This is a genomic window from Calothrix rhizosoleniae SC01, from assembly GCF_900185595.1.
In the GTDB taxonomy this organism is placed as follows: Bacteria; Cyanobacteriota; Cyanobacteriia; order Cyanobacteriales; family Nostocaceae; genus Calothrix_A; species Calothrix_A rhizosoleniae.
In genome coordinates this window covers 1-43,478 of the sequence record NZ_FYBH01000079.1, presented here as the reverse complement: position 1 = coordinate 43,478, position 43,478 = coordinate 1, and the positions used below count along the sequence as shown (strand labels likewise).

Sequence of the window (43,478 nt, the reverse complement as noted above, 5' to 3'; positions counted from 1 at the left end):
CTTAATGGAAATAATTTTTTCAACTTTATCGATGAGGATGGTATTTCTGCTTACTCCTTTCAACATGACCAAACAAAAAATATTTTGGGTTTATTGAGGAAGGGAGAAATAAAAAAAATATTTGATTGCCAACCTGAATGTTGTATTGTTCCTCTTTCTGATGATCACTACGGCTCTAATGATGGCATTTCATATCATGAACTAAAACGACCCTATGCTATTTATAATTGGGAGGCTCTTTTTCATTCTGCTGCTTTATTAGCTGATAATTTATCTAAATCTCAACGCTTTGAAGAAGCAATGCAATGGTGGCATTATATTTTTGATCCGATCAATGTCCAGGGAGATATAAAAAATGTCTGGAGATTCTTACCCTTTCAAGAAGAGACAGACTGCAAAAATGTCCTACAAAAAATATTTGATCGCCTCGATCCCAATACTCCAGATGATGAAATTACGGAATGGCGGGAAAAACCATTCCAACCCCACGTTATTGCTAGATCGCGCCCAACTGCTTACATGAAGTGGGTAGTGATGAAATATATTGACAACCTTATCGCTTGGGGTGATTCCTTGTTCCGTCAAGATACAATTGAATCGATTAACCAAGCTACTCAACTGTATATTTTAGCAGGTCATATCCTAGGTCCTCGCCCTGAGATTATTCCTAAACGTGGTAACATCCAGCCAAAATCTTATTTGGACTTAGTAGATGAATGGGATGCCTTTTCTAATGCGATGGTTGATTTGGAATTAATATTTCCCTTTAGCAATCAAATTGAAACACCAACTATTTCTGATGGTGAACCACACTATATAAATATCTACGGCTTTGCTACCACATTGTATTTTTGTATTCCTGATAATCCGAAATTATTAGAATACTGGGATACCGTTGCCGATCGCCTTTTCAAAATTCGTCACTGTCTCAATATTGAAGGCATTTTTAGAAAACTCAACCTATTTGAACCACCAATCGATCCAGCTTTATTGGTACAAGCTGCGGCACAAGGTCTGAGTATTGGTAGTGTACTCAATGACCTCAGTACACCCATGCCCAATTACCGTTTTAATTATCTGCTAGCCAGAGCTTTAGAAGTGACTTCGGAAGTTAAATCTTTGGGAAGTGCATTGTTATCTGCTCTAGAAAAGAAAGATGGGGAAAGTCTTTCACTATTGCGATCGCGCCATGATACCAATATTCAAACATTGATGATGGAAGTGAGGGAAAAACAATTAGAGGAAGCGCAAAAGACAAAAGAAAGTTTAGAAGAAAGTAGAAAATCTCCCGAACATAGATTTGGTTATTTTACAAGTCTAATAGATGGTATTCAACTTCCTCCAGAAAAAGATCAGGAATTTTCACTATTACAAAAACCTATCTCAAAGTTGTCTGAAGATAGGGATCTCTCGGAGCTATCATTGAATACTTATGAAAAAGAGGATTTGGATAAAGCTAGCGAGGCAAAAGACAGGCAAAAAAAAGTTGGAATTGTTGAAACTCTGGCTAGTATTCTTCATATAATTCCTAATCTAAAGATTGACATTGAACCTTTAGGAGTTGGAAGTGGATTTGACTTTGGTGGCCCAATGTTAGGAAATGCGTCTCAAGCTGCTGCTAGAGGTCTCCAAATTGAAGTCAATAAATTGAATTATGAGTCTGGTAGGGCTGGCAAGAAAGCTGGATTTCTACGTCAATTGCAGGATCGAATATATCAAGCAAATCTTGCTGGACTGGAAATCAAGCAAATTGACAAACAAATTACTACTCAAAATATCAGAATTGAACTAGCTCAACTAGAAATTGAAAATCACCAAGTACAAATCGATCAAACAAAAGAAGTCGAAGAATTCATTCGCACAAAATTTTCCAATGAACAACTTTATCAATGGATGAGCGACCAACTTCGGGATTTGTATTATCAAGCTTACTCCTTTGCCTATGACTTAGCTAAGAAAGCAGAAAAAGTTTATCGGTTTGAAATGGGTCTTTCTACTTCAGATTTTGTTAAGTTTGGTTACTGGAATAGTTCTAAAGAAGGGTTTTTGGCTGGTGAGCAACTCTATTTAGCTTTGAAACAGCTAGAAAATGCTTACATCGAAGCCAAGCCACATGATTATGAAATTACTAAACACATTTCCCTTCAACAACTCAATCCCTTGGCTTTGATTCAATTGAAAGAACAAGGTGTATGTGAGTTTAATCTACCAGAAGAAATTTTTGATTTGGACTACCCCGGACATTATAAGCGGCGCATTAAAACTGTTTCTGTTTCTATTCCTTGCGTTGTTGGTCCATATACAAGTCTCAATAGCACTTTACGCTTACTGAAGCACGAATACCGTAATAGTAAAATCGCAACCAATTATCCGAAAAAATTAGATGAGGCAGATGAACGTTTTATTACCAACCCAATTCCCATAACTGCGATCGCGGTAAGCCAGGGACAAAATGATAGCGGTACTTTTGAACTAAATTTTCGGGATGAACGCTATTTGCCTTTTGAAGGTGCAGGAGCTATCAGCAATTGGCGTTTAGAACTGCCTCAGGAATTCCGCCAGTTTGATTATCAGACAATATCAGATGTGATTATACATCTACGCTATACTTCCTGTGAAGGTGGGGAGACACTCAAAACCACTGCACTGGAACATTTGATGAATTATGTTCAAAATGCCTCAGAATTAAGTAAACGGGAAGGATTATTCCGAATGCTGAGTCTTAAGCACGAATTTCCCACTGAATGGCATCGTTTCCTGAACCCACAGCCAGAAGCTGAGAACCAAGTGCTTGTTCTTGGTAACCTAAGAAATCGTCTCCCCTTCTTTGCTAACAATCAGAAGGTAAGCGAACTTGAAATACAAAGTGTTATGCTTTTTGTTCCCGTAGATGGACTCACCGTATCCCTCCTGCACTCCGAACAAGCAGAAAACTTTGATGCTAATAATGCAGATTCTATCGAATTGGGAGCAGGGGCAGCAATCAATCAACTTAAACAATATGTAGCCACTGATTTGTCCGAGGATTTTAATGGTTCCTGGGCTCTGCAAGTTAACCATTCTGAACCCCTCACAGCAGATACGCTAAAAGATGCTTGGTTGGTTATTAAATATCAGCTGAAACTCTAATACCCACATTTCGGGGTATTGCACGAGTAGCTGTCATTTCAGTTATCAGTTATCAGTTATCAGTTATCAGTTACCCCATCGATAAATCGAGGGGCTTGAAACTCAGAAAAAATTTTTGACTCTCCACGGATAAATCCAACAGAGCAGCGCGCAGAAAGGGGGTTTCCCCAATGAGCGACTGCGGGGGGCTTGTATCCAGTCTATTTTTCGGTCATTGGTAAAATTATTTTTAGAAATCACCTTAGTCTAAATTAAAGATTACGAGAAATCCTGGGAAAATTGAGACAAAGAAATTAATTGAATTTGGGGATGATTTTCAGCAGTTTCTCGTTCTTGGGGAGTGTTATATCCCCAATCTGCAAGATAGAGTTGTACCCCTTGTAAGTCTAGTTGCTTGTTGACTAGCTGTAATGTTTTTAGCCTATCCTCCACAAAACATACTGATTCTGGGGCAATTGCATGAGTTGTAATTAATTGTCGTAAAATTTCATATTTAGGACGTTTGACTTCCTTGCCAAAAATCACTTCCTGCTCTAAATTCAAACCTGCCTTCTGTAATAATTTTTGAGCAAAACGCCCTTCTTTAGTCGTGATTATATATACTTTTATCTGGTTAGCGATCGCAGCTTGAATTGTTGCCACTACACCGGGATAAAATTGATGTAAATCTAACCAACCATCTAAATCTGTTGCAATCCATTGATCCCTAATTGTATCCAACGCCACACCAATTTCTGAAGCATTAAGATTATCTGCCTTTATCAACGTTTGGACAATGCTTCCCCAATTTTGATAAATATCATCAGATGCAACTCCCTCCACCAAGGCTTTGATTAAAACAGGCATTTCCCAACCAGTTTCAATAACCGCCCTCAAGGGGTAAAATTTTTGTGCTAATCCTGCTACAGGAGTTATATCTTCTATTTGCCAAACCTGACAATAAGTACGCCAAGCTACAGCAAAATATTCAATCAAACCATCACAAATAACACCATCAAAATCTAAGGCAATAATTTGCGGAGTATTTGGAACCATGTTGGTTTATTCCTGTCAAGAACTAACTCTATCTAGATTAAATCGAATTTAGGCAACTTTAGCAGTTATTCTGGCATCATTATCGCTATTTACTGGCTCTGATCATGAATAAAGGTGAAAATCTGGTTAATTCATGATTTACAGTAGAGAAAATCCTCCCTCCATTCCCTCCATCAGTAATCGCCTTTTTTGCGCTACAGTTATATACGGCAAATTAGTGAGTCTCAAGAATGCACCAACTTCTAAGATTCCATAACCAAGAACTGCTGAATCGCGCCCTTACACATCGCTCCTATGTGAATGAGAATTCCCAGACAAACAAGCATAATGAACGTCTGGAATTTCTTGGTGATGCCTTATTAAATTTTTTGAGTGGAGAATATCTTTACAGTCGTTATCCAGACAAAGAAGAAGATGAACTTACAAGGATGCGTTCTGCACTAGTAGATGAAGTGCAATTAGCTAAATTTGCGATTGATGTTGGTGTACCTGAAAAAATGTTGTTAGGTAAGGGTGCAATTTTGGAAGGAGGTTATCAAAATTCAAATTTACTAAGTAGTACTTTTGAAGCCTTAGTTGGAGCTTACTATCTCGACAATAATGCAGATATTGAAGCAATTAAAATTATTATCCATCCACTATTTGATTCCGTATCTGAAAATATTGTTGCATCCCGTTCTAATTTGGATGTCAAGAATCAATTCCAGGAGTGGGTACAACATCACATTTCTCATACCCCACCAAAATATGTCACATTGCAGGTAGGTGGCTTATCTCATAAGCCAGTTTTTTTAGCCAAAGTTTTGGTAAATGGTAAAAAGTTTGGAGAAGGTAGAGGAACCAACAAAAAGGAAGCTGAAAAAGCCGCAGCGCAAGATGCTTTAGAAAAAATTAAAAATTAATGGGACTTACACAGGGATAACCTAAGTAAAGTCATGACGACGCAATCAAGCAATCCCCAAAACTTGATTTATCCTCACAAGTGTGTAAGTCCGAATAAATACAGAAAAATCAATTATTAAGACTTAGATCCGTAGTTAAGCACTTAAGCGTTCGATTAAAGTATTTGATTGATTCATCTCTATCATATTGGTTCTATGATTATTGTGATTATGATTCAAGTTCAGCTTTTTGATTATCCGCCCCATAGTTGCTCGACTAATTCTTACTTCTATCATCAATTCTAATTTTTGACATAATTGCATCAAAGTTAAATCTTGATTTTCTTCTACTAACTGAGCCAGTAGTTTTATCTGTTCTTGATTCAATTTTGATGATTGACCACCACCATGAGGTCTGGGGTCTACTGTACCGTTATTACGATACCTCTTCAATAAATTCTGGAGAAAGCTCAAACTGACACCAAATCTTTGAGCTATCTGTCTCTGGGAACCTTCTTGATTATGGTAAGCGTCTATTATTTTTTGCCGGAAGTCTCGAGAATAAGCTTTCATAGTATTTTCCGTGAATGATCAATACTCTTAAATACAATGGTGGTTAATATTTTTTCCGCCAATTTTTACTACTACCCAGAGGAAAGACAATGCCAGCGAAAATAAACGAACCTCTCCCACTGGCTACAAGCAAGAATTGTCTGGCAAGGTAGCCAGGTATAAAAATATTGTGATTGTATTGATTTTGTATGTCTATCTACTAAATCAAGACTCTCTATACACTGGGTTATTTGTTTGCGTTCTTGATATATTTCCATACAGATATTATTGGTTATGCGACTCAACCATGCTTGTAGATTAGTTATTTTGTCTGCTACATCGGGTAGTTGATGCCAAACTCTGAACATTACCTGATTAAAAGCGTATTCCGTATCATCATAATTACTTTTCATTAGAGCATGACAGCAATAATAAATCTGTTGTTGATATGGTATCCATAACTGCCAAAATGCTGTGCGTTTCCCTCGTGCAAGGCACATTAAAAGAATCTTTTCTTCCATATCATCAATTGACTTTTTCCGTTTCGTCAATTGCTTTTTCCAAGAGCAGTAATAGATATGATTGAGGGTAATTCGCATATTAGTTAGACGACTTGAATATTATATAGATTAAGTTTTCAGTAAGTCATAAATAACTTTCAGCAACTTATAGTTAAGTTACTGGCTAATAAATATTGAAATTCCAGTAATATCACACACTATTTCATGCATTCTGGTGGAGCCAGTTCATCATGGCTAATTAGTTTATGTTGACGTAAGCTAAGGGAAGCAATTAATTAGCGAAAGTTGGAAAAGGACATGGATAATAAGAAATAGGCGACAATCAGCTTACCGATAATTTATCAATAAGCAAACACTTATAAAGATATATTGATTTTTATATATCAGAGCTTAAATATAGTTTTAACTGTTACAGTCACATACGCAACCTAAGTTTAGGGTTTTAAGAGCGAAGTTTAGATAATAACCATCTATTAACAACCATCATTGTATAGATTAGAGCTATGTATATTTTGTCAATACCTCTAAAGAATTAAAATAATCATTAATATAGAAAAACCAGAACACACTAGTAAGTAGCGGCGTAAAAAATTATCGTTTGGATAAGGCAGGGGGCAGGTAAGCCACTGCATTGCCCAGGTTAAGCGCGTTGTAGCAAGTGGCGCAATCCGGAGGAGAGCAGGAGAAAAAGGGTTTTAGGCTTATTTACTTTTCTTCACATAGCTCGATTTTATTGTGCCGAATTACTTACCTGTGAATAAAAATAGAAAAATTTTGGATAAAATGGAACTACGTGCAAGTAATAAGTAATAAATAATAAGTTTACTGCCCATAAGTTTGGGCTTTCAAAAATGTCCGCGCCCTAATTGCGTAGTGCCATATAACAATATAGTTTATTATTGAGCAGTATAAATATTTAGCTAGCATTAGAGATAAAGCAATCTGTAATATTAAATAATGCTGTGATTGAACAATATCTAAATCCCCTATTTTCTCAATAGGGGAAATAGAAGTAATAATCTAAGCCTTCACAACTTCAGCAAAACGGATTTTCAAATAATCTTCCTCCATTTTTGCTCCAGCAGGTTGCAGAGCAGCTAAAGCTTGCGGCAACACTAAATTTCGACGATGATTACCAATTCTAATATTTAGCTCATCGCTATTCTTGCTTAATTGAATTTGATTTTTAGGAATCCCAGGTAAATATAGTTCCAAACTATATTGATTTTGCTCTTGAACGACACGAATTGTATTTTCTTGGTAGTATACCTGAGCCGGATCTTCATCTTTGTAGAGCGTATCTTTCAATCTTTCTAGAGCTTCCATCCCACACATCTCTTGAGAAAATAGTGGTACTTCCTTTACAGGTAAGGGATGGAAGTTATCATGAATTTCCTGACGATATTGCTTTTGATTCTCCTTCCACTTCTGGAAAAATTGATCTTCAACTTCATCAGGAATAATGCGATTAGCTACAACTAAATCTGTAGAAACATTATATAAGCTCAGATAAGCATGAGCCCGCAGGGACTCTTTAATTACCATCTTTTCTGGGTTGGCAATTAAGCGTACAGAGGTCTTACTATTGTCTGTGAGAACTTTTTCCAGAGCTTCAATTTGTTCGTAAAATTCATAAGGAGCATCCATTACTTCTTTATCTGGCAAGGAAAAGCCAGCAATAGGTTTAAATAATGGCTCTACTAAGGGTCTCAGGGCAACTGATATATTTTGGAAAGGTTTGTAGAAGCGGCGCATATACCAACCACCAACCTCTGGCAAACTCAGCAATCTTAATGCAGTACCCGTAGGAGCAGAGTCAATAATTAGAACGTCAAAATCCCCCTCATCATAGTGGCGTTTCATTCTTACCAAGCCAAAAATCTCATCCATGCCCGGTAGAATTGCCAATTCTTCCGCCTGTACTCCCTCTAAACCTCGCGCCTGCAAAACCTGGGTAATATAACGTTTTACACTGCCCCAGTTGCCTTCCAACTCCATTAAGGCATCCAATTCTGCACCCCATAGATAAGGACGGATTTGCTGGGGTTCATGCCCCATTTCCATGTCAAAGCTATCTGCAAGGGAGTGAGCAGGATCCGTGCTCAAAACTAAGGTACGATAACCTAGCTCTGCACAACGCAGTCCAGTGGCAGCAGCAACAGAAGTTTTCCCTACTCCGCCTTTACCAGTCATTAAAATTACACGCATGGATGGTTCTATACCTGCTCATAATTGTTCATATTTATTTACATTATCGACCCTTACCAGCAAATAAGTGCTGTTTGAGTACATATAGGGGGGAACAATGCCAATAATCAACATGGGAAACTATTAAATTTTGGGGATTGAGACGTAATTCACTCCAACCAGAAATAGAGATGCGGGGTTTCCAAGGTAGGGGAGTATTCCAACTCAGAGTCCATTCAGTTTTAATTGTTTTGTCCTGCTGCTGAATGTCATGGACATCCATCTTAGGGTCTAAAAACCACTTCTGGATGAAGTGAATCATTTTTTTGTAACGTTTAATGCCACGAAATTTAGTTAGGGGATCTTGAAAATACACATCTTCTGCATAAATATCATAAGTTTGATTCGTGGGAAATCTTTGATAGTCTTGTTTAAGTATTTCAACAATTGACATCATCAAAACTAAAAATTATTATCTTTTTCCTATACCTATAGTAATCCTAAATTACCAGCCCTGGAGGCAGACTATGGCAACATGAAAAATTAGATCCCCAACTTTAATCAGTCAGGGATCTAAACATCACTAATTTTAGAATATTTACAAATAGGTAAATTGATCAGATATAGTGCAACTCATATAAGTTAAGACATTAGTAAATTTATTACTTATTACTTATAAAAAAAGCCACAGTCAAACTGTGGCAAGGATGTTGATTTATATACTGATCTTATCTGTTATTTCAATGCCAGTATTTTAAGAAAGCCATTCTAAAGTAGCCTCGTCTTTTGTATTGGTATTGCGTGATGGTGTCTCACGTTCAAAATTCATATGGATAGAGCGGGTTTGCTCGCCATCAGCAGCTACAGCCATAATTGGGTAGTCAATTACACCATCCTGGAAGGACATCTGGAAGCGGAATGTACCATCTGGATTTAGCTTAATTGGACGACCACCAATGGTAACGGTAGCATCGGGCTCTGTAGCTCCATAAACAATTAATTCAGCATCAGCAATTAACCAGAACTGACGGGGACGTATGGGTGGTGCGGAAGCAGAAAAACCAACTCCGGACATACCCACACCAGACATATTAATACCTGATGCAGTAGGAATTGACCACATACCAACGCCAGAGGGGAAGACGTAAGAGCTGATGGCTTGTTCTGGCTGCATGGAGCCGGGAACATGGTGCATGGAACCAAACATAGAACCAGCAACTCGCATAGCTTCAGCAGACTCTGCCATGCCAAAGATTTGATCGTAGATGGCATTCCCACCAGCTGTAACCATTTTCTTCGCAGGAGGAACCAAGTTGTAAACAGTTTTACCCTGTAAATCTTGGTCAAAGTCGATGTTGACAAAAATATCTTCAATCCAGTCGGAAGGGTATACAGGAGGAACGTGTACCCGTGCAGAACGTGCTAAAATTAACCAACGACCATCAGCACAACGGTAGCCAATATCAATGACATAATCGCGATCGCTCACTGGAATTGGTAAGTACCATTCCCGAGCTAGTTCATCAGAAGGATATTCTTGAAGGCTATGGGGACTTTGGGTATCAATGTTGATGTCGGTAACGTCGTAAATTCTCAGTGCTAGCTGTTGTCCGCCCTGCCTACGTAACTCTTCTTTATGGTCATTAGGAATGTCCCAATATGTATAAGCCCATTGAGGATCCCGAGGCATGAGAACAATGCGACTTTCACCATAACCAGCAGGTAGATCCGCTAATCCGGCATCGACATCAGCGAGGACTTCACCATTTCTATCTTCTTGCCCTAACTCAAATTTTGCTGCTTCCACGGTTTCCTGTGCCTCCATTGACTGAGATTGATTGAGAGTATGTTTACTACGCTCGATGTCTTGAATCGCTGCGAGTAATTGTGATTTACGCATCCGACTGTAACGAGAGATGCCATATTCACTGGCGACTTTGCGAAGTTGACGCAATGTCATTTCTTCTATAGGTGGACGTTCTTTTGCCATAATTTTGGCCTCCGTTTAATTTGAAAGGTAAAGGATATCCCCTAAATAGAGAATGACTGTGAAATATCCATACATTACATAATGAACTGTTATTTAAACGAGTCATTCTTGGTTTTACTTAGTTTTTTTAGTTTTCAATGTGTTTTTTATTTCTGCACAATCCCTTTCAATCTCCTAAAATCCTGAAGTCAGCATTTTTTGGAGCGGAGGATTCTGTTGCTGTTAATGAATATTAACAACTAAATTAAGTCTGGGATCAAGGGGTTAATCTAGTGATTTTTGGTACTTCTACGAAAATATCAATGATTGCGGGATCAATATGTCATGGTTTCATCATATAACTACCAACATAAGAATAGGTTGTGTAGGCGATAATGGGTACTTATGTCAAGAATTGATGACACAGTTATGAGCAAAATATATGAACTCCTATCTGAGCATTGCTGACTTCTAAGTTTGATGAGAAGAAGCACGGAGAATGCAGTTTTTCCCCTGCTGTAGAGCCTAGAGCATCAATTCAGTAATCGAGAGCAATCATCAATCCTGAGTGTGGGGAGAATAAAGAAGTAATAAGCTTTTTGCCTTCCCTTCTTTCCCTCTTTCCCTCTTTCCCTCTTGCTCCCTACTCCCTACTCCCTACTCCCTACTCCCTACTCCCTGCTCCCCTGCCTCTTTGTAACCAATAGCCAAATTATTTGGGCACTTATGGACAGTAAAATCAGTCACAGCTAATTATCAGAAATAAATGGGAATAAATGATGAAAACAACAGTTATTCTGAAAGCTGCGATCGTATCTGTGGGATTATTATTTTTACATGCTCCCCAACGTGCTGATGCTCAAATCGTTCCCAGACCTTGGGTTTCCGTCGGTTCACAGGAAGGTGATGTTACTTATGCAGTAGGTGCAAGAGCCTTGGGAGTAGGGGCTGAGTTGGGAGCGGGGCCTGACGGTTCGGTGGGTGTAGACTTGTTGAAATTTATCAACCTACCTGTATTATCACCATATTTAGGAGTTGGATATTATACGGAAGATAAAGGTGTTGCCGTATCTGGTGGGGTGCAAGTCAGTGCTACTGATAACCTATTTGTGGGAGTAGGTTATAACTCTATTCGAGGAATTAATGGTCAGCTAGGGATTAAATTTTAAATACAATTAATTGAAATAACTTTTTATATATTGGCAATGGCAGCTTGGTTTATGCTGTTGCTATCGGATTTTAGCTGATTGATGGGAATTTCAATGATAAATTCTGCTCCTTGCCCATAAGTAGAGTGACAAGATAATTTACCACCATGATTGTCTACTACAATTTGGTAGCTAACTGATAATCCTAAACCAGTTCCTTTACCAACTTCTTTGGTAGTAAAGAAAGGGTCGAATAATTTCGGTAAAATATCTTGAGGAATACCAGCACCATTATCAGCTATCTTAATTTTTATCCAATTTTCATCAATTATTTCTGTGGTGATATGAATACAACTAGGATTTAGTTTAATTTTTTCAATTGTGCGTTTTTGGTTATAGTCTTGTAATGAATCAATGGCATTCATCAGAATATTCATTAATACTTGATTGAGTTGACTGGGGTAACACTCAACTAAGGGTAGATAACTATATTTTTTAATAATTTTAATTTCTGGATATTTATTTTCTGACTGTAAACGACTGTGTAAAATTAGCAAAGTACTATCAATACCTTCATGAATATCAACTTTTTTACAATCAGATTCATCCAAACGGGAAAAATTACGCAGAGACAAGACTATTTGACTAATGCGCTGAGAGCCATTTTGCATTGATTGAAATATTTTTTCGGAGTCTGATTTGAGATAATCAAGGTCAATAGTTTCAATTTCGTCTTCAATTTCTTCTGGTGGTTCGGGATAGTACTGTTGGTAAAGCTCTATCAAATTCAATAAATCTTGAATATATCCTTTGGCATGTTGGAGATTGCCGTGAATAAAGGTGACTGGATTATTTATTTCATGGGCAATACCTGCAACCATTTGACCTAAACTAGACATCTTTTCACTTTGAATCATCTGAGTTTGGGTACGTTGTAATTCTTGCAGTGTTTGTTGTAAATATATATTGTTATCGCTTAATTCTTGAGTTCTTTTTTCTACCTTTTGTTCTAAATTTTGGTTATATAAATCTAATTGCTGATAAGCTTCCTCTTGTCCTAGCCAGAACAAATATATCTGTTCTGCCATGTCGTTAAAGCTTTGAGCTAAGGTACTAATTTCATCATTCCCAACCAAATTAATGCGGGTACTCATATCCCCAATGGCTAATTTCTTAGTTGCAGCTGTCAAATCCATAATACGACGAGTTACTAAGTCAATGACTTTCGTAACGACAAGACTAAAGACAACGGCTCCTGATAAGGAAAAAACTATAATACACAGCCATAATTTCTTCTGAGTCTCTTCTAAGGGTGCAACAGGATTGAGTAGGACTATTTTAGCTGTGGTAGTATTAAATCCTGTAATTTGCATAGATTTGGCAATAAATCTTTCACCTGCAATAGTAACTTTTGTCGGTGGTGCTACTATCTCTGGAGGTTGCCAATCATCAGTTTTAGCTGTCTTTAGGGTGGATGCAGTGGCTTGATTATTTTGGAAAGTGACTAGATGTGTCTTTGCACGAGCACGAATTTGAGTCATTACTGACTCACTAATTTCCTGACCAACAATTACTCCCCCTAGAATTTCTTGGGTAGATTTGACTGAGGTTAAACCCACTAGGAGTGAAGATTTTTTGTTTTTTGCTGCAATAATATCAAATAAATCCATGCCAATACTTGCAGCTTCATTAACAGCTGAATCCCTAAACTGAACATGGGCTAGTTCTTTTTGACGTACTTCTGCCAATACCTCACCTTTTTTGTCAATCACTTTAATCAAATCCAGTTGTAAGGATTCTTTGAGGGGTAAGTAAGTCGGCACAATAAAACCAAACTATGTGGAGAAAAGTAAATAAGGCTAAAACCCTTTTTCCCCCTGCTCCCTGCCCCCTGCCCCCTGTCTTATCCAAACGATAATTTTTTACGCCTACCTACTTAAGAGGCTACGCAGTAATGCTATTTTGTTTTTGTTAGCAACTAATTGGGAAATTTCCTGAGAATCTGCTACCCACCTAGCTTTGAGAAGCAGTAATTGTTTTTCATGGTGAAAAGCGTGCATTACTAAGGAAGAAACATCCTCAGTTTCAGCTTTCAGCTTTGCTTCTAAACGCTGGCTGAAAAAATAGCCAAAACTGACTGTTCCTACACTCCAAATGCCGAGAAAAGTAAAAAGTAAGGGTAACAGTATTTTAGCTTTTAAAGATAATTGTGAGTATTTACTCAAAAGCATAGGATTTTATTTTTGAGTGGATGGTGTAAAGGCTGACTGGCGTAAAACGTTACTACCTTCGTTACTAAAGGCAAAATCGAAAAATCCTTGGGTAGTTGCTGAAGATTTTTTACTCCTGACAACACCTATATGGCGTACCATCTTATATTTCCCGGCTTCTACATTAGCGGGGGTAGGCTCTACACTATTTAAGCTGAGGCGATTGACTGGTAATTTATTGGAAATGGCATAAGCTAGGGAAAACGCACCAATACTGTAAGGTGTATTTTGTACCGCGTTGATTAACTCCGGTTCCTGACGCATAATCACTGCTGCTGGTGAATTCTTGAGTTCCTTACCCAAGTAATATTGGCGCAACAGTCTCTTACCCGATTCATCCTCAGGACGATCTAATAGTACAATTTTTGCATCTGGTCCACCAAATTTTTGCCAATTGGTGACTTTACCACTGTAAATTGCTTTGAGTTGGGAAGTTTTTAAGTTGGTTACTCCCTTGACGCTGGGGTGAGTTGCTACTACCAAGGCATCTTTGGCTACTTCTCGATATACTATGGAGCCATCATCTTCTTTTGCTTTAAGTTTTCGGCTCACAGTGCCAATTTCCACTATTCCTTTTTTTACACCAATGATACCAGCAGAAGATTGGCTTTTAGGTAAAAAATTTATTTTAATGCCACTGCTTTTATTTTCATAAGCTTTAGCTAATACCTGTATTGCGTTATAGGTACTACCTGAGCCATTAACTTTTATTTCTTGCTTTGTCTTAACTTCAGCTTGGGTAGCTGTGTTAAAAGTAGAGCAACCAGTAATTCCTGTTAAGTAAGTTCCAATAGTTAATGCTGTAAATATAATGTTTCTGTTCATATAAAGAGGCTGGAGATGTGGAACTATAGATACAAAACACCTGCACCCGTTCAAATTTGATACGAGCTAAGAGGGTTGAAGTTATCTAAAGGTAATATCTACATAGTTCCCAAATAAATAGTCAAAATTTAATTATTAAGCACCTAATCGCAAAATCGCCCACTTTATAACAAAAATGGCAGCTCTCACTATTTAAAGTACAACTAAATCTGGATTTATTCGTTTTACTCTATGGTTTATTAATCCTTTAAGAGTATTGCACTCAATTGTAAACTGCTATATGTGCAATTTGCTTGTTGGTGTTAATTATTGCTAAAAATACACTTTGACCCCTGCTCCCTACTCCCTGCTCCCCTGCTTCTTCCTGACAAAACCTGTATGGGATGTAAAGGAGTCCATCCTGCAAACCGCTTCAATTGGGAACGACAGGAGTATCCCGTGGCTAAAATATACTGTCTCTCCTCTGGATTCGATGGTAGATGTTTTGCCCAACTTAATTGGTAAATATCCTTAGAAGTGTCATAATGTTCTGCTTCGTGTCCGTAAATACCTGCCATTCCACAGCAACCAACTGATACCGGAATTAATTCTAATCCAAATGCCTGGAATATTTTCTGCCATTGCTTGCCAGATTCGAGTACAGAAGTTTTTTCTGTACAATGTCCGTATAAATAATAGGTTTTATTTGTGGTAACTGAAGATAATTTAACAGGTACTTTGTTAAGAAACTCTTGTAACAAGTAAATCTGGGGAATTTCTACATCAAGGACATATTTGCGATACTCATCCCGATAGGTAAGAGTGATACTTGGTTCAATTCCCACGATGGGGATTCCCAGTTTTCCTAATTGCTGGAGATAATGGGCATTTCCCAGAGCGATTGCTCGAAATTTGTCCAGAAAACCTTGAAGATGGAGGAGCTTACCGTTGGGGAAAAATGGAGCTACATGTACTGAGTATCCTAAGCTTGTTAAAAATGCGTAAGTATCTATTACTATTTGGCTATCGTAGAAGCTTGTAAAAGCATCTTGGAGTAAAATTATACTTCTTTGTCGTGCTGACTCATCTAAGGCTGATAATTCAGTTAAATCAAACTCTGATGCATTTAATTCTAATAGTCCCTGTTTAATTGTGTATTCACTCGCCCCAGGAATATCTACCAGAGCGAAAAAATGCTGAGTAAACCAACGTGAGAGGGGGTTTAAGGTAATAAAATTAGTTAATCTGGGCAAGTAGGATTGCCATTGAGCGATCGCTTCTATATCGGCAATTAAATAATCCCGCCAATGTCGTAGATAGCGGCTGTGGTAAAGTTCCAGAAACTGGGACTTCATTTCGGGAATATTCACATGGATTGGACATTGGGTAGCACAGGCTTTACAGCTAAGACAGCCATGCATTCCTGCATATACATCATGGGAATAATCTTCAACTCCCGTAAAACTTTGCCAACTATTCCATAACTTGACAAGAATATTTGACTGGGTAATTTGGCGTTCTGGGTTTAAACTTAATTGTCGCAACCATTCCCTTAACAAACTAGCTCGTCCTTTAGGAGAATGAATGCGGTTATTCATTCCTTTATAGGAAGGACACATGACATCGTCGCCATGAAAATTAAAGCAAGCACCATTACCATTACAATTAAATGCCGTTTGATATGCTTGTTGCAGTAATGGACTGACTTGACGGTCAAAATGTCCCCTTAATGGTGCTTCTAATTGTACAACTTCCGCCTCACTGTTGAAAGGAGTGACAATTTTCCCAGGATTTAATTTATTATGGGGGTCAAATGCTGCCTTGATGCGACGTAAATCTTCATATAGCTCCTCTCCAAAGAACAAGGGAGTATATTCACTCCGAAAACCCTTACCATGTTCTCCCCACATCACACCTCCATATTTGCGTACCAAAGCCACCACTTTATCTGATAATTCTCTAATTAGTGCTTCATCCTCCGGTACTTTCATATCCAAAGCCGGACGAACGTGCAGACAACCAACATCAACATGACCATACATGGCATAATCAAGTTGGTATGCCGTGAGTAAAGCTTTCAGTTCTGGGATATAACTAGCTAAACAAGCAGGAGGTACAGCAGTATCTTCGATAAAAGCAATTGGCTTACGTCTTCCTGATTGATTTCCCAGCAAACCCACACCTTTCTTGCGTAACTCCCACAGCCGGGAAATTTCTGTTTCTTGAGTGGCTAAATAATACCCTGTCGCTGGTGCTAGATTTTCCCACACTCGATTAACTTTCTCTTCTATCTCTGCATCAGTATCGGCGACAAACTCCACCAAATTTATTGCTTGTGCATCGCCAATAAAATCTTTGACGTAATAGTAAATCTCATCTTGTTGAGCTAAAGCTAAAATCTTCTCATCTATAGTCTCTATCGCCCCAGGTGCTGATGCTAATAAAGTTGAGGCTGCTTGGAGAGCATCATCAAAACAATTGTAATGTAGAGCCAACAATTGTTTAAATTGGGGGATTTTAGTTAACTTTAACTTCGCTTCTGTAATTACAGCCAAGGTTCCCTCAGAACCCGCCAAAATCCAATTTAAATTAAAAGTATCCTCATCCGAGGAATATACCTTTGCCAAATTGTAACCAGTCATAAACCGAGCCATCTTAGGGAAAATATCTGCAATCAAATCTCCCTTAGAGGTGACAATATCATCCACCTGGCGGTAAATTTTGCCCAAACTATCAGAACCTTGCTTCAGTTGGGATAAACTAGCGGAATTTAGAGATTGCGATCGCCCCATCGTCCCATCTGCTAAAATCCAAGTTAACTCTATAATGTGGCTACTGGTACGCCCATAAATTCTCGAACCCTTACCACAGCCATCCGTATTTATCATCCCTCCAATAGTAGCCCGGTTACTGGGTGCAACATTCGGTGCAAAAAACACCCCATAAGGTTTTAAATAGATATTTAATTGGTCTAAAATTACCCCTGGCTGTACCCTCACCCAACCTGCTTCCAGATTTAATTCTAAAATCTGATTCATATACTTAGAACAATCAATCACAATCCCTGTAGATAGGGATTGACCATTTGTACCTGTTCCTCCACCCCTAGGAGAAAAATTAATATTGGCAAACTCTGGTTTTTCAGATAATTGAAATATATATCTTAAATCTTCTTGAGTACGAGGAAATACTACTGCTTGGGGTAATATTTGATAAATACTATTATCTGTAGCAGCGATTAACCGACTAACAAAGTCCCCGCGAATTTCTCCTGTAAACGGTGTTTTTGCCAATTGCTGTAAAAAATTGACTATGTTTGGTTGAGCAGTACTCTGGAGACTTAAGCGAGGAATCATCTGCAATTAATTAAGTAATAAGTGAGCCATTGCGGTGAACAGTAAGCCATTGTGGTGGACGGGTAACCCGGCATCAAGTCAATGGCGTTGACGCAGTCTCTCTGTTCGGCTTTGCCGTGCCCGAAGGGCTTAGGAGAACTCCGAAGGATTAATAAGTTTACTCCTCATAGGTTTGGGTCTTCAACAATGTCTTAATCTATATGGGTAATGCTAAGTAAGTCGGCACAATAAAACCAAACTATGTGAAGAATAGTAAATAAGCCTAAAACCCTTGTTCCCCCTGCTCCCTGCTCCCTGCCCCCTGCCTTATCCAAACGATAATTTTTTACGCCAACCTACTTATATCCCTCTTTAGTAATACCAATTCAAATAATTTTTGCGACCCATACATTTTTCGTCAGGGCACGGCATCCATAATCTTTTGGTATATAAAATTATATTACTGGTGCCGTACCCCTACCCATCAGTCCCATTCTTTTTTCAAAATTGTATAACTATTCATGCACAACAATTAACACCTGGAAATAAATTTCCTAGAACTATTATTACAATATGTATATTTACTTAATTAATATATGAGAAAGTATTACGAGATACAAATTAAATGATGTCAGAAAATCTTGACCTGATGGGCAAATTTTACAACCCCATATTTCCCTTAATTACAGGATTTATCAAGCATTACATTCAATAATTAAGTCGAAAAAAGCGAAGTAAAAAACATGTATCTTCCTATATGTAGATGTCATTATTCAGCAATGCCAGGTTATACTACTTAGGCATTACCTTACACAAGGTATCCACATAAAGCAGTGTTTCTATGACTCACCAGACGGCAATCTCAACTAAAAATGTATTTGTCATAAATAACTAAACTTGTCAGTAATGTAGTTAGCCCCTGTTTACATCAAGAGAGTTCTTATTGTCATTCAATAGAGGAGGTCATTGTCTCGTGGATTCTGTTAAAGCTAATTATCGCTATGTTGTGGAACAAGTATTGAAAGACTACGCTGATTTTTTGGGTAATGATGAGATGGTACAAGTAGAACACATTTTTGATCGAGAACGCGATCGCTATTTATTAGTAGAAACTGGGTGGAATGATGGCGATCGCATTTATGGTACATTGCTACATATTGATATTATCGGTGATCAGCTTTGGGTGCAACAAGATCGAACAGAGGAAGGTGTAGAAGATGAGTTGATGGATGCGGGCATTGATAAGGATTGTATCGTTTTAGGTTTTCAGCCATTAGAACAGGCTCAGAAAAAAGAATTAGCTATTTCATTCAGAAGGTGCAAAGTATAAAGTTTCCTACACGCAAGGCAATAATACTTTCATAATGGTTTTTTCCTTTGGCTGACTGTGGATTTTAAATTTTCCACCGTGCAATTCAGCCAAACTTTTGACAATAATTAAACCTAAACCCATGCCTTGCTGTTCGTAGATTTGACGTTCAAATTGACGGTATGCACCCAATTCAGTAATTTGTTCTACTGTCATACCTCTGCCATAGTCAGTAATAGATAAAGTAAATATATTATTACTAGAATTACTAAATAGCTCTATAGGCGTTCCTGGCGGAGAAAATTTTAAAGCATTATCAATTAATTCCTCAATAATATTATTGAGTCTTTTTTCAGATATTTTGACTTTGTTTTTTTGGAAAGATAATTTTAAATCTGCTTCTCGTCCTGCTTTTTGAGACTTTTCATTAATTATGTCAATGAATGACATTGTTGGAAATATAGTTTCCTGACTTTGCAAGCTTTTTATCCGTTCTTCGTCTGTAGCGGCTATTTCCAATTCTGCATATAGTAAAAATTTCTGAATTAAGCTAAATAAACGTTCGCCTGATTGATAAATTCCAGTAGCCATTTCATGGATCTCTTGCGCATGTAAGATATTAGAGTCATCTATCATTAATTTTGAGTAACCGAGAATACCGTTTAATGGAGTCCTCATTTCGTGGGGAAGTGAGAGAGTAATACTACTACGTAGTTCATTTAGCTTCTTGTGATATCGCTGATTAATAGTTACTTGTTTTTCTAATCTAGAATCAATAGCTTCGAGCAATTCTTTCCTTGTAAATGGCTTTGCTATATAATCATCTGCTCCCAACACCATTCCTTGACGTAAGTCATTTTTTGCCGATTTAGCAGTGAGAAAAATAAACGGAATAGTCGCTGTAAGAGAATCTTCCCGTAATCTTTTTAAGACATCATAACCATCTAAATCTGGCATCATCACATCACAAATAATCAGATTGGGGATGTGTTTCTGGGATAATTGTAAACCGATGGTACCATTAGCAGCTGCGATAACCTGAAAATTTTCATTTTCTAGTAACTCAACAATATTTTCTCTGACATTATTGTCATCTTCAATGACTAGAATTATATTCATACTCTGCGAATCTTAATTTATAATATTTCCCATCAAATAATCAATACACTACAAGAAATTTGAAGGAGGCAGTCCCGATGAAAAAATTTCACCACCAAGGATGAAAATACCTCTGCCCGACTCCCTACTCCCTACTCCCTATTTTCAAGTCAGAAGGTAGAAGCATCAATTTATGCAACTGTAAATAGTAACTTTTCAAATTCTGGTGCTGGCAAAGGGCAACTGAATAAAAATCCCTGCATAGTATCACATTCTTTCTCACATAAAAAATCTAACTCTGCCTGAGTTTCTACACCTTCTGCAACTATTTTAAGTTTGAGATTATGCCCCATCTGAATCAGTGCTGTTGTAATTGCTGATTTCTGTGGATCCTTATCAATATTTTGGATAAAATAACGGTCTATTTTTAAAGTATTAATAGGTAACTTATTCAAATGAACTAAGGAAGTATATCCGGTGCCAAAATCATCAATAGCAATTTTTATACCTAGAGATTGTAATTCCAATATTGTCGCGATCGCACTATCCCAATCCTCTAGAATCATGCTTTCAGTTATTTCTAGTTCTAGGCAATTAGGTTGCAAATTATGAACTGTTAAAAAATCGACTATTTTTTGAGTAAAGTCTTTTTGAATAAATTGTTGTGCTGATAAGTTAACAGCGATCCGTAACCAGGTGAATCCAGCATCGTACCAGATTTTGAATTGTTGAAAAACTGTGAATAATACCCATTCACTAATAGAAACAATTAAACCTGTAGCTTCTGCTAAATTAATTACTTCGCTAGTAGACACTAGACCTAACTCTGGATTATGCCAACGGAATAAACTCTCAGCCCCAGTTATTCGACCAGAATTAAGATCAACCTGTGGCTGATAATAAACTTGAAACTGCTGAAAATCTTCTGCTTGTAAAAGACGACGCAAATGTTTTTCTATTAATCTCTTATCGGCTAATTCTTTTTCTGTAAATGAAGGGGTGGAAAAATGTTTGATTAAATTTGCATTTCTTGTCAAACGGCTAGTGATCGCTCCTAATAATTCAGCGCGGGTAAAAGGTTTAGTTAAATAATCATCTGCACCCAAATCCATAGCTTTACGAGTATCTGTTCTAGTAACTCTAGCTGTCAAAAAAATAAATGGAATCGGCGCAGTCATTGGTTCTTCACGTAATGCTCTCAGAATTCCATAACCATCAATTTCTGGCAGCATTAAATCACATAAAATTAAATCAGGAACCTCAGTAAATGCCATTTGTAACCCTGTTTTGCCATTGTCAGCAGCAATAGTTTCAAAATCTTCAGCTTCTAGTAAAGCCAAAATATTATCTCTGACTAATTTCTCATCTTCAACAACTAATATTTTGGTCATGATGCAAAAATTGAAATTTTGAATTTTAAAAAAGCAAATGTCTAATTGATAGCATTATTTTAATTATATTTAATTTAAGTATTCATAACTCAAGCTAATGGGAAATTTCAATTCCCAAGGGCAGTGTGACTATAAATGTTGTACCCAATCCGATATCACTTTTAACAGTAATCTTACCCTTTTGGATATCGACACACTTATTGACAATTGCCAATCCCAGTCCTGTACCGGGTATATTACCGACATTATGGGCACGATAAAAAGACTCAAACAAGCAGGATAAATCTTCTGATGGAATACCAATACCATGATCTTGAATTTCCAAGATAGCTTCTCCTTGCTCACATCTCAGGGTAAAACGAATAGTGCTATTGCTGAAAGAATATTTAACTGCATTTGAGAGTAAATTAATCAGAATATGTCTGACTAATTTTTCATCCATACAGCATTCAATCGACTCATATTCACAACAAAAAATAATCCTGTGGTAGTTTTTTATATTCAGTTCTAATTCTTCCACCACAGAATAACAATATTGAACTAAATCCAGAGGTGCTGGGTTCATATCTAATTTGCCCATTTCTGCTTTGCCAATTACCAGCACGTCATTTAACATCTCCGTCATATGCTTCACAGAAGTTTGAATGCGATTTAAATGAGTCAGTTGTCTTTCCTCTGTCCATTTGTGACGGTAGTGTTCCAGCAACTCAGCAGAAGACAAGATAGTACTCAATGGTGTACGAAATTCGTGGGAAGTCATGGAGACAAAGCTAGATTTAAGTTTATTGAGTTGTTTTTCTTTATCTAATGCTAATCTCAACTCCTGTTCTAATCGCTTACGATCTGTAATATCTGCCCAGTAACCGACAATTTCCAATGGGTTACCAGTATCATTCTGCACTACTTTCCCTTTATCATATACCCAACGGTAGGTTCCATCTTTATGTAAGAAACGATACTCATTTTGGTATTTACCTTGTTGAAGTTGCTTATTGGCATTAGCAAATACCAAGGATACATCTTCCGGGTGAATGTGCTTAACCCAAAAGCTAGAATCTTGCATAAATTCCCTGGCTTGATAGCCCATCATTGTAGTAACACTGTCACTGATAAAGGTAATGCTAAAATTATCATCAGGCTTACAACTATAGATGACTGCTGGGCTGGAAAGTAGTAAATATTGCAGCCGTTGTTGGCTAAGTAATAAAGCGGTTTCTGCTCGTTTTCGTTCAGTGATATCCGTGGAGATGCCAATCAAACCGATCATTTTGCCATTAGCATCTTTAATCACATTTGTACGAAATTCAATGTCTAACAGACCACCACTACGTGTTTTCATTTTGACTTCACCACGCCACGAGCCTCCATTTTGAAGGGTCGCTCGGATTTCAGGAAACTGTTGCTGATCTTGGAACAGACCTACACATCCACCCAATGCTTTTATTCCCTCTAAGGAATACTCAAACAGTTCAGTAAATGCTGGGTTAATGTATGTAGTCTTACCTGTCATTTCACCTATGGCTATGGCATCACTGGTGCTTTCTATGGCTTTTTGAAAGCGCAACAGAGAATCTTCCGCATTTTTACGTTCAGTGATATCCGTGGAGATGCCGCAAACGGCATAAGGAATACCATTAGCATCTTTTAAAGGAAACTGGACAGAAAAGTAGGTATGTATTCCATCTGACAGAGGAACAACTTCTTCGACTTCTAAGGATATACCTTCTGCCATCACCTTGTGGAGATTGAATACAAACTTCTCGGCAATTTCATGGGGCCAAATCTCGTAGATACTTTTGCCTGCTATTTCCTCTGTGGTCTTGTTTAATAGCTTTTCATACTCACGGTTGATCACTAAGTATTTATATTGACTATCTAATACGTAAATAACTGCGGGAGAGTTATCTAAAATTGCCTGTAGATGTGCCTGAGTTTGATGTAATTTAGCTTCTGCTTGCTTACGTTCAGTAACGTCTCTACTAATACCGCGATACCCACGTAATTTACCTTGATTGTCAAAGACTGGCACCCCATTAGTTTCCAGAATAACTCGATGACCATTTTTGTGCAGGTTAATGCTGTCTATCCATTGAAAGAGTTGTTGAGCAGTAAATGTCTGAATAAACATCTCAGTTGCCTGTTCTCGCAGTTCTGGTGGTACTGTTTGCAAAGGGGTTTTACCCAATACTTCTTGGGCTTCATAACCTAATATGTCGCTGATTTTAGGACTTACATAGGTATAGAAGCAGTTCTCATCCATCTCCCACACCAAATCACTGCTAGTTTCCACCAAATTGCGGAACCGTTCTTCGCTGTTTGCTAGGGCCTCTTGTGATTGCTGACGAATGGTAATATCTTCATAGGTGCCAAGAATACCTACCACATTGCCGTCGGTATCGTGCAGGGGAACCTTGTTAGTATCTATATAAATTTGCTTACTATCTGCCTGTTGCTGAGTCTCCATGATGTGTAACTCTGGCGTATTGGACTCCATAACCCGCCGATCGCAATGGCGATACCATTCCATCTCTTCCCTAGTCCAAGGTAAATCATAGTCAGTCTTGCCAATAATATTTTCGGACACACCAATGTTGGCATCTTGGGCAAATTTACGGTTACAACCTAAATAAACTGAGTTGCGGTCTTTCCAGAAAATTGATTGGGGAATATAGTCCATGATTAACTGGAACATTTGCTGAGATTGTCGCAGTTGCTCTTCTATCAGCAGGCTATCGGCAATTTCATCCAATAACTGGCGATTCATGGCTTGGAAAGCCTCTGTACGCTCCTGAACGCAGCTTTCTAATTCTGGGTTCTCTTGAAGTAGGCTATTTTCTTCTATGGTAAGTACTTGAAAAATACTTTCTGGTGTAATTACTCCTACTATTTGACCTTGCTCATCTACAATAGGGAGTAAACGCAACTGATGCTGCTGAAATAGAGCCATTAATGCTGCCCTATCTTCAAGTTCGGACCGTTGATATGTGATGACTGAAGTGTTCATCACAACAGAAATATTGGTGATTTGGAAGTCAACACCCGCAGCCACTAGCCTGACCACATCTTGCTCTGTTAAGCACCCTACTAGCTGAGAATCCTTAATTACTAATATCGGATTGGCTAGGTCTTCACTTTGTTGTGCCATAATTGCGATTGCATCTGACAATAATGTTTCTGGTGCGACTTGCAAAGGAGAAAAATTAATTGCAGATTCTACACAAGAGAGTCTGAGAATTTGAGATAAGGCTGGCATAGATGCTGGCAATTACAGAAATAAAATTCCTTTCCTACAAAGTATTACATCCTACATCCTAATATATAGGAATCGGAAAATAACTGACATATAAGGATTTTCTTTTGAGTGCAATACACTGTTGATTTCTAATATTTAAGATGGGCTAGAAGTCCATCAAACAACACTGTATTTCACCCAAGTGAGAACCCCTATATACCCTAGCATCTTTATGCAGCATCCAAGTATATATCGCAGCCCATGATACAGCAATTACACTGTATAGCAAAAGTATAAAAAGCAGCCAAGCTTAACTGACTGCTTTGGGAAAATATATAATACGTCTGGTGTGAATTAAAAATGTCTCTTTGATTGCAAGAGTTTTGAGACTTTCCAAAAACATTGATTTTTGGATTACTAAGACAATTACAATAGTTTCAGCAATCAATTCACACTAAACGTATAATAGAATTTGCTCAGTTTACACCGGTACCAATTCATTTACAGGCTTGACACCAGCTAAGTTCAAAATAGGGGCAATCAAGTCTTCCCGTTTTACCGCCATCATATGTACACCTTGACACAATTGTTGTGCCATTTGTACTTGCTCAGCAGCAATTTTCATTCCTTCTTCCAAGGGGTCTTGTGCCTTTTCCAGACGCTCAATAATATGATCGGGAATATTCACCCCAGGAACTACACGCTTGATAAAGCGAGCATTTTTTGCTGATTTGAAGAGGAAAATTCCCGCCAAAATTGGTTTATCACAACCAGCAGCAATTTGATCCATAAATTTATCTAACTTGTCAAAATCTGTAATTAACTGACTTTGAAAAAATTGTGCTCCCGCTTGTAGTTTACGCTCAAATCTCTTTTGTAAACCAGACCAACTGGGACATTGGGGATCTACTGCTGCACCAGGGAATAAATCCAGAATACCATCAGTTAAAGGTTTATCGTTATAATCAAAGCCATGATTGAGTTTATCAATTGCCTGTAAAAGTCGTATGGATTCCAAATCAAATACCCCTTTAGCATCCGGATGATCACCAGCTTTCACTGAGTCTCCGGTCAAAGATAAAACATTGCGAATACCTAAAGCATATGCTCCCATCAAGTCAGCTTGTAAACCAATCCGGTTGCGATCGCGGCAAGCCATCTGACATATTGGTTCAATACCATGTTGCAGTAGAATAACTGACGCTGGTAATGGAGACATCCGCAACACAGCACGGCTACCATCAGTAATATTGACGGCATGAACCCTCCCCTTAAGGGTCGCCGCCATTTCCACCATATGACAAGGATCTCCTCCCTTGGGAGGTGCTACTTCGGCGGTAATTAAAAATTCACCCGCTTCAGCAGCTTTACGAAAAGCATCTAAAGGCTTGTTGTTCTGCTGGTTGTGCATAGAATGGAAAATGGTTAATTTTAGTTAAACATATACACATAATACTGAACAACAAAACCTCATCAAAATTTTGGGTAACCTGACTAGAAGAAGCAGGGGGGAAAAGGTGCAGGGGGCAGGGGGGAGTGTGGGGAGTGTGGGGAGTGTGGGGAGTGTGGGAAGAATAAAGAAGTGATAAGCTTTTTGCCTTCTCTGTCTTCTCCCTCTCCCTTGTCCTCCCCTATCCTATAAGGATTTCAGTAGTTGTGGGGTAAAGCATAGGAGAAATTAGAGGGGCATGGAATAACCCATAGCAGCTTTAACTTGTATCAGAGTTTGCTTGGCTATATCCTCTGCTTTTTCCCTACCATCACGCAATACAGATTCTAAATAGCCCTTGTCTGCCATTATTTGGTGATATTTCTCTTGAATGGGTTTAAGGGCTGCAATGGTGGTTTCTGTTAACAAAGGTTTAAACTGACCCCAACCCATATCTTCACACTCAGCCGCTACTTCTGCCTTAGTTTTGCCGGATAGTAGCATATATAAGGTTAGGAGGTTATTACATTCCGGACGTTCTGCATCATCAAAAGTTAAACCGCGAACGGGATCAGTTTTGCAACGCTTAATTTTTTTAGTAATCTCATCCGCAGAATCTAACAAATTAATTCTACTCAATTCTGAAGGATCGGACTTGGACATTTTCTTTGTCCCATCGGTTAAACTCATTACCCGCGCCCCTTCTTTACGAATCAAAGGATCTGGTAATTTCAGTACAGGTTCGTCTTGTTTGGCGAATTGGTGATTAAACCTGTTGACAATATCCCTCGTCAATTCCAAATGTTGTTTTTGGTCTTCACCTACGGGTACTTTATCCGCTTGGTACAGTAAAATATCAGCTGCCATGAGGACGGGATAATCTAATAAACCCACACCCACATTTTCACCCTGCTTCACAGCCTTTTCCTTAAATTGGATCATATCTTCCAACCAATTGAGGGGGGTGATACAGTTGAGCAGCCAAGTTAGCTCGCAATGGGCAGGGACGTGGGATTGAATAAAAATAGTGGAGTGTTGTAAATCAATACCGCACGCGAGATAAAGTGCTGCAATTCCATAAGTATCACCTGCTAATATCGCGGGATTGTGGGGTACGGTAATAGCATGTAAATCTACTACACAAAAGTAATTATCATACTGATGTTGGATTTCCACCCAGTTGCGAATTGCGCCCAAATAGTTGCCTAAATGTAGATTACCAGTTGGTTGAACTCCAGAAAGAACTCTTTGTTGCGTACCCATAAATTACGAATATAACAATTTGCATAAAACACATTTAATTCTGACATCTTTCGGCACAAATGGAGGCAATGCTGTTGAACTAAGCCGGACTGTCACCCATCCGACTCGTCTGCAAAACGGAGCAGATGACGATGCCTACACTACAAGATTTGTTTGGGATTCTCCCTCTCATACATACAAACTTATCTGTTTTTTACGTCAGGAAGAGGTAGGGGAGCAGGGAGCAGGGAGCAGGGGAGGAACCTCATACATGAATGTAGAGAGCAGCGCGCAGAAAGGGGGTCTACCCCATGAGCAACTGCATCAAGAAAGGAATTATTGAGAAAGAATGCTTATGCATCGCAGCACAATTATTTCTAATTTTTCCACAAATAAATTTGGGGGCTTGTATCCTTTTCTTTTTCGGTCAAGAAGAGACGCGGAAACACCGATGTGATGGGGCTTGAACCGCCTACCAATCTGGATCCATAAAATCGCAGATTTTGATAGGAGACTCAGACCCTTGAGGCTTATCGCCCTGGACACTGGGCTTGGGACACATCTCGCCCCGCGTCCCCGCGTTATCCGGTTGATGGGGGTAGAATCGATAAAGCTAATCTCAGTAATTTTGTTTATATATATATGTAAAAAGTAACATGCAAACTCACATTACTTTTAACTCTAGAAATCTCCTAAAAATCTAGAAAAACCTTAACCACCGTCTAATACTAGCTGGTAAATTAGAGGTCAGGCGTAGAGAAATGTGTGGTCTGGAAAAGGACTGTACATAGCCTGGTGTTAAAAATGGTCGATAAGCCTTTGCTGACGGTGTTTGTTGGTGGATGAATGCCAAGCTGACACCTTGGATGACTTGGCGTAGGGATTGGGTTTCTTTGCCTTGTTTTTCGGGAATAATTTTATTAGTTGCACTACCTTGATATTTTGAGCCGCTAACACTCAAGTGAGTACCACCAATGGCAGTTAATAAATATTTACTACCTCGCAATTGTTGAAAGGGCTTGATTTGATGAGAAACTGCGGGGGTCAAAGTATCTTCAGTTCCTGTTAACATTAATACTGGACTGTTTACCTTTGCCATACCCTGACGACCAAAGATTTCACCCACTAGAGGGTTGAGAGCAATGACATTTTTAACTCGCGAATCTTTGAGTTGTAGTTTGCGCCCTTTTAACCCTGTGGCTGCACACTGTAACCAATCTCCAGGTGATTTTGCTAAGGAAAGGGAATTTTGACAAAATTTTCGTAAATGTTCTAAATCTAACTCTGCACCAGCTAAGGCTAAAGCTGTATATCCTCCCAAAGAATGACCAATTACAGTTACCTTATTTGTATTTAGTTGGGAGTTGAGTACCCCTGGTTGAGTATTGAGTTTGGCAAATTTGTCTAATATAAAACTAACATCTTGAGGGCGATCGCTAAATTCGGTAGGGACAATCAAATCTTGTAAATTCCCTTTGTTAGTTGCTCGATTCACAGCAGTACTATTACTACCAGGATGCTCCAAGGCAGCAACGGTAACGCCATGGGAAGCAAGGTGACGTGCTAGATAAGCCAGAAATGTTCGCTGGGCACCAAAACCGTGGGAAATAACTACCAAGGGAGTCTGAGTCTTTTGTGTATCTGGACTCCAATAAATGTCTACGGGAATAACACGCTTTCTAGTTCTATCAGTGAGCCGAATTGTCTTGGTTTGGACTGTGTTGTCACCAGTTTGAGCAGGATTAAAAGATGTTGGTAGTACAGTGTTATTTTTAACAAATAAATCTGTTTGTAGAGAATTTCCCAAAGCTATGCTGGACAGATAATTTGGGTTGATTCTCACAGCCAAGGATACTGCTTGAGCAGCATCGATGGTAACACTATCCTGGGGATATGCCCGCAAAAAACCGAGTAAACTTAATCCATTCACTTGTCTTAGGGCTAAATACAATCCCGTTTTTAAAATTTTTGGTGAACTACCGGGAATTGCAGTCCCTAGGGATGAAATTAATTGTTTACCTACCGATGTTTTCATTAAGCTATCAAAAAAGCGATCGGCAATTTTTGGGTCTACTTGTAATCGTTGGGTTAATAATCCTCTCGCTTGTGGAGTCAGCACCGACGAAAAAACTTGTAGTTTATCTGGTAACTTGCCGGTTTTTGCAAATTTTTCTAAATCCCCAACTTCTACTGACTGCTGAAATGGACCTAAGCGAATATTCACCTTTTCTGCTGCTAAGCCTGAGGGCATTGCTAGGCACCAACCCACAGTCATAAAACCAGCATAGAGCCATCCTTTGACTAAGAATGAAGTGTATCGAATTATGCTAAATTGCAACTGCATAAATACTGTCATGGAGATTTACCCTTAATTCCCTCTCAGTCATAGACGATGAAAGCATACACCCGTTCCCTATATTTAATTAGGGAGTAGGGAGTAGGGAGTAGGGATTAGGGAGTAGGGATTAGGGAGCAGGGAATAAGGAGCAGGGAACAAGGAGCAAGGAGCAGGGGAGGAACCCCATATATAAATGAAATATAGGGGCTTGAAACCTTGTTTTGCTAAACTCCACAGCTAATAGTTGATCCTGCCCACTTCAATTCAGGATAAGGAGTATACTAAATATCTGATGATATTACTCGGGGTACAGTGTTTTTTCATACATTAAAATACCTGTAATATCACGTATTTGAACAGTTAGTTCAGCTGTTCTACCATCTACCTCTGCTAATCCAAAGAACTGTAAATCAGTCTTCGTTGGTGGCAAGTTCCCAGGTAAGTTTAAAGCTCCTGGCCCTCGTCTAAATTTATACTCTGGGCCAAAGCTAGGATCGAGATTTCCCGGACCAAAAGCACCAGAGTTGATAGGGCCAATCACAAATTCCCAGAAAGGATTAAAATCTTTGAAAATAGCTCGATCTGGATCGGTTTGAATTGCTGCTGCAAAATGAACGTCGGCTGTAATGGAAACCACATTCTTAATGCGTTCGTGCTTAATAAACTGTAATAGCTCGCGCAGTTGTAATTCCCGACCTAATATTTCTTGCTCGTTTTGACCCCAAGAATCCCGATCAGTTTCTCCCCCGGTGACGATGGTAAAAGGATCGTGGGTAGCAATGACTTTCCAGGTAGCCTTGGACTTTCTCAAAGCTCGTTTCAGCCACTTGAATTGCTTTTGTCCCAACATTTCAATACCATTGGGATCGCTATTTTCTGGGTTTGGATCTCTGAAAGACCGCTCATCGACTAAGAAAACTTCTAAATGTTTTCCGTGACGGAAACTACGAAACAGTTTTTTCCTACGGATGGGATTATATTCAAATAGTGATTGTTCGGCAACAGCTGCCAGGGTATCAACAGAGATCCCATTATAAGGCTCACCATCAGGCAGAATTTCCCCAGGATACCAGTTGTTAGTTACCTCGTGGTCATCCCACTCTACATAAATGGGGGTTTCGGCTAGAAAACGTCGGAACTTTTCATCCCCCAGATTGTATTTCCAATTGGCTCGATATTCATCTAGAGTAATCGCTACAAAATCTTTCGCAGGCTCATTAATCCAGGTTCCCCCACCAATTGCCTTTGGAATTTCCTTTGTAGCTGGTATGGAATTATCTGCATAAATCATGTCACCCTGAAATACTGCAAAGTCAGGCTTAAACTTACGGATGACATCGAAGACTACATACCCTCCTTGGATAATCTCACCATCAAAAGACTGGATCTCAAATTCAGGATTACGACCCCAACCTTGTCCTGCTAGGTCAGCTACCCAAGCAAACCGGACAGTTTGATTCTCAAATGGTGCTGGTGCAGTTTGGAAACCACCTTCACCTGAAAAGTTAGCATTGCGTAGTCCTCTATCGGTGTAACCTACCCGATAATAGTACTGTCTTCCTGGCTGCAAACCCTTCACATTAACTTGACCAGTAAAGTCTGTAGCTATGCTTAACTCTCCTCCGTGAATGGTTCGAGTACGATGATGGTGAAAGTTGGGTGAAGTAGAAACCTGGACAATCAGATTTGAGTTGCGATCGCCCCGTGTCCAAATAGTAGCTCTATTTGAAGTAACATCCCCTACCTGAACTGGATAGCCAGAAGATAAACTGTCGTTTGCTTCAACTAGACTCAGATCTAACCACTGACTTCCTACTACTGCTCCAGCGCCAGCAGCACTAAGAGTGAGAAACGAACGTCTGGAAATGCGATGACTCATATACTTCCTCTAGTACAAAATTAAGGATGGGCAATCCAAATAACTATGAAATTCCCCAAAGTATTGCAGAGTCTCGGTTAATCCAAATTAGCTCTAGTTTTGATTAGAGCTGAACATGTCCTCGAACGAGAAAATCTGGCAACTGCTCCGAGGATAATTTCACTTCCTTAGGAACAATACACTACAGATTTAAAGCCTCAATTAAGGCTGCATTAAATTCTAGTGAAGTAAGTCATAGGTAGGGGAGCAGGGTACAAGTAATAAGTAATAAGTAATAATTAATAACTCCCGGTTCGCCCATTTGAAACCGAGTTAGGAAAAATGCAGAAGGAAATAATCAGGGTTTTAGCGTTTGATTTAAATTGCGAGCGCAAGGAAGCGTATTAATTTTGCCTCCAAATGCCAGCAAAAAAACCTGATTGACTCCAAATCCCTATTCTCGCAATAATTCAAATAATGTTTGCAACATATAAATTCTTCGTAAGGGCACGGCACCAGCTAAGATACTTTTATATATTGAGAGATTGTGAATGTTCCCTACATTTTCTGTCGCATTCTTTTGTGAAAAAGGTATCACATTATTTATCAATTTCTCTAACTTCAAAAAAAATGGGCGAACCTTACATATTAATGAGGACAGTATTTTTTGACTAAAGGACTATCAACTATCAACTATCAACTGAAAAACGTCCTAACTTGGCTGGCTATAGCTATATCTAAGTAACAAATAAAAAGAAACCCAACAACCAAAAACTTTGGTATTGTTGGGCTTCATTTGCAAAGTGAGTTATTTGCCTAGAATCCGAAAAAGAATCTAAGTACATTGATAGCTCCACCTACAGGTCCTAATATTAGACCTAGAGGATCACTAACCTTAGCAATGCCAGAACGACCAACAAGCACAACATCGTCATCACGAAGAATGGGATTGGTTTGCTCATTAATTCCGGATGCCAAATCTACTTTGATTTGGCGTTTTGTTACAGAACCATTAGGATTGAGACGAACCAGAGTTACTTTTTTCTTCTTCGCTCTAGCATCATTAAATCCTCCTGCTGCAAGTAATGCATCATTTAAAGGACTGTTAGGCTTAATTCTTACTCTTCCTGGGGTTTTCACTTCCCCTACCACACCAACTTCAATTTCTGCGGGGGATAAAGTAGTTGTGGCTAATTGAGTCGCTTCTGCTGGATTAATTTCAGTGGCAGTAGGAACAACAATAGTATCTCCATCTTGGAGGATAACATCTTGACTTATATCACCACTTTGTAATAATTGCCAAAGATTAATATCAATATTTTGTTGATAGCCATCCTTATTTTTTGTTGGACGACGGATAGTTACCTTGCGAACATTAGCTTGGGATGTAATACCACCAGCCTGCTGAATTACCCGAGTTAATGTTGGCAAATTCGCAACGTTGTTTCCACCTCCTGGTTGATTCTGTTGATTATTATTAGCAGTATTATTAGTACTCACAAGGTAAGCACCAGGACGATTAACTTCACCAATCACAGCCACCGTGCGTGGTGCGCTGGGGCTAGCAGCAAAGTTAAGTGCAGCTAAATTTCTGGCTTCTGCGAGACTCGGTTCCTTGGCTGTAGGGACAAAAATAGTGTCTCCATCCCGTAAAGTAATATCTTGGGGTACTTGACCTGTTGTCACCCATTCCTTGAGGTTGAGAGGAACTGCTTTCTGTTCGCCTCCTCTACCACGCCTTCTTACCACCACTTGAGTAATATCCGCAGTCATAGTTACTCCCTGAGCTGCTGTCAGTGCTGCTAGGACTGTTGGATATTGTACCCCTGGATTATCTCCTCCACTGCCTTGCAAACTCAGTGTATAAGAACCAGGACGTGTTATTTCCCCAGATACAAAAACATTAATTGGACGAGGTGATAACAAATTGACTGAAATTAGAGGACGCTTCAAATAACGAGAATATTGCTTGGCAATGTTATCAGCAGCTTCTTCTGTTGTTAGTCCTTCTAAAGGAATGCTACCAATTAAAGGCAGATTAATACGTCCTCCAGGAGGAATTTGATACTCACCTGTATATTCAGGAACTTCAAATACATTTACACGTATGCGATCACCACCACCCAAAGTATAATTTCGATCTAGTGCGTTTTGCGTTTGCGTACCTGTCAATGTGTTAAGTTGTACATCGGTAGATACAGTATTAATTTGAGCCAAGCTTGCGGAGGGAAAAAACATCATGGTCATTAATACAACCACTCCTGCAATTGGCTGGGTGAGAAATTTCAATAAACCTGTATTAAGCATATTTAAACGAAACTAACATACATAAAGTGGTGACTGAACTTTTGATTCTTGACCATACTTAACTATTCAAGTTCCCTAACCTTCTTATCTAGAATTTGCTCAATTTTCCGCCCAAAAACCATACATGGAGTTTTAATTTTTGGTAAAGTAAATTTAAAGCTTAGATGAGTCTGAGACAAAAGTTAGAGTCATAGAACAATGGGAAACTAAACATTTTTACTTTCCTTAGTTGGTCAAGCATACAATATAATCAATTTAATATCGAATATGGATGATCAATAAATACATAATAGTAAATGTGGATTTACGGTTGGCATTATCCTTCTAGGTAACTCAAAAATAAACTAATCAGGGTAACCCGGTCAAAGTAATAGTTTATTTAGATTTGCCCTTGGAGAAAAAAGTTAGCTTAATGATGATTTAAAACTTCTGGCTTTAGACATGGAGTCACTCCAACATCCAAAGTTGAATTATCCACCAACTATATTAATTAGTAAAATCATAGATTTTTTTAATCTGAATGAGGTAAGTAAATTAGACAGTCAATTAAACACACCTGTGGTTTACCTTGGTTAAACTTTCATTCACTTTCTAAATTACTTGTGTAACCTAAATTTCATATTTTTGTTAGTTAAGTATGTTACCTGAGACAGATATAGTTAAATGGTAGAGCCTCTGTCAGGAATGATATTTCCTGGTTTATGTAATATTATCATATGATTGTCTATTTTCATACAAATGATTTTAGATTGTAGCTCATGGGAATCAACTATTTTTGCAAATTTTGGATAAAAAATTCCTCCAGAGAAGGACGAAATAATTTCATATTTATAATTTGTCCACCCATTAATCGCAAACTAGCGAGAAAATCATAGTAATCTCCTTGTAGTTCTCCTTGCCAAGAACCATCCGACTTAGATTCTATATTTGGTAGCCATTTTTGCAAAATTTCCCAGTCACCACCTTCACCAATTACATGATAGGTATGGGCTATACCTAGCAGTTGATTGAGGGAACCACAACAAATTAATTCCCCTTGAGCTAAAATGGCAACGCGATCGCAAATTTTTTCTACATCACTGAGAATATGACTGTTGAAAAAAATGGTTTTTCCTTGTTCTTTGAGTGTGAGAATAATTTCCCGCATTTGGTAGCGTCCTAACGGATCGAGTCCAGACATAGGTTCATCCAGAAATAATAAATCTGGATCATTAATTAATGCCTGGGCCATACCTACCCGTTGTAACATTCCCTTAGAATAGCGACGCATTTTTTTCTTGCGAGCATCCATTTTCGATAAACCCACCAAGTCTAATAATTGGGGAATGCGTTGGCGCTGGAGGCTGGAAGGAATCTGGAATATACCCCCTGCGAGCTGTAAAAATTCCCAACCTGTAAGATAATCATATAGGTAAGGGTTTTCCGGTAGATAGCCTATCCGTTGTTTTACACTGCGATCGCCGATTGGTTGACCTAATAATATACCTTTCCCAGCAGTCGGACGAATGATTCCTAGTAACAATTTAAACAATGTAGTCTTGCCAGCACCGTTAGGCCCAAGCAAGCCAAAAGTTTCTCCCGGGTAAACTTTTAAGGAACAGCTTTTCAGAGATACAATTTTTTCATTCAGCCAAAAGCCCGTACGATATACTTTACGTAATTCGGTAGTCAACACCACTGGCGTTTCTTGACTATTAAATGGAATATCGGGTGCGTCTACTACAGACTTCATTTTTGATTAATTTATATTGGCAACAGCATCAAATATTACACATTAATTTACACCCACTTAGTTGTTTTGTCAGAACAAGTATGGGTGTGTAAATTATGTCCAAAAGGATAACTGATTGCCCAGTATTTTGTCACTATTTTGAAAATTGTTAGTTGTTAGTTGTTAGTTGTTAGTTGGGAGTGGGGAATCGGGAGTGTGGGGAGTGTGGGGAGTGTGGGGAGTGTGGGAGGTGTGGGGAGTGTGGGGAGAATAAAGAAGTAACAAGCTTTTTGCCTTCCCCTCTTTCCCTCTTTCCCTCTTTCCCTCTCTTCCCTGCTCCCCCGCCTCTTCTTATTCCTTTACAAGACACCTTTAGAGCTGGGAATAGTAGCAGCACGTCTGGGGTCAATTGCAACAGCCATTCGTGCAGCGCGAGCAAAAGCTTTGAATGTGGCTTCAATAATATGATGAGAATTAATACCATCCAATTGGCGAATATGTAATGTCATCTGACTATGGTTTACCAATGCCACAAAGAATTCCCGTACTAGTTGAGTATCATAATTACCCACTCGTTGAGTCGGAATATTTAAGCCATAGCTTAGATGGGGTCGTCCAGAAAAATCTAAGGCTACTTGTACTAATGCTTCATCTAAAGGAGCGAGAAAATTACCAAAGCGTACAATACCCTTCCGATCTGCCAATGCTTTTGCCATAGCTTGTCCCAAAGTAATACCTACATCTTCGTTGGTATGGTGATCATCAATTTCCCAGTCTCCTTGGGCGCGAATATCTAAATCGATTAAGCCATGGGAAGCTATTTGATGTAGCATATGATCCAAAAATGGGATGCCTGTGGCGGCGTTACACACCCCTGTACCATCAAAATTAACTGTCACTTGCACATCTGTTTCCCCAGTTTTACGGCTCACAGAAGCCATGCGAGGGGTAAAATTGATTTGCTTATCTTGGGTGGTGATGATTTGGCGGAGATTGGAGTCCTTGTCAGAAGTATCGCTAATTTGCATAGGATGTTAGTTGATAATCAATAATGGTGAGTTAGTGGTTAGTTGCAACCAGTACATATACAACTAACAACTTCTAACTAAAAGCTTACATGCCCATGATTTCATATCCCGAATCTACATACAGAACTTGTCCTGTAATGCCGCTAGCTAAGCCACTGCATAAAAAGGTTGCCGCATTACCCACTTCTAACTGAGTCACAGTCCGTCGTAAGGGAGCAATCTCTTCCACATGATGAATCATGTCGAGAATCCCACCTACTGCACTAGAAGCTAAGGTGCGAATGGGGCCTGCAGAAATGGCATTGACGCGAATATTTTCCGGGCCTAGTTCTGCTGCTAAGTATCGGACACTTGCCTCTAATCCTGCTTTGGCAACCCCCATTACGTTATAATTAGGTATTGCCCTAACGCTACCTAAATAGCTAAGAGTAAGAATACTACCCCCTGAACCCATTAGTGGTTTAGCAGCACCAGCTAACTGGGCTAGAGAGTAAGCACTGACCTCTAAAGCCGTTTGGAAACCAGAACGGGAAGTTTGGCTGAAAGCTCCAGTCAAGTCTTCTCTTTGAGCAAAAGCTAAACAATGGATGAGGATATCTATTTTACCCCACTTATCTGCGATCACTCCAAAGGTTGACTCTACTTGCCCATCATCCTGAACATTGCAAGGTAAAAACAAACTGGGACTGAGTGGCTCCACAAGATCCGCCACTTTTTTCTGCATTTTGCCCTTTTCATCAGGCAGATAGGTAATTCCTAGGTTGGCTCCAGCCTTATGCAATTGTTGGGCAATACCCCAGGCAATAGAGCGATTATTGGCGATGCCTGTTACTAGGGCATTCTTTCCAGTCAAATCCAGCATATGAATTTTTGAGATAAACAATCAATTAGGAGCATACTAGAAGAGGAGGGAAGGAGGGAAGGAGGGAAGGAGTGAGGGATTGAGGGAGTGAGTTAGTGAGAGAGGGAGTGAATAATAATTTTTAATTCTTAACTCCTAACTGCTAAATATTTTTAAGCTAGGATTGTTTGATGATTGCAGATGTTAAAAATTGTCAAATAGCAAAAAATATGCATACTTCCTTAATATCTGCTCAAGACATCTTAGATTATTCTTAATAAAAGCAAGAAATTACATCTAGTGTAAGAACCTATTAAAAAGTAGTATATGGAATAATGAAAAATAATATGCCATCATGAACAAATAGTAAAAAAGAAGTGAGGTTAAGTTATAGAAAAGTATAAAAACTTTGACAATGTGTTTTTGAATTGTCGGGTATTTTCTGAGGAAATCAGTTTTAGTTTTTCCGGCATTGGGTAGGGGAAGGGAGATGTTCGTGACACAAGATAAAGCCCTCGCAAATGTTTTTCGCCAGATGGCAACTGGCGCGTTTCCTCCAGTAGTGGAGAGTTTTGAGCGTAATAAGACGATCTTTTTTCCCGGCGATCCTGCTGAACGGGTTTATTTCCTCTTGAAAGGCGCAGTGAAACTATCCAGGGTGTATGAAGCAGGAGAGGAAATAACTGTGGCGCTATTGCGTGAAAATAGCGTGTTTGGGGTTTTATCCCTACTAACGGGAAATAAATCGGATAGATTCTACCATGCGGTCGCTTTTACACCTGTGGAATTGCTCTCAGCTCCCATTGAGCAGGTAGAGCAAGCACTCAAAGAAAATCCCGAATTGTCCATGTTGATGCTGCGTGGTCTTTCTTCGCGGATTCTTCAGACAGAGATGATGATTGAAACCCTTGCTCATCGAGATATGGGTTCGAGATTAGTAAGCTTTTTACTAATTCTCTGTCGCGATTTTGGGGTTCCATGTTCAGATGGAATTACAATTGATCTCAAGTTGTCTCATCAAGCGATCGCAGAAGCAATTGGCTCTACAAGGGTAACTGTTACTAGGTTGTTAGGTGATCTACGTGAGAAAAAGATGATTTCCATACATAAAAAGAAGATCACTGTACACAAACCTGTTACTTTAAGTAGACAATTTACTTAGTAACAACCTGAGTAACCACTAGTGGATTGGAGTCGGTTAGTGTTTGCATATCTCAATGAGTGATTCAGGAATGATAAACAACTCACTCGTTGACTCATGGTAAACTATTATAATCTGGCTCCATTCCCCACACACAATTTTTAGAAGAAGTAGGCTGTATCTGGAGGAATTTCGTTAATTACTAAGATGGACGCCGGGTACATCCTGATTGTGGCAATTTTAATTTTGGGAGGTGCAATCGCCACTGCTGGCGATCGTATTGGCACGCGGGTTGGTAAGGCTCGTTTGTCATTGTTTAAGTTGCGCCCCAAGAAAACTGCGGTACTGATTACAATTCTTACGGGTACTTTGGTTTCCGCATCTACTTTAGGGATTTTATTCGCTGCTGATGAAGGTTTGCGTAAAGGTGTCTTTGAACTGGATGATATTCAAAGGGATCTGAGAAAGAAGCGGGAACAGTTACAAGCTACGACTCAAGAGTTGGAGACTACTAATCAGAAGTTAAATACTACCACTGCAAATCTCAACACCACAAGAAAAGAGAAAGAACAGGTAGTCACTCAATTAGAAAAGACCAAACGCGAAAAAAAGCAGGAATTACAAAAAATTAATGCTTTTTTACATAAAGCACTCAAAAAGCAAGCAGAAACCCAGGCTCAACTCAAAAAAGCGATCGCGGAAATTCAAAGTGCTTATGCTGAAAAAAGGTCACTCATACAAGAAATTGAATTGCGGAAGGCGGAACGGCAAAAACTTTATGATGAAGCTAGAGCGGCTATTAATCAACGGGAAATTGAATTAGAAAAACGTCGAGAAGCTATAGAACAACGTGATCGCAAAATTACCCAATTAGATGGTCTGATTCAAGAGCGTAACTTAGAAATTTCCCAGCGCGAGCAAGCGATCGCTAAAAAGGAATCTAGCTTAAAACTGTTAGAGAAACAAAGAAGCTTATTGCAGCGGGAGGTCGCAAGGCTAGAAAAATATTATCAGTCTTACCGGGATTTACGTTTGGGTAAACTGGCTCTAATTCGTGGTCAGGTGCTAGCTGGAGGTATAATTAAAGCCCAAGGAGCATCTCCTGCTCGTCGAGGTGTAGTTCAACTTCTGCAACAAGCTAACCGCAATGCGAATATTCGCTTAACAGAGCCGGGAGAAACTCCGGGAAATAAACAAATACTACAAATTACCAAAAATCAAGTTCGGCAATTAAGCAAACAGATTCAAGATGGGCGACAATATATTGTGAGGATTTTCTCTGCTGGTAATTACGTCAGGGGGGAAAATCAAATTGAATTTTTTGCTGATGCATCATTAAATGAATTGGTATTTTCTCAGGGTGAAATATTAGCTACAACCACTGCTGACCCTCAACAGATGACATCCTATCAATTGCGACAACGGTTAGAATTATTGATTTCTGCTTCCCAATTTCGCGCTCGCAATGCTGGTATCTTGGAAAGTATTGAAGTAGATAGTACTTTCTTAAAATTTGTGGCTCGAATAGGTAAGTTAGAGTCAGCAATAGAGATTAAGGCAATTGCTGCTCAAGATACTTATACCGCAGGACCTTTGAAAGTGAAATTAGTTGCGATTCAAAATGGAACAGTGATTTTTAGTACTTAAGAAATTACAATAGTTGTGATAAGTAATAGGTTGTAGGTGATGGATAATGGGGAATGAGCAAGAAATGACAAACTATTACCCTGAATTTTCCCCGACACAGCCAACTATTTTAGGTTTCGATCCGGGGCGAGATAAATGTGGTGTCGCTGTCATGGGATTGGATCGACAACTCTATTATCATCAAATTGTACCTGCTGATGATGCGATCGCGACTATCGATGATCTGAGAAAAAAGTTTCCCATTTCTTTAATGGTGATGGGAGATCAAACTACTGCTAAAAAATGGCAAAAACAGTTACAAGAAAAGTTACTTGAACCTTTAAATATTATTATGGTGGATGAGCGTTATTCTAGCTTAGAAGCACGCGATCGCTATTGGCAAATGTATCCACCCAAAGGGCTGTTTAAGTTATTACCAAAGGGTATGCGTAATCCCCCCCGACCTGTAGATGATATTGTGGCGATTTTATTAATTGAAAGATATTTAAATCGCCTTACTGAGTAATAAGTAATAAATAATAAGTAATAAGTAATACAATTTTGAAAAAAGGATGGGACAGATGGGTAGGGGCACGGCATCCATAATCTTTCAATATATAAAAGTATCTTACAGGTGCCGTGCCCTTATGAATAATTTATGTGTGGCAAATATTATTTGAATTGGTATAACCAATAATTATGAATTACAAATTATTTTGTCAATAACTGAGGAATGAGCGCACCGGGAACGCCAGCCCTTTTGATCAGATTACAGCCCAATTTATAGGCAAAATCCACAGTTCTACCCGCTCCCAAAGCATCATAAAAACCAATGGCAAATTCTATCCCTGCTTTATCCGGAATTGCCTGATTCATACCAATAACATAGTTGATATGTTGGGCTATGGCTGTGGCTTGGACTTGCGAATAACAAGCATTCAATACTACACATTCTATTTGATCAGAAAACAACTCAAACAATTCCCCTAGTGCTTCCGCATCAATTAATTTGATGTTACCAGCTTCATCTTCAAAGGCTAAACCATCCTCCCCCGAACCATGTCCAGAAAAATGAAGAATCTGCGGTTCGTGGTCTAAAATAGCTCTGTGAATGTCTCGATAACGTACTGCTTCTGCTGTGTCTATGACAAACTGTTCCCGTTGTTTGGCACGTTTTAAACCCTCTTTAATCTCCCGTATTTCTTCATCTAAACGTAGTTTTGTCGTATTTACGGGATTAGCCGAGAGCAGCAAAATTCCCCGTCGCTGATCATTTTTTAATACCGTCGTGACTACATTCTCTAATTTGCGAATTTGCTGAGAATTATCGGCAATTAAGGCTTGGATTTCTGGCTGTGCTAAAGCTTTTACATAATTATAAGTTTCAAAATATTCTGTACTTAATTCTGATTTATTAGCCTCAGTAGAGGTTTTCGCCCGTAGTAAAAATTTATCCCCTCCCCGTTTCTCTATCGCTACAATTTCTAATTCCGCATCGGGGTTATTTTCTGCTAACTCTTTGAAGGAAATTGCTATGGCTCTGGGGTCAACTCCTTGATTATGGTATAAGTCCAGGGTATCCACAATTGGTTTAATAAAATCACCAAATTCCCCATCAGTGAACACTTCTGCATTGTTATCTGGCTTGCGGAGGGGATCAGGGTTGTTTTTGGTGGGAACTCGCATGTACACATACTCGCACCTTACCCCAGTAAAGTTGGTTTGGCTAGTAATTCCCCAATCTTCGATGTAGGAACCCGTGAGAGTTGCACCAGTAAAGTTAGTTTCATCCAGTTGAGTTTGTTTGAGTTTGGCTCTGGATAAATCAGCGTCTTGTAAGTTAGCTTCACTTAAATCTGCGGCGATAAAACTTGCATCTGCTAAGTTCGCTCCCTGTAAGTTGATTCCCCGTAGTTTCAGGTTATCAAAATTCTTGTCTTGTCCCTGTCTTGTGAGCAATAATTGCCGCACTTGGGTGTCTTTTAGGTAAGTTTTTCCCGGACGAATGAGGTCAAGTTTTTTCGTATTTTGCCAACAGGTACGGGTAAGGGTTGCATTTCTTAAATCAGTATTTTTCAGGGTGGCTCCGGTAAAATCAGTATCCGTTAAATTAGCACCGCGAAAATTCGTACCACCAGTAGCTGCAAAAGCCACAGCTATATTGCGAATTAAAGCTTGTTTTTCGTCTCCTTTAATAGCTCGCCAAGCAATGTAAGTAATAAATAGAGTGAAGGCTTCGGCGACGGCGAAGGCGACAGCGACGGCGATGGCTCCGGCGACGGCGACGGCGATGGCGAGGACGAAGGCAAGGGCGAGGGTTCCAGCGACGGCGAAGGCAAGGGCGAGGGTTCCAGCGACGGCTCCAGCGACGGCGAGGGTGAAGGCGAGGGTGAGAGCGAAGGCGAGAGCACCAGCTCCGGTGACGGCTCCGGTGAGGGCGAGGATTCCGGCTCCGGTGAAGGCAAGGACGAGGGCTCCGGCGACGGCGACAGCGAGGGCTCCAAAAGCTGTTGCTATTCCTTGGCGAATAGTGACTACACAGAAGATAATCACCACTATTAATCCAACCCAGCTTGTAATCTGATTGTCTAAGCTGGAAGAATTAAATATAGATACAACAACAAAACCAACAATCGACGAGCAATATCCAGAGACTGCTGACAGCAAAAAAGAAACACCAACCAGAGAAATCGCCCACCGTTTTTGCAATCCACCTTTCGCACCCCTAAAGTTTGCCCCAGTTAAATTAGCATTGCTAAAATCTGCACTGCGGATATCTGCTTCCCGAAAATCTGCCCCTGATAGGTTTTCCCCTTTAAAAGACTGTCCCCGGAGATTGGCACGACAAAAATCCCTTTCTCCTTCTGCATATCTTCTGAGTAATTCCCTGGCTTTCATGCAGTCAGCGTCTCCTTAGGGGGTTGCAAATTTTACTTTCCGCAAACAGCATGGCGAATCAGCGCAAAAACGAGATGATTTGATACATTGTCATTTAAAATACCACAAATAAATTTGTAGCTTCCCGACTTCTTGTAGATGCATGAGCAGCTTGACTTAGGGTAGAAGTCGGGAGCAGAAAAAGCCCGCAGGCTAAAG

30 protein-coding genes are annotated in these 43,478 nt (G+C 39.2%); 8 read left to right on the top strand and 22 right to left on the bottom strand.

Annotated features, from left to right (window positions below; genetic code table 11):
• On the top strand, nt 1-3,129 hold a 3,129-nt coding region (locus CALSC_RS26245), incomplete at its 5' end, for a Tc toxin subunit A-related protein (protein ID WP_200817568.1).
• Nucleotides 3,130-3,387: 258 nt separating this feature from the next.
• Here CALSC_RS26245 and CALSC_RS04770 read toward each other — a convergent pair.
• The gene (locus CALSC_RS04770) at nt 3,388-4,164 is read right to left on the bottom strand and encodes an HAD family hydrolase (RefSeq protein WP_088240262.1); all 777 of its coding nucleotides are present in this window, start codon (nt 4,162-4,164) and stop codon (nt 3,388-3,390) included.
• Between the two features lie 230 nt (nt 4,165-4,394).
• On the opposite strand from CALSC_RS04770, the gene rnc reads away from it, so the two are divergent.
• Nucleotides 4,395-5,066, top strand: coding sequence for a ribonuclease III (gene rnc, locus CALSC_RS04765; protein ID WP_088240261.1), 672 nt, complete (start codon nt 4,395-4,397; stop codon nt 5,064-5,066).
• Nucleotides 5,067-5,201: 135 nt separating this feature from the next.
• Here the strand turns inward: rnc and CALSC_RS04760 are convergent, their stop codons facing one another.
• From CALSC_RS04760 to CALSC_RS04740, 5 genes are all read right to left on the bottom strand, one after another.
• Nucleotides 5,202-5,618 (bottom strand): helix-turn-helix domain-containing protein, encoded by a 417-nt coding sequence (locus tag CALSC_RS04760; RefSeq protein WP_088240260.1) that lies wholly within the window; start codon nt 5,616-5,618, stop codon nt 5,202-5,204.
• Between the two features lie 71 nt (nt 5,619-5,689).
• Nucleotides 5,690-6,148 (bottom strand): RNA polymerase sigma factor, encoded by a 459-nt coding sequence (locus CALSC_RS04755; protein WP_143288152.1) that lies wholly within the window; start codon nt 6,146-6,148, stop codon nt 5,690-5,692.
• A gap of 990 nt (nt 6,149-7,138) precedes the next feature.
• Nucleotides 7,139-8,326, bottom strand: coding sequence for a TRC40/GET3/ArsA family transport-energizing ATPase (locus tag CALSC_RS04750; protein ID WP_088240258.1), 1,188 nt, complete (start codon nt 8,324-8,326; stop codon nt 7,139-7,141).
• Between the two features lie 43 nt (nt 8,327-8,369).
• Nucleotides 8,370-8,759: a DUF2358 domain-containing protein gene (locus CALSC_RS04745; protein ID WP_088240257.1), complete on the bottom strand. Its 390-nt coding sequence runs from the start codon at nt 8,757-8,759 to the stop codon at nt 8,370-8,372.
• Nucleotides 8,760-9,059: 300 nt separating this feature from the next.
• Nucleotides 9,060-10,295, bottom strand: a complete 1,236-nt coding sequence (locus CALSC_RS04740) for a DUF4912 domain-containing protein (RefSeq protein WP_088240256.1) — start codon at nt 10,293-10,295, stop codon at nt 9,060-9,062.
• Nucleotides 10,296-11,053: 758 nt separating this feature from the next.
• Here CALSC_RS04740 and CALSC_RS04735 point away from each other — a divergent pair.
• Entirely contained in the window at nt 11,054-11,443 is a 390-nt protein-coding gene (locus CALSC_RS04735; RefSeq protein WP_088240255.1) for a hypothetical protein, read from the top strand.
• Nucleotides 11,444-11,466: 23 nt separating this feature from the next.
• Here the strand turns inward: CALSC_RS04735 and CALSC_RS04730 are convergent, their stop codons facing one another.
• From CALSC_RS04730 to CALSC_RS04715, 4 genes are all read right to left on the bottom strand, one after another.
• Nucleotides 11,467-13,245, bottom strand: coding sequence for an ATP-binding protein (locus CALSC_RS04730; protein WP_235006679.1), 1,779 nt, complete (start codon nt 13,243-13,245; stop codon nt 11,467-11,469).
• 105 nt (nt 13,246-13,350) lie between these two features.
• A complete protein-coding gene (locus CALSC_RS04725; RefSeq protein ID WP_088240253.1) occupies nt 13,351-13,653 on the bottom strand; it encodes a hypothetical protein in 303 nt (100 codons plus the stop codon).
• A gap of 6 nt (nt 13,654-13,659) precedes the next feature.
• Complete coding sequence (locus CALSC_RS04720) at nt 13,660-14,517, bottom strand: substrate-binding domain-containing protein (RefSeq protein WP_088240252.1); 858 nt, start codon at nt 14,515-14,517, stop codon at nt 13,660-13,662.
• Between the two features lie 302 nt (nt 14,518-14,819).
• Entirely contained in the window at nt 14,820-17,852 is a 3,033-nt protein-coding gene (locus tag CALSC_RS04715) for an FAD-binding and (Fe-S)-binding domain-containing protein (RefSeq protein ID WP_088240251.1), read from the bottom strand.
• Nucleotides 17,853-18,804: 952 nt separating this feature from the next.
• Between CALSC_RS04715 and CALSC_RS04710 the strand changes: the two genes are divergently transcribed.
• Complete coding sequence (locus CALSC_RS04710) at nt 18,805-19,161, top strand: XisI protein (protein WP_088240250.1); 357 nt, start codon at nt 18,805-18,807, stop codon at nt 19,159-19,161.
• Between the two features lie 6 nt (nt 19,162-19,167).
• On the opposite strand, the gene CALSC_RS04705 is transcribed toward CALSC_RS04710, so the two are convergent.
• From CALSC_RS04705 to trpS, 5 genes are all read right to left on the bottom strand, one after another.
• On the bottom strand, nt 19,168-20,259 hold the full coding sequence (locus tag CALSC_RS04705) for a hybrid sensor histidine kinase/response regulator (RefSeq protein ID WP_088240249.1): 1,092 nt from the start codon (nt 20,257-20,259) through the stop codon (nt 19,168-19,170).
• Nucleotides 20,260-20,429: 170 nt separating this feature from the next.
• Nucleotides 20,430-21,629 carry an EAL domain-containing response regulator gene (locus tag CALSC_RS04700; protein ID WP_088240248.1) on the bottom strand — a complete coding sequence of 400 codons (1,200 nt, stop codon included), beginning with the start codon at nt 21,627-21,629 and terminating at the stop codon, nt 20,430-20,432.
• A 94-nt stretch (nt 21,630-21,723) separates the two neighbouring features.
• The gene (locus tag CALSC_RS04695; RefSeq protein ID WP_088240247.1) at nt 21,724-24,882 is read right to left on the bottom strand and encodes a PAS domain S-box protein; all 3,159 of its coding nucleotides are present in this window, start codon (nt 24,880-24,882) and stop codon (nt 21,724-21,726) included.
• A gap of 460 nt (nt 24,883-25,342) precedes the next feature.
• Entirely contained in the window at nt 25,343-26,272 is a 930-nt protein-coding gene (locus tag CALSC_RS04690) for a methylenetetrahydrofolate reductase (protein ID WP_088240246.1), read from the bottom strand.
• A gap of 267 nt (nt 26,273-26,539) precedes the next feature.
• Complete coding sequence (gene trpS / locus CALSC_RS04685; RefSeq protein ID WP_088240245.1) at nt 26,540-27,553, bottom strand: tryptophan--tRNA ligase; 1,014 nt, start codon at nt 27,551-27,553, stop codon at nt 26,540-26,542.
• 19 nt (nt 27,554-27,572) lie between these two features.
• On the opposite strand from trpS, the gene CALSC_RS04680 reads away from it, so the two are divergent.
• Nucleotides 27,573-27,875 carry a hypothetical protein gene (locus CALSC_RS04680; RefSeq protein ID WP_088240244.1) on the top strand — a complete coding sequence of 101 codons (303 nt, stop codon included), beginning with the start codon at nt 27,573-27,575 and terminating at the stop codon, nt 27,873-27,875.
• A 357-nt stretch (nt 27,876-28,232) separates the two neighbouring features.
• Here the strand turns inward: CALSC_RS04680 and CALSC_RS04675 are convergent, their stop codons facing one another.
• The 6 genes from CALSC_RS04675 to fabI form a co-directional block, all read right to left on the bottom strand.
• Complete coding sequence (locus tag CALSC_RS04675; RefSeq protein WP_088240264.1) at nt 28,233-29,876, bottom strand: alpha/beta hydrolase; 1,644 nt, start codon at nt 29,874-29,876, stop codon at nt 28,233-28,235.
• Between the two features lie 292 nt (nt 29,877-30,168).
• Nucleotides 30,169-31,749: an alkaline phosphatase D family protein gene (locus CALSC_RS04670; RefSeq protein WP_088240243.1), complete on the bottom strand. Its 1,581-nt coding sequence runs from the start codon at nt 31,747-31,749 to the stop codon at nt 30,169-30,171.
• Between the two features lie 795 nt (nt 31,750-32,544).
• Complete coding sequence (locus CALSC_RS04665) at nt 32,545-34,035, bottom strand: polysaccharide biosynthesis/export family protein (RefSeq protein ID WP_088240242.1); 1,491 nt, start codon at nt 34,033-34,035, stop codon at nt 32,545-32,547.
• 769 nt (nt 34,036-34,804) lie between these two features.
• Nucleotides 34,805-35,767 (bottom strand): ABC transporter ATP-binding protein, encoded by a 963-nt coding sequence (locus CALSC_RS04660; RefSeq protein WP_088240241.1) that lies wholly within the window; start codon nt 35,765-35,767, stop codon nt 34,805-34,807.
• Between the two features lie 338 nt (nt 35,768-36,105).
• Nucleotides 36,106-36,774 (bottom strand): imidazoleglycerol-phosphate dehydratase HisB, encoded by a 669-nt coding sequence (hisB, locus tag CALSC_RS04655; protein WP_088240240.1) that lies wholly within the window; start codon nt 36,772-36,774, stop codon nt 36,106-36,108.
• 85 nt (nt 36,775-36,859) lie between these two features.
• Nucleotides 36,860-37,636 (bottom strand): enoyl-ACP reductase FabI, encoded by a 777-nt coding sequence (gene fabI, locus CALSC_RS04650; protein ID WP_088240239.1) that lies wholly within the window; start codon nt 37,634-37,636, stop codon nt 36,860-36,862.
• A 469-nt stretch (nt 37,637-38,105) separates the two neighbouring features.
• Between fabI and ntcA the strand changes: the two genes are divergently transcribed.
• The 3 genes from ntcA (at nt 38,106) to CALSC_RS04635 (ending at nt 40,908) form a co-directional block, all read left to right on the top strand.
• On the top strand, nt 38,106-38,777 hold the full coding sequence (ntcA, locus tag CALSC_RS04645; protein WP_088240238.1) for a global nitrogen regulator NtcA: 672 nt from the start codon (nt 38,106-38,108) through the stop codon (nt 38,775-38,777).
• A gap of 186 nt (nt 38,778-38,963) precedes the next feature.
• Entirely contained in the window at nt 38,964-40,403 is a 1,440-nt protein-coding gene (locus CALSC_RS04640; protein WP_088240237.1) for a DUF3084 domain-containing protein, read from the top strand.
• Nucleotides 40,404-40,467: 64 nt separating this feature from the next.
• Complete coding sequence (locus CALSC_RS04635) at nt 40,468-40,908, top strand: pre-16S rRNA-processing nuclease YqgF (RefSeq protein WP_088240263.1); 441 nt, start codon at nt 40,468-40,470, stop codon at nt 40,906-40,908.
• Nucleotides 40,909-41,093: 185 nt separating this feature from the next.
• Here the strand turns inward: CALSC_RS04635 and CALSC_RS04630 are convergent, their stop codons facing one another.
• The gene (locus CALSC_RS04630; protein WP_088240236.1) at nt 41,094-43,280 is read right to left on the bottom strand and encodes a pentapeptide repeat-containing protein; all 2,187 of its coding nucleotides are present in this window, start codon (nt 43,278-43,280) and stop codon (nt 41,094-41,096) included.
• Nucleotides 43,281-43,478 lie beyond the last annotated feature (198 nt).

Coding starts and splice junctions, on each gene's coding strand:
- CALSC_RS04770 (WP_088240262.1), bottom strand. CDS start 4,164: ATGGTTCCAAATACTCCGCAAATTATTGCCTTAGATTTTGATGGTGTT.
- rnc (WP_088240261.1), top strand. CDS start 4,395: ATGCACCAACTTCTAAGATTCCATAACCAAGAACTGCTGAATCGCGCC.
- CALSC_RS04760 (WP_088240260.1), bottom strand. CDS start 5,618: ATGAAAGCTTATTCTCGAGACTTCCGGCAAAAAATAATAGACGCTTAC.
- CALSC_RS04750 (WP_088240258.1), bottom strand. CDS start 8,326: ATGCGTGTAATTTTAATGACTGGTAAAGGCGGAGTAGGGAAAACTTCT.
- CALSC_RS04745 (WP_088240257.1), bottom strand. CDS start 8,759: ATGTCAATTGTTGAAATACTTAAACAAGACTATCAAAGATTTCCCACG.
- CALSC_RS04740 (WP_088240256.1), bottom strand. CDS start 10,295: ATGGCAAAAGAACGTCCACCTATAGAAGAAATGACATTGCGTCAACTT.
- CALSC_RS04735 (WP_088240255.1), top strand. CDS start 11,054: ATGAAAACAACAGTTATTCTGAAAGCTGCGATCGTATCTGTGGGATTA.
- CALSC_RS04725 (WP_088240253.1), bottom strand. CDS start 13,653: ATGCTTTTGAGTAAATACTCACAATTATCTTTAAAAGCTAAAATACTG.
- CALSC_RS04720 (WP_088240252.1), bottom strand. CDS start 14,517: ATGAACAGAAACATTATATTTACAGCATTAACTATTGGAACTTACTTA.
- CALSC_RS04715 (WP_088240251.1), bottom strand. CDS start 17,852: ATGATTCCTCGCTTAAGTCTCCAGAGTACTGCTCAACCAAACATAGTC.
- CALSC_RS04705 (WP_088240249.1), bottom strand. CDS start 20,259: ATGAATATAATTCTAGTCATTGAAGATGACAATAATGTCAGAGAAAAT.
- CALSC_RS04700 (WP_088240248.1), bottom strand. CDS start 21,629: ATGACCAAAATATTAGTTGTTGAAGATGAGAAATTAGTCAGAGATAAT.
- CALSC_RS04695 (WP_088240247.1), bottom strand. CDS start 24,882: ATGCCAGCCTTATCTCAAATTCTCAGACTCTCTTGTGTAGAATCTGCA.
- CALSC_RS04690 (WP_088240246.1), bottom strand. CDS start 26,272: ATGCACAACCAGCAGAACAACAAGCCTTTAGATGCTTTTCGTAAAGCT.
- trpS (WP_088240245.1), bottom strand. CDS start 27,553: ATGGGTACGCAACAAAGAGTTCTTTCTGGAGTTCAACCAACTGGTAAT.
- CALSC_RS04675 (WP_088240264.1), bottom strand. CDS start 29,876: ATGCAGTTGCAATTTAGCATAATTCGATACACTTCATTCTTAGTCAAA.
- CALSC_RS04670 (WP_088240243.1), bottom strand. CDS start 31,749: ATGAGTCATCGCATTTCCAGACGTTCGTTTCTCACTCTTAGTGCTGCT.
- CALSC_RS04665 (WP_088240242.1), bottom strand. CDS start 34,035: ATGCTTAATACAGGTTTATTGAAATTTCTCACCCAGCCAATTGCAGGA.
- CALSC_RS04660 (WP_088240241.1), bottom strand. CDS start 35,767: ATGAAGTCTGTAGTAGACGCACCCGATATTCCATTTAATAGTCAAGAA.
- hisB (WP_088240240.1), bottom strand. CDS start 36,774: ATGCAAATTAGCGATACTTCTGACAAGGACTCCAATCTCCGCCAAATC.
- fabI (WP_088240239.1), bottom strand. CDS start 37,636: ATGCTGGATTTGACTGGAAAGAATGCCCTAGTAACAGGCATCGCCAAT.
- ntcA (WP_088240238.1), top strand. CDS start 38,106: ATGTTCGTGACACAAGATAAAGCCCTCGCAAATGTTTTTCGCCAGATG.
- CALSC_RS04640 (WP_088240237.1), top strand. CDS start 38,964: ATGGACGCCGGGTACATCCTGATTGTGGCAATTTTAATTTTGGGAGGT.
- CALSC_RS04635 (WP_088240263.1), top strand. CDS start 40,468: ATGACAAACTATTACCCTGAATTTTCCCCGACACAGCCAACTATTTTA.
- CALSC_RS04630 (WP_088240236.1), bottom strand. CDS start 43,280: ATGAAAGCCAGGGAATTACTCAGAAGATATGCAGAAGGAGAAAGGGAT.